Below are 57,671 nucleotides of genomic sequence, written 5' to 3'. Positions count from 1 at the left end.
TGGTCCGGCTCGACGGGACGACCTCTCCGCGGCTGATCGCCGAACTGGTCAGGCTGGACGTGCCGTTGACCGGCGTCGGGCCGCACCGCCGCCTGGAGGACGCGTTCCTCACCCTGATCTCCGGAGGCTCCGCATGAGTACCGCAGCCGAAGTCACCGAGGCCCCGGAGGCGCCCGGGTACCGCGCCCGGCGCACCCTCCCGCTGCGGGTGGAGGCCGCACGGCAACTGCGCAGGCGGCGCACCCTGCTCATGGGCGGGGTACTGGGCGCGCTGCCGTTCATCCTGATCATCGCGTTCGCGATCGGCGGCACCCCGGACGGCGGGCCCGGGGGCGGCGGCCGGCTCACCCTGATGGACACCGCGACGCAGTCCGCCGCGAACTTCGCCGCGACCTGCCTGTTCGTCTCGGCCGGGTTCCTGCTCGTGGTCCCGGTGGCGCTGTTCTGCGGCGACACCGTCGCCTCCGAGGCCAGTTGGTCCTCGCTGCGCTATCTGCTGGCGGCGCCCGTGCCCCGGGCCCGGCTGCTGTGGAGCAAGCTGGTCGTCGCGCTCGGCTTCAGCCTGGCCGCGATGGTGCTGCTACCGCTCGTCGCCCTGGCCGCGGGAGCCGCCGCGTACGGCTGGGGGCCGCTCGAACTGCCCACCGGTGGCGCGCTCGCGACCGGGGACACCGTGCCGCGGCTCGCGCTCGTCGTCGCGTTCATCTTCGTCTCCCAACTCGTCACCGCCGGGCTGGCGTTCTGGCTGTCGACCAGGACGGACGCCCCGCTGGGCGCGGTCGGCGGCGCGGTCGGGCTGACCATCGTCGGCAACGTGCTGGACGCCGTCACCGCGCTCGGCTCCTGGCGCGACTTCCTGCCCGCGCACTGGCAGTTCGCCTGGGCGGACGCGCTCCAGCCCGACCTGGAGTGGGGCGGCATGGTGAAGGGCGCGGCGGTCTCGGTGACGTATGCCCTGATCCTGTTCGCTCTCGCCTTCCGCGGGTTCAGCCGCAAGGACATCGTGTCCTGACCCTGATGTTCCGCTGAACTCCCGCCCTTCGTTGCCGCATCGAGATCCTTCCGCAACGTCTTCGTCGGCTCCCGCGGCCCCGCTCGCACGTCACATCCACACGTGGGACACGACGACGTGAGGGGTACGGGGATGGAACGCCGGACACGGATGTACCGAGGGGCGCTGGGGCTGCTCCTGGCGGGCGGGGTGCTGCTCACGGGCTGCTCGGGGGAGGGGGCCGGCGGCAGGAGTTCCACCGCGGACCGCCGGGGCGCACCCGCGCCCGCACCGGCAGCCACCGGCGGAGCCGCCGAAAACGGTGCGAAGGACGGTGCGAAGGAGGCGGACGGGCTGAGGGAGTCCGCACCGCCCGACTACCTGTCCACCTTCGCCCTGGACGTCGACACGGCGTCCTACGGATACGCGCGCCGCACGCTCACCGACGGCAGGCTGCCGGAGCCGCAGACCGTACGGCCGGAGGAGTTCGTCAACAGCTTCCGCCAGGGCTACCGGCGCCCGAAGGGCAACGGTTTCACGGTCTCCGTCGACGGGGCACGGGCCGGCGCCGAGGGCGGCGACTGGTCGCTGGTACGGGTCGGCCTGGCGACCAGGGCCGCGCCGAGCGGCGCCGAACGGCCGCCCGCCGCCCTCACCTTCGTCGTCGACATCTCCGGCTCGATGGCCTCGTCGGACCGGCTCGGCCTGGTGAAGACCTCGCTCGGTATCCTCACCGACGAACTGCGCGACGACGACTCGGTCTCCCTGGTCACCTTCAGCGACGAGGCGGAGACCGTGCTGCCGATGACCCGGCTGCGGGACCACCGCGGAAAGATCCACGAGGCCGTCGACTCCATGGAAGCCACCGATTCCACCAACGTGGAGGCAGGCGTCCGGCGCGGCTACGAGGAGGCGGTGGACGGCCACCGCGAGGGCGCCAACAACCGGGTCGTCCTGCTCTCCGACGCACTCGCCAACACCGAGGAGACCGACGCCGACGCCATCCTCGAACGGATCGGCTCCGCCCGCCGCGAGTACGGCATCACCCTCTTCGGGGTCGGCGTCGGCAGCGACTACGGAGACGCGCTGATGGAGCGGCTCACCGACAAGGGCGACGGCCACACCACGTACATCGCGGACGAGGAGCAGGCCCGCAAGGTCTTCGTCGACCAGCTGCCCGCGCACCTCGAACTCACGGCGCGCGACGCCAAGGCGCAGGTGGCCTTCGACCGGAAGACCGTCGAGAAGTTCCGGCTCATCGGCTACGAGGACCGCAAGGTCGCCGACGAGGACTTCCGCGACGACCGTGTGGACGGCGGCGAGATCGGTCCCGGGCACACGGTGACGGCGCTCTACGCCGTGCGCCTGCGGGACGGCGCCTCTGGCCATGTGGCCACCGCGACGGTCCGTTGGCTCGACCCCAAGTCCCGTGCCGCGCACGAGGAGACGGGGTCGGTGGGGACCGGGGCGATCGAGGGAAGGCTCTGGGGCGGCCGCAGCACCCGGCTCCAGGTGACGGCGGTGGCCGCCTACTTCGCCGACACCCTGCGCGGCGGCGGACTCCCGGGCACGCCCGGACTCGGTGAACTCGCCTCCAGGGCCCAGACGCTGGCCACCGCGACGGAGGACGAATCGGTGGCGAAACTGGCCACCGCGATCGGCCGAGCGGACCGGCTGAAGGGCGGCCACGAGGACACCGGAACGGGCACGGGAGAGGGCGAGATGGACTGACCCGGGCGGGCCTGCGCAGGGGGACGGAGCCGCAGCGGCCCTGCGCTCGTACAGCAGCGGCTCTCCGGCCGCACAACAGCGACCCCGTGGACGCACAGCAGCGATCCTTTGGTCGCACGACAGTGCGAAATCAGGCTGTGCGGACGGGGCCGCTGCACCATGATGAGCCCATGGCCTCCCTGTTTCTCGCTCTCGCCGTGATCACGACCGGCCTCTACGCGGGCTTCCTGCTGACGTTCCTGATCGCGATCATGCCCGGCCTCGCGGTCCTGCCCGACGGCGACTTCACGGCCGCGATGCGCCGCCTCAACGAGAAGGTCCCCGGACCCGTGTTCCTGGTCGTCTTCCTCGGCGTGATCGTCTTCCCGGCCGTCGCGCTCGTCGCCGAGAAGGACGTATGGGGCCGGCCGTTCCTGGCCGTCGCGCTGGTCTGCGCCATCGGCTCGCACCTGGTCACGATCGCGGGCAACATCCCGCTCAACAAGGCGCTCGCCGCATCGGAATCACCGTCAAAGGAGGCAGAGACGACAGCGCGCGAAGGCTCCGGCGAAGGCGAGGGCGAGGGCGGCGCCAGCGTGGCCCGTACCGCGTTCGAGGCCCGCTGGAACATCCTCCACCAGGCCCGGACCGCGTTCTCGCTCGCCGCCTTCATCCTCCTGACCATCGCCGCGAACTAGCCGGGCAGGCCCGGCCGGGCAGGCCCGGATCCCCTGGGAATCCGGGCCCGCCCGCGGTGCCTCACGCCAGGTGGAACACCTCGGTGAGCGGCACCATCGCGTCGTCCGCCGCCTCCGGCTGCTCGAAGAAGTCCGCCATGTCCCGCTGCCACCGCTCGTTCACCTCAGTGGCGGCCATCGCCTCGCGGGCCGCGTCGAAGTCCTCCGTCTCCAGATAGCCGACGAGCAGCCCGTCCTCGCGCAGGAAGAGCGAGTAGTTGTGCCAGCCCGCCGCGGACAGCGCGGCGAGCATCTCTGGCCAGACCGCGGCGTGGCGCTCGCGGTACTCGTCGATCCGGTCCCGGCGTACGTTCAGCAGGAAGCAGACACGCTGCATGGGTCAGGTTCTCCGGTGGGTGAAGTAGCCCCGAGGGATCAGAAGTCGAACTTGTCGATGTTCTTCTTGTCGAACACGGTCGGCTTGCCGAGGATGACCTCGCCGTCCTTGCCGATCGTGAACTCGCCGAGCTTGCCCGCCTTGAACTTCTCGCCCTCCGCGCCGGTGATCTGACCGGACGCCAGCGACGCCGCGGCGTACGAACCGAGGTATCCGAGCTCCTCCGGGTTCCACAGCGAGAACTGCTCGACGGTGTCGTCCTTGACGTACTTGCGCATCTGGTTCGGCGTGCCCAGGCCGTTCAGCACGACCTTGCCCTTGTACGAGGAGTCGCTCAGGTAGCGGGCGGCCGCCGCGATGCCGACCGTGGTGGGCGAGATGATGCCCTTCAGATCGGGGTAGGCCTGCATCAGACCCTGGGTCTGCTGGAACGACTTCTGGTCCGCGTCGTCCCCGTACGCCACCTTCACCAGCTTCATGTCCTTGTACTTGGGCAGCTTCAGCTCGTCCTTCATGAAGTCGATCCAGGTGTTCTGGTTCGTCGCGTTCTGGGTGGCCGAGAGGATCGCGATCTTGCCCTTGTAGCCGATCTGCTCACCGAGGTGCTGCACCAGGCTGCGGCCGATCTCCTCGGAGCTCGCCTGGTTGATGAAGAGCTGGCGGCACTCCTTCGCGGTGTCGGAGTCGTACGCCACGACCTTGATGTTCTTCTTCATGGCCTGCTTCAGCGGGCCGCACACCGCGTTCGGGTCGTTGGCGGCGACCAGGATCGCGTCCTGGCGCTGCTGGATCAGCGTGTTGATGTAGCTGACCTGGGAGGAGGCGCTGGCGTCGGACGGGCCGACCTCCTTGCCCGTACCGCCGTACTCCTTGGCCGCCTCGATCCCCGCGTCGTCGACGATCTTCTCGTACGGGTTGTTGATCTGCTTGGGCAGGAAGGCGAGCTTCAGCCCCTTCTTCAGCGCCGCGCCCGGATCGGCCTTCGCCGTGGCCCCGGCCTTCGTGGACTCCTTGTCGGAACTGTCCTTCGTGGTGCCGGAACAGGCGCTGAGGGCGAGGACGAGCGAGAGCGCGGTGGCGGCGGTGGCGACGGCGCGGCGCCCAGCGGCATTGCGGAGCATCATGGCGGCGGTGTGCCTTTCGAGGAGGGTGGGACGGGAAGGGTTACGGGCGGGCGCCGGCGGCGCGCCGGTGCCGTCGTTCGACCACGGCCGCGATGACGCGTGGGGTGAGGACGGACGCCACGAGCAGCAGACCGGTCACGATGACCTGCACCTCGTTGGCGACGTCGTTGAGGGTCAGCAGGTTCTTCAGGACACCGATGAGCAGCACCCCGGCGACCGCGCCGAAGAGCGTGCCCTTTCCGCCGTCGAAGTCGATGCCGCCGAGCAGCACGGAGGCGATGACGAGCATTTCGAAGCCGAGTCCGTTGTCGGCGCGGGCACTTCCGTAGCGGAGGGTGAAGACGATCCCCGCGAAGGCGGAGAACAGCCCGGTGACGACGAACAGCAGCAGCTTGATCCGCTTGACCCGGATGCCCGCGAAGTACGCGGCCTCCTCCTGCGCCCCGATCGCGAACAGGGAACGCCCCAGGCCGGTCGCGTGCAGCACGATCGCGGTGATCACGGCGAGCACGATGAACAGCAGGACGGGGTACGTGAGGAAGGTGCCGGGCACGGTGGTCGTGTCGACGGCCCAGTCGGAGTACGTCCGGGGGAAGTCGGTCACCGCGTCGCTGCCGAGCGCCACCGAGGCCAGGCCCCGGTAGAGCGCCAGGGTGCCGATGGTGACGGCCAGCGACGGCAGCCCGACCTTGGTGACCAGCCAGCCGTTGAGCAGCCCGCCGGCGATTCCCACCAGCAGCACCACGGGCACGATCGTCTCGAACGCCCACCCCGCGTCCCACAGCGCACCGGTCAGCGCACTGCCCAGGCCCAGCATCGAGGCGACCGACAGGTCGACCTGTCCGGCGACCACCAGGAGCGTCATCGGCAGTGCGATGAGGGCGACTTCGGCGATGTCGTTGAACGCGAACGCCAGGTTCTCGCCCGAGCCGAAGCCGTCCGTGGTGCCGAGTCCGGCCACGACGACCGCCACCAGGAGCGCCCCGACCGCGGTGTCCCAGCGCAGTGCCAGGCCGCGCAGCGAACCCTTCGTCCTCGCGGGCCCCCGCGGGGGTGCGGGCACCGCCTTCTCGGTCTCAGGCGCCATTGCCATGCCGGGCGCTCCTCTTCCTCAGTGCGGCGGTCATCCGCAGGTTCACGATTCGGTCGATGCTGATGGCCAGGAGCAGCAGCGCGCCGGTGATGGCGCCCTGCCAGAACGAGTCGACCTTCAGGACCACCAGCACGCTGCCGATGGTGGTGAGCAGCAGGGCGCCCAGTGCGGCGCCCCAGACCGTTCCCGTGCCGCCGGTGATCGCGACACCGCCGACGACGACGGCGCTCACGACGGTCAGCTCCCAGCCGTGCGCGTTGTCCGCGACGACCGTGCCGAACCGGGCGAGCCACAGCGTGCCGGCGAAACCGGCTACGGCCCCCGAGAAGGCGTACGCGGCCAGGATGCGGCGCCGGATCGGCACCCCGGCGAGCACGGCGGCCTCCGGGCTCGACCCGATCGCGTACAGCTCGCGCCCCGAGCGGTAGCTGCGCAGGAAGTACGCGGTCGCGGCGAGCAGCACCACGGTGATCAGCGGCAGGTACGGCACGCCCAGGAGGCTCCCGCTGCCGAGCCCGAGGATCTGGTCGGGGACCTCGGCCGCGCCGATCTGGTCGCCCTGCGCCCACCAGTAGTCGACGCCCTGAATGATGTAGAGCATGCCGAGCGTCACGACGAGCGCCGGCACCTTGCCGAAGCTGACGAGCGCGCCGGAGACCAGCCCGCACACCACCCCGATGGCGATGCCCAGCAGCATGACGGTGAGCACACCGTGATCGGTGCCGGCCACGAACTTGCCGCAGGCGAAGGCGGAGAGCCCGACGACGGAGCCGACCGACAGATCGATGTTGCGGGTGATGACGACGGCCGACTGGCCGACCGCGAGGAGCACCAGGATCGAGGAGTTGAGGAGCAGGTCCTTGATGCCCTGGTCGGAGAGGAAGCGCGGATTGGCCAGGTAGGTGCCGAGGATCAGCAGGACCAGCGCCCCGGCGATGGAGATCTCGCGGGCCCGGAAGACCGTGTCCACGAGCGAGGCCGCGCTGCGCGTCGGCGCCTCGGGGCCGCTGTCCGGCGGGCTTGCGACGGTGGTGGTCATGCCGCTGTCCTTTCGCCGAGTCCGGTCGCCGCCGCCATGACCGTCTCCTCGGTGGCTCGCGTGCGCGGGAGTTCGGCGACGAGCCGGCCCTCGTGCATGACGAGCACCCGGTCGGCCATGCCGATCACCTCGGGCAGGTCGGAGGAGATCATCAGCACGGCGAGCCCTTCTGCGGCCAGTGCGGAGAGCAGCCGGTGGACCTCGGCCTTGGTGCCGACGTCGATGCCGCGGGTGGGCTCGTCGACGATGAGTACGGAGGGTTCGGTGGCCAGCCACTTGGCCAGCACGACCTTCTGCTGGTTGCCGCCGGAGAGGACTCCGACGGTGTCGGCCAGCCGGTTGTACTTGAGCTGGAGGCGCAGCGCCCAGTCGGCGGCCCGGTCGTGTTCCAGGGCCCGGCTGACCAGTCCGCCGCGGCGTACCTCGCCGAGCCCGGTGAGGCCGATGTTGCGCTCGATCGACATCTCCATGACGAGCCCGCGCTGCCTGCGGTCCTCGGGTACGAGGGCGAGCCCGGCGGCCATCGCGGCGGTGGGCGAACCGGGGCGCAGCGCGGTGCCGTTCACCCGCACCTCGCCCGCGTCGGCCCGGTCGACGCCGAAGACGGCCTGGGCCACCTCGGTACGGCCGGCCCCGACGAGCCCGGCCAGCGCGACGATCTCGCCCCGGCGCACCTCGAACGACACGTCGTGGAAGACGCCCTCCCGGGTCAGCCGGCTCACGGAGAGGGCGACTTCGCCGACGGCGGCGTCCTGCTTCGGGTAGAGGTCGTCGAGGTCGCGGCCGACCATGAGCCGCACGAGGCCGTCCTCGGTGAGCCCGTCCAGCGGCTCGGAGGAGATCCACCTGCCGTCGCGGAGGGTGGTGACGCGCTGGCACAGCTCGAAGATCTCGTCCAGCCGGTGCGAGATGAACAGCACGGCCGCACCCTCGGCGCGCAGCGCCCGTACGACGGAGAACAGCCGGGCCGTCTCGCTGCCGGTGAGCGCGGCGGTGGGCTCGTCCATGATCAGGACGCGGGCCTCGAAGGACAGCGCCTTGGCGATCTCGACGATCTGCTGGTCGGCGATGGAGAGTCCGCGGGCCGGCCGGTCGGGGGCCAGGTCCACCCCGAGCCTGCGCATCAGTCCCGCGGTCGTGTCGTGCACGGCCCTGTGGTCGATCCGGCCGAAGGAACGCCGGGGCTGGCGCCCCATGAAGATGTTCTCGGCGATCGACAGATCGGGGAAGAGCGTCGGCTCCTGGTAGATGACGGCGATACCGGCGTCGCGGGCGGCGGCGGGGCCGTGGAAGACGACGGGCTTCCCGTCGAGCAGTACGACACCGTTGTCAGGGCGGTGCACCCCGGCGAGCGCCTTGATGAGGGTGGACTTTCCCGCGCCGTTCTCCCCGGCGAGTGCGTGTGCCTCACCGGGGAAGAGTTCGAGGGACACGTCCTGCAGGGCCCGTACGGCACCGAAGGATTTGCTCACACCCTTCAGCGCCAGAACCGGGGCCGGCTCCGGGGCCGAGTCCGGGCCCTTGGCGGACTTGTTCATGAGGGGCTCCTGAGCGGTGGACCGAGCCGGCGGAAGGCCGTAGGGGCCCACACGTCGTGAAAGGTTTCAATCGGGCTCCTCGGAAGCTAGACGGGGTTTGCAGGCGTAGTCAATGGGTGGGCAGCGGGAATTTGCTGAGGTTGAAGGGAGGTGCGAAGGGAAGGCGGATGCAGGCGGGTCGCGTGGGCGTGAGTCCCCGACGGCGCCTTGACGGGCCAGTTCTTTTCCGTCGTGGTGAATCGATTCACATACGTGGCTGCCGCACCGGCACGGAACCCCCGTACGGCTCCCAGGGGAGCGGCACGGGGGCTGACGCGGGGTCTTGTGCGGGCCTCGCGCGGGGACTTGTGCGACGGCGGTGCGGGATGTCGTTCTCAGCGGGCGAGCCGGCCGAGCAGGGAGCCGGCGGCCACGATGCCGACCGCGGCGGCGAAGGCCAGCACCCCGAAGTCCAGGCCGAGGTGGGACGGCGTGCCGATGAGCAGGCCGCGCAGGGCGTCGACCTGGTAGCTCAGCGGGTTCACCTTGCTGATCGCCTGGAGCCAGCCGGGCATCAGGGCGACCGGGTAGAGCGCGTTGGAGGCGAAGAACAGTGGCATGGTGATCGCCTGGCCGATGCCCATCAGCCGGTCGCGGGTGAGGACGATCCCGGCGATCGACATCGACAGGCACGAGAAGAACGCCGAGGCGAGCACGACCACCACGACCACGCCCAGCAGGTGCAGCGGATTCCAGCTCATGCCGACGCCGAGCAGGGCGGCGATCACGATGACGACGACGGCCTGGATCACGGCCTTCACCCCGGCGGCGAACGCCTTGCCCGTCACGAGGGCGGACCGGGGGGTCGGTGTGACCATGAGTTTGGTGAGGACGCCGGAGTCGCGCTCCCAGATGATCATGATGCCGTAGAAGATCGCGATGAACATGGCCGACTGGGCGATGATCCCGGGCGCGAGGAAGTCGAGATAGGGGACGCCGCCGGTGGGGATGGCGTGGATGCGGGAGAACGTCGTGCCGAAGATCAGCAGCCAGAGGGCCGGCTGCACGGCGCGGGTGTAGATCTCGGTGCGGTCGTGCAGCAGCTTCTGCAGTTCGACGGCGCACATCGCGCCGATCCGGGCCGGCACGACCTGCCAGCCGGTGCGGGGTGGTGGCGGCGTGAGCAGCAGGGTGTAGCGCGGATCGGGTTCAGCCGCGGCGGGTTGCGGTGCTGCGGGTGCGGCGGACATCGTTGAACGCTCCCTTCTCTTCCTCGGATCCGGGGTCGTCCAGTCCGCTTCCGGAGTGGTACCGGAAGACGTCCTCCAGGGACGGCGGCGGCGAGGTGGGTTCGCCGGATTCCCGGCGGTGGGCGACCAGTTCGGCCTTGAGCTCGGTGGGGGTGCCGAGCGCGCGGAGCCTGCCGAGGTGCATCAGGGCGAGCCGGTCGCAGCGGCGGTCGGCCTCGTCCATGGAGTGCGTGGTCACCAGCACGGTCATCCCGGTGCCGGTCCGGATCTCGTTGATCCGGTCCCAGACGCTGTCCCGGGCGATCGGGTCCAGGCCGATCGTCGGCTCGTCCAGGATCAGCAGGCGGGGGGCGCTGACCAGGGCCTGGGCCAGTTCGAGGCGGCGCACCATGCCACCGGAGTACGTGGCGGCGAGCCGGCGCGCGACATCGCCGAGGCCGACGGCGTCCAGGGCCTGGGCGACCCGTGCCGCGCGCTCGCGGCGGGGCACGTCGTACACCCGGGCGAAGAGCTGGACGTTCTCCAGACCGGTGAGCCCCGCGTCGGCCGACAACTGCTGCGGTACGTAACCGAGCAGGCGCCGCACCGCCATCCGCTGCCGGGCCGCGTCATGGCCGAACACCTCGACGACCCCGGTCGGCACGGGCAGCAGGGTGGTGATGGCGCGCATGGTGGTGGTCTTGCCCGCGCCGTTGGGGCCGAGGAGCCCGAACACCTCTCCGGGCCGGACCAGCAGGTCGAGGCCGTCGACGGCCTTCGAGTCGCCGAAGCTGTAGGTCAGAGCGGTGCAGCGGACAGCGGGCGCGGTTTCTGTGGTCACTCGGTCTCATCCCCCTCGCGCAGTGACGCGGCGAGTCTGTGCAGGGCCGGGAGCGCGGCGGCGAGTGCCGTGCGGTCGTCGGCGTCGAGTCCGGCCAGGTGCCGGCGGAAGAGCGCCTCGCGGCGGGCGTGCCACTCATGCAGCTTCTCCACCCCGGCGGGGGTGGGGTACAGCAGGGCGGCGCGCCCGTCTCCGGGGTCTTTCTCCCGCCGCAGGAGTCCCTCCGCGACCAGGTGGCTCACCAGTGTGCTGGCCGAGTTGGCCGCGAGGCAGAGGCTCCGTGCGGCCGCCGAGACCCGCACGCCGGGCTCGGTGGCCACCAGCCGCAGCAGTTCGGCGTGCGCCCCGCGCAGCCGGGGAGCGGACAAGCTGTTCCACAGTCTGCGCCGGGCGAGCCGCTGGATGCGGGGCAGAAGTCCGGCGAGCTCATCGGAGAGATCGCTCGCCTTCACCCGTCCATTTTAGCTCTGTATGCGAGCTAATGTCGTTTAACTCCCCGCCCGTGAACCGGTCGCCGACTTCACGCCCCCGCCGCCGTGTTCCCGCGGCGCGGGGCCGTGCGGGGGCTGTGCGGGGTCGTGGTGGGCTGTGCGGCGGACCGCGCGGGCTGTGCCCGGTCCGGGAGGACTCCAGGGGGAAATGCCCGTCAGGACTCGCGGGCAACCACACCCGGACGGGCTGTCGCCCTCCTCATCAGGCAGTCCGTCCAGCCCTTACGCCGTCACTACGCCGTGCCCGCTAACGTCCCTCCGACCAGCAAAAAGGCCCTCCCGAGGGAGGGCCCGACATCGGCTGGGCTGAGGCGCCCCCGGCAGGACTCGAACCTGCGGCCAAGCGCTTAGAAGGCGCCTGCTCTATCCACTGAGCTACGGGGGCCGGGTGGTGGCCTCGGTGACCTGGAGCCCTGGGACCCGGGCGGTCCGTGACCTGCCGGGACAAGGATAGGGCTCCGATCGCCTGGACCCGGTTGCTTCACCTGCGTGGCACGATGTGGAGGTTCGGTGAAGCGAAACGATAATCGCAGGTAGGTGCGATTCACGCATCGCTTTTGGCGCCTCACGCCCCGGGTGTTGTGCACTCGTTATGCCTGCGCCCCACTCGTCCCCTCTGTCCTGAGGAGGAACCGCCGCGCAGAGGGGTCTATACGCTTCAAAAAGGCGCCAAAATTGGGCATTCTTCGCATGTGGTGACCTTGGACGTACGGCCTCAGCTCATCGACGCACTCTCCGCCCTGCGCGACCGTGTCGCTGCCGTGCGTCTTCCACTCCCGCTGCCGGGTGCTCCACGTGCCAGGCAGACCAGGATCGAGCTGCTCGCCCAGCTCGACGACTATCTGCTGCCCCGCCTCAAGGACCCCGAGGCACCCCTGCTCGCCGTCATCGGCGGGTCCACCGGCGCCGGCAAGTCGACGCTCGTCAACTCCCTTGTGGGGCGCCGGGTCAGCGAGGCCGGAGTGCTGCGGCCGACCACACGAACCCCGGTGCTCGTCTGCCATCCGGATGATCACCACTGGTTCGCGGACATCCGGGTGCTCCCGCAGCTGACCCGGGTCTGGCTGCCGCCCGAGCAGTCCGCGAACCCCGGCCAGTGCGACGACCTCGACGGACTCGACGGGAACGCGGCCGAGGACGGGACCGCGCTGCGCGTCGAGACGGCCGCCGGCCTGCCGCGCGGACTCGCCCTGCTGGACGCCCCCGACATCGACTCGCTGGTCGTGCGCAACCGGGTACTGGCCGCCGAACTCGTCTGCGCGGCGGACGTCTGGGTGATGGTGACCACCGCCGCCCGGTACGCCGACGCCGTGCCCTGGCATCTGCTGCGTACCGCGAAGGAGTACGACGCCTCACTCGTCACCGTCCTGGACCGGGTACCGCACCAGGTGATCGCCGAGGTGTCGCGGCAGTACGGGGCGCTCCTCGCCAAGGCCGGTCTCGGCGAGGTGCCCCGCTTCACCATCCCCGAACTGCCCGAGTCCGCGGGCGGCGGCAGCGGACTGCTGCCCACCACGGCGGTCGCCCCGCTGCGCGCCTGGCTCAGCCACCGCGCACAGGACCCGGCGGCCCGTCAGCAGGCGGTCGGACGTACGGCCGCCGGGGTCATCGACTCGCTCGACGTCCGGATGCCGGCGCTGGCCGGGGCCGTGGCGGCCCAGTACGCGGCCGCCGTGCGGCTGACCGGCGTGGTCGAGGACGCGTACCGGAAGGAGGGCGCACGCGTCCGGCGCCGGCTGCAGAACGGCGGCGCGCTCGCCGGGGACGCCCGGACCCGGTGGCGCGGATACCCGCTGTACAGCACCTCGGAAGAAGTCCTCGAAACCCTGGTGGAGAGCCTCGCCGCCCTCCTGGAGTGCGCGGTGGCGGCCGCCGACGAACAGATCCGGACGACCTGGCAGCGGGAGCCCGCGGCCGCGGTGTTCGGCTTCGGGACGGTGGGCCGGGAGGCGGGGGGATGGGGCCCCGCGGAAGACATCCGGGGCCGGATCGCCATGACCGTACGGCGCTGGCGCAGGGTCCTGGAGGAGCTGGCCGAGGAGGAGGTGCGCCTCATGGAACGCAACGCCGCGCCCGATCCGGAGACCGTCGCCGCCCTGCTGGCCGCCGCTCTGCTGGGCGGCCGCCGGGCCCGCACCGCGGGCGAACAGCTCGCGGAACGCATCGGCGTCCAGGGCGCGGTGCGGCTGCGCGACAAGGGCGGGGCACTGCTCAGCGGCTATCTCGACCAGGTGCTGGGCGGCGAACGCGACCGGCGCCTCGCCCCACTGGACGCACTCGACGTGGCACCCGAGCCGCAAGCCGAACTGATCGCCGCGCTGTCCGTACTGCAGAAGGAGAGGTGGCAGCGATGACTGCCGTCACTGACGAGGGTCCGGGCCAGGGACAGGGGCACGGACCGGAACCGGAGCCGGAGCGGAGCCCGGACGAGGGCCTGGAGAAGGACCGGGACCGGCCGGCCAGGGGCTGGGACGACGGGCTCATCGCCCGCCGCGCCGCCGAGACCGCACCCCAGGCGGCGCCGGAAGCCGCCCCGGAGGACGACGTACGCCCCCAGGTCGAGGCGTACGTCCCCTCCGGCAGCCCGCTCGGCCCCCGCCTGGACGCACTGCGCGAACTCGTCGGACTCTCCAGGGCCCGGCTCGACCGGACCGACCTCGCAGAGGCGGGCCGGGTGCTCGACGAGGCCGCCGCCCGGCAGCGGCTCTCCTCCCGGCACACCGTCGTCGCCGTCGCCGGAGCGAGCGGCAGCGGCAAGTCGACACTCTTCAACGCCCTCGCGGGCGCGCAGATCTCCGAAGCCGGGCTGCGCAGGCCGACCACCGCCGCGCCCATCGCCTGTTCGTGGACGGACGGCGCCGCGGGGCTGCTGGACCGGCTGGCGATCCCGGGACGGCTCAGGCGCCGGCCGCAGCAGGGCGGCGGCACGGCGGCCGACGAGGCGCTTCAGGGGCTCGTCCTGGTCGACCTGCCCGACCACGACTCGGCGGCGGCCGGACACCGTGAACAGGTGGACCGGGTACTGGCGCTGGTCGACGCGGTGGTCTGGGTCGTGGACCCGGAGAAGTACGCGGACGCCGCACTGCACGAGCGCTATCTGCGGCCGCTCGCCGGACACGCCGAGGTCACCTTCGTCGTCCTCAACCAGATCGACCGGCTGCCGGGCGAGGCCGCCGACCAGGTCCTGGACGACCTGCGCCGGCTGCTCGACGAGGACGGCATGGCCCTGGGCGAACACGGCGAACCGGGCGCCACCGTCCTGTCCCTGTCCGCGCTCACCGGCGAAGGGGTGGGCGAACTGCGCGAACTCCTGGGCCGGTTCGTCCAGGAGCGCACGGCCGCTACGCGCCGGCTCTCCGCCGATGTGGACGCCGCCGCGGCCAGACTCCGTCCGGTGTACGTCGCCGAGGGGCGGCCCGGACTGGGGGAGCGGGCCCGGGAGGAGTTCGCCGACCGGCTCGCGGAGGCTGTCGGCGCCGCCGCGGCGGGCCAGGCGGCGGAACGCGAATGGCGCCGCAACGCGGGCCGGGCGTGCGGGACGCCGTGGCTGCGGCTGTGGCGCTGGTACGAGTCCACCAGGCAGCCCCGGAGCCTGGACCGGGCGGCACTCACCGCACCGCCCGAGGAACAGCTCACCGCACGCCAGCGGGTCGAACAGGCGGTACGCACGGTCGCGGACGACGCCGTAGACGGGCTGCCGGGGCCGTGGGCACAAGCGGTGCGCGAGGCCGCGGTGCACGGGGCGCAGGGGCTGCCGGAGGCGCTCGACGAACTGGCCGAGCGGGCCGGCGCGGCGCCGGCGCGGGGCGCGGACCCCGACAGCGGCGAGCCGGCGGAACCCGACGGGCGGACCGGGACGCACCGGGGGCGCGGCGCCAGGCCACCGCGGCCGGCCTGGTGGCCCGCGGCCGTACTGGCACAGGTGGCGATGACGCTGCTTCAGATCTTCGGCGGCCTGTGGCTGATCGGCCAGATCATCGGCGTGCTCGAACCGGGACTGCTGACGCCCGCGCTGGTGATGCTGGCGGGGATCATCGGCGGCCCGCTGGTGGAGTGGTCGTGCGCGGCGGCGGCCCGGGGACCCGCACGACGGTACGGCCAGGAGGCGGAGCGCCGGCTGCGCGAGGCCGCGGCGGCCTGCGGGCGGGCCAGGGTGCTCGATCCTGTGTCGGCGGAACTGGTGCGCTATCGCGAGGTGCGCGAGCGCTATGTGGCGGTGACGGAGTTTTCCACAACGGGCCGTTAGTCCACAGGCCCCAGCAGGAATTCCGCCTCCTCTTCACCATGGGATCAGTGACCGGACGCGAGGGCTCGGGTCACTGAATCCAGACCGAAGGGGAGGCGGAGCCATGAACGAGACCTTGGTGACGCTGGTGGGCAATGCGGCCACCGGTGTGGAGTTCCGGGAGACCGCGAGCGGGGGAATGGCGCGATTCCGGTTCGCGGTGACGCCCCGGCGGTGGGACCGGGAGAAACAGCTCTGGGCGGACGGGCACACCAGCTTCTACACCGTGTGGGCATGGCGGACTCTGGCATCGAATCTGACGGGTTCCGTTTCCGTCGGGGAACCCCTGGTGGTGCACGGCAGGCTGAAGGTGCGTGAGGAGGAACGGGAGGGGCAGCGACGGACGTTCGTGGACATCGAGGCGACGGCGGTGGGCCACGACCTGACCCGGGGCACGTCGGCGTTCCGACGGGTGCTCAGGGGCGAACCGGGGCTGGTGTCGCGCATGGGCGGCCCGGGGGCGGCCGAGCCGGACCGATGGGCTGTGCGCGAGGTGTCCGGCCGGGACCAGCCGCCACCACAGACGGCACCGGACCAGCCGGATCAACTGGATGAACTGGATGAGTCAGCTCAGTCAGGCGGGCCCAATCAGCCGACGCGGACGGGCGATTCGGATCAGCCGGACCGGCCGGATCGGGCGGAACGCCCAACGGCCAGGCGGCGGACGGTTCGCAGGAAAAGCGGCCCAGAACTCGTGTCCGCACCCTGACCGGACGGACGCAACGGCCTCTGGCCCAAGCGTTACCGGGGATAACGATTCCGAGTCGGAATGGTTATCCGACGGTATGACGGGGGACTGTGCTTCGCTTCGTCCTTAGGATTCCCCAGTACTCACAGGGCACTTGAGTCGGCAGGCGGGACATTCCCCACACGCGCACCAGGCGCGAGGGTCTCGCCCGGAGGGGAATTCTGTGTTTTTTGCTTCTTCAGCGACCGCCTCGTCATCAAGGACGACGGTCGGTTCCCGGCGGATGCGGGGCATATCCCGCCTGGCGGCGTCGGTGGTGGCATCCGGTCTGGTCATGGCCGGCACCCTCGCCGGGGCGGGCGGTGCGGCTGCCGACGAGGCGCCTCAGCACCAGGGCGGCGCGAGCGCGGTACTGGACGGGTTGAAGACGTACGACGTCGCGGTGCTCCACGCGGACGGCAAGGAGCAGAGACTGCCCGCCGGGCTCTTCGAGATGACCGTCGACGGCGGCGGCAAGCTCAAGACGTACTGCATCGACATTCACAACCCCACCCAGGACCAGGCGAAGTACCTGGAGACCCCCTGGGCCCAGACCTCGCTGGGAAGCAACAAGAACGCCGGCCGGATCCGCTGGATCCTCGAGCACTCCTACCCGCAGATCGACGACCTCTCGGCACTCGCGGAGGCGGCGGGCACCGGGCCGCTCACCGAGAAGACCGCGGCGGCGGGCACCCAGGTCGCCATCTGGCGCTTCTCTGACGACGCCGACGTCGACGCGTCGGACGGCCAGGCGGAGAAGCTCGCGGACTGGCTGGAGAAGTCCGCCACCGACACGGCGGAGCCCAAGCCGTCCCTCGCCCTGGACCCCGCCGCCGTGTCCGGCCGGTCCGGCGAGCGGCTGGGTCCGGTCACCGTCCGCACCAACGCCGGTCAGGTCTCGGTGGCCCCGCCCGCCGACTCCGCCAGCGGCATCAAGGTCACCGACAAGAAGGGCAAGGCCGTCACCACGGCGGTCAACGGCTCCGAGCTCTACTTCGACGTTCCGGCCGCTTCCGCAGACGGTTCGGCCTCACTGACCGTCCAGGCCACCACCTCGGTACCGGTCGGCCGGGCCTTCGCCGGAGTGACCAGGAGCCAGACCCAGATCCTGGCCGGCTCCAGCGAGTCCACGGTCTCGGCGAGCGCCGCCGCGACCTGGGCCAAGAAGGGCGCGATGCCCGCGGTCTCCGCGAAGAAGAACTGCGCCAAGGGCGGTGTGGACGTCACCGCGAGCAACAAGGGCGACGAGGCGTTCACCTTCGAACTGGCCGGAGCGGAGCACACCGTCGAGGCGGGCAAGTCCGAGACGGTGACCGTGCCGGTCGCCGAGGACCAGGCGTACGACGTCACGATCACCGGGCCGGGCGGGTTCACGAAGACGTTCAAGGGCGTGCTGGACTGCAAGACCAGCGGCGACACCACCACCGGCGGCCTCGACACCCAGACCGCCGACCAGCCCAGCACGACCACCGCCACGGCCGGCGGCAGCTCCGCGGGCGCCGAGGGAGACCTCGCCGAGACCGGCAGCTCCAACGCCACCCCGATCATCGCGGGAATCGCGATCGCCCTGGTCGTCATCGGCGGCGGCGCGGTCTTCCTCCTCCGCCGACGCAAGGGCCAGCCCTCCGGCGAGTGATGAACCGTAGGCACACGGTCACGGTGTGCTGACGACGGCCCCGGTACGCAGCCGCGTACCGGGGCCGTCACATATCGCGGGGCCGGACTCCGGGATCCCGCTCGGTCGGGGACGATGCCGGTGGATGCCCAGCGGACACAGAAGCAGTTCCCGCCGGGCGCTAGGTGACCGGCGGCGACAGGCAGTGACAGATCACCCGCGCGGGCGGACAGGCAGAGGGCCAGGTCACGGCCGCCCGCTGATACGGGTTTCCATCAGGGGGTGGCCGTCAGGCAAGATGGGGTGTGTCTTGCGGTACCTAGGCACAAAAGGGCCCCTGACCAGCGGCGGAGCCGCAAGACAGGGGCCGGTTCGGGGCCGTGGGCCGGTAGGGGGCCGGTAGCTGCCCGTCAGGCCGCTTCCGGGAGCACCAGCGGGCGGATGCGCTGGAACACCGACGACACGGCCTCGCGTGCTTTCTCCTCGCTGCTCGGCAGGAGGTGGGTGTAGATCTTCAGCGTGAACCCCGGGTCGGAGTGCCCCAGGTAGACGCTAAGAGCCTTGATGCTGCCTCCGGCCTCCAGGACCACCGAGGCGTAGAAGTGCCGCAGCGCGTGCATCCCGTCGTCCGGGGCGGCGGCGTAGCGCCGCTCGCCCTTCCCGCGCGGAGGGATGACGCCCGCCGTGGCAAGGGCGGGCTTCCACACGAAGTCGTCAAAGTAGCTTCGCCAGATCGCGTTGCCTACACCGCTGGTGAACACCAGCTCCATCGTCGTCGGCGGCCCGTCCGGGGTCTTCCAGGGCAACGTGACCGGCACGGGCGGGAACAGGTCCATGTGTTCCCGCAAGCCTGCCCCCACCACGGGACTGAGGGGCGTGTCCCGGAGCTTGCCGCGCTTCGGCGGGGCGAACACCAGGGTTCCGCCCACGCGCTTGATCTGCTGACGGACGTGCACCCAACCCGTGGCGAAGTCGACGTTGGACTTGGCGAGGCCGAACACCTCCCCCTGACGCAGCCCGCAGCCTCCGCCGGCGTCCACGGTGGCCGCGTACCGCGCGGGCAGCCCGTCGCGAACGGCCAACACGCGCTCCTGGGACCAGGGAACGATCAGCCGGTCTTCCGGGACCGGGGCCTTGACCGACTGGACGTGACACGGGTTCGACTTGAGAACCTTGTCGTCCACCGCTGCGTTGAACAGCGCCGAGACCGAGTCGTAGATGGCGCGGCGGTAGGTGCCGTTCGGTACTGCCAACTGGAGACTGTTCAGCCACGTCCGCACGTGCTCGGGCTTGAACGACCCCATCGGACGCGTCCGCATGTAGGGCACCGCGTGGAGCCGGATGCGCCTGCGTACGACCTCCTGACTGACCTGGTCGGCAGTCAACCCGCCGAGGTACTTCTCGGCGTACTCACCGAAGGTGACCCGACCCGCTTTCGGGTCGACATAGTTCCCCGCGTCCATGTCGGCTTCGATGCGCGTCAGCCACTTGTCGGCCCGGCTTTTCTGCCGGTCCGGGAAGCTCTCCGACTTCTCGGTGCCGTCCGGGCCGAAGTAGCGGGCCCGATAACGCATCCCGATGCCGTGGCGATCAGTCTTGACGCGAACGGTCTTGCCATCCGGGGTCGTCTCTTCCTTGAACCAACGGTCCTGAACGTAGCCAGCCATGCGGGCTGTGACCCTTCGTAGGTGGTGGTGGAGTGCTGGAGAGGGAGGCGTGGGCCCCCTCTCGGGATGGCGCTCGGAGCGGCTTTTCAGGAGGGACGCCGGGTGCCTCCCCACCTCCCCACCTCCCCACCTGGAGTGTTTTGGCTGATCAGCCTGGGGGGGCGGGTTGGGGAGGCGGTTGGGGAGAACTCCCCAGGATGTGCGCGACTCCCCAACTCCCTCCCCCGGGTTGAGCGGTGCTTCGAGGAGCGGGCCGCGACCCCCTTTACCGCCCTTACCTCGCAGGTGGGAGCCCCTTACCTGCCCCTCTACCGGGGTAAAGGGCCCCCTCTACTGGCGGGCGCCGTACGGAGGCGTTCGGTGCGCGTAGTGGCGGGCGGATTCCGGGTGCCGGGTAGAGGGGAGGGCTTTACCTCCCCCTCGTGCGGGCCGAGGGTCAGGCGGCGTCGTGGGCGGTCTGCTCGTGAACCCAGGCGTGTACGGCGGCGGGGTCATAGCGCAGGTACTTGCCGATGCGGACGGCGGGCGGTCCGAGCTTCTTGCGGCGCCATGCGTAGACGGTCTCGACGCTCGGCAGGCTGAACATCGCGACCAAGTCTTCCGGGGTGAGGTAGCGGTCGGGAAGTCCGCCGCGCAGAGTCTCAATCGGCTTGCTGGTCATGGGCGTTGGTGACTCCTCGTCTCCGGGCGGGCGGTGCGTGGGAGCAGTGCGGGCTTCGGCCTGTCGGGTCGGCCGGCGGGGGCGGTGGCCGGTGGTCGGGGGGACGCGCGGGCCGGGAAACCGACCGGGCGTTCACGGCGTTCACGGGTCTGTTCACGGCGGCCGACCGAGTGTTCACGGTGTCCGCGAGGTTGTTCACGGGCGGTGGTGGCCGCCTCGCGGGCGTGAGCGATCCGGGCCAGCAGCAGCCACAGGGCCACCGGGGAAGACGCAGCGGTCGGGTGGCTGTTCACGGTGGCCCGACCGGGCGTAACCTGCCCGGTCTTCCGGTCGGTGAGGAGCGCGGGTGCGGGGGTGATCGGGGCCGTGAACACGGTGGGGGCCCCGTGAACAAGCGTCGTGTTCACGGCCGTACCGGTCGGCTGCGGCGGGCCGTACCGGCGCAGCAGGAGGAGTGCGAGGGAGAGCGGGAGACGGTTGGCCTTGGCGTGGTTGCACGGTCGGCAGGCCAAGGTGAGGTGACCGACCGACCAGGTCGGGAAGAGCGAGTGGGGGACGATGTGGTCGATCGTGGGTTCGCGTGTGGCCGTGAACGGGCGCAGGCAGTACGTGCAGCGGGCGCCGTGTCGGCGGGCGAGTTGTTCCCGGCGATGGCGGCGCCGGGCGGCGGATAAGCGGCGGGTGCTCACAGAAGGGTTCTCCAGGGCGTGACGGGGGTGTGACGCGGGTCGTCACGCAGGTCAGGTGTAGACCGACCGGGGGTCGATCGGTCGGGCAGGAGGGGCGATCGGGGTCGACTGGTCACCACTGGGCGCGCAGGGGGCGAGCCCACCGGTTGCCGGGTCCGGGCGGCGGTGCGGCCCCGATCTGAAAGGCGCCGTCGTCGGTCCGTACGACGAGTGGCAGGGGCACGGGGACGTTGCTGCGGATCAGGTCGAAGCAGTGCCGGGTGCGCTGGCGGTCGGGCAGGAGTCGGCGGTAGAGCCAGCTACCGCTGTTGCCGGGGTCGGGGATGTGGGCCAGGTCGGCGGCGACCGCGCGCCCGAGCTGGATGAGGACGGCGGCGGGGACGCGGGCCGCGCCGTCGCGGATCTGGCGGGCGAGGCGGCGGGGGTCGAGTCGGCTGGCGCCCAGAGTGTGGGCGTAGCCGGACAGGGCCAGCGCGGCGGCTTCACCGGCCGTCATGGGCCGCGAGCGGGCACCCTGGTACCTGAAGGACAAGGCCAGCCGGTAGGCGTACCAGCGGCAGACGCCGACCTCCGGGAACTCGACCGCGTCCAGCCCGGAGAAGGCGTCGGTGCACTGGACGAGTCCGGCGGGGCCGAGGTCGGCCACGGACGTGTTCAGGAGGGCGTACAGGGTGTCGGTGGTGATGCCGGGCACGGCGTGTTCGTCGGTGTAGACCTCGAACAGGGCCGCCGCGGTCTCCTCGCGGCACAGCTCACCGCCCGCCACGGGGACGGAGAGCGGGCCCGCCCCGCTCGCACGGGCCACCAGGGCACCGTGCGGGCGGGAGGGGACGCGGGCGAACAGGGCCGCTGTGTGCATGGCCGGGGCGTTCATGCCGTCACCCCGAAGACCCTGGTCACCGTGCGGGCCACGAGCGCCGCGTAGTCGTGCTCCGGGGCCTGCGGGCGGTCCAGCAGGCGGGCCGCCAGAGCGCCGCGCGCCCTCCGGTCCTCCGTGCGGGCCGTCAGCAGCGCGAACTCCAGACAAGTCACGACCAGGTGGTCGTCGGCGAGTTCGTCGGCGTAGAGATTCGCCCCGGGGGTGAAGGCCAGCAGGCCCACCAGCTCCGAGAACGACAGACCGTCGATCGCGACCTGATCCAGCAGGCTGACGACCAGCGTGGAGTCCGCAACGGCGGTAACGCTGCTCACCGGCCGAGCGATACGAGGGAGGGTGGTTTCAGGCATCATGAGATGGCCCCTTCAAGGGTCAAGGGGAGCGACGAACTTCTGTGGCGGAGGGGCGTCGCTCCCACTGGCTTGAGCCACTTACTGGCTTGAGCCAGTTGAGCATGACGGTCCGCTGAACGTCAAGCCACTGGCTCAAGCCAGTTGTATAATGGCGATATGACCCCGTCTGGAAACGCCGAAAGTCAGCCCCCCGCCAGCAGGCTCATTGCTCAGGCGCTCCGATCTGCCATCGAGTCCGGCGAGCTTCAACCGGGGGACAGGGTCCCTTCGGAACGGACGCTCGCAGAGCAGTACGGAGCCGCGCGCAACACCGCCCGTGAGGCGATCCGGCTACTCGCTGAACAGGGGCTTGTCGTTGCCAAGCACGGACGCGGCGTCTTCGTGCGAGAGCCCCGCCGCCTCTTCCGGTTCGGAAGCGATCGGTACTCGCTCAAGAACCGTGAAACGGGCCTGACCCCCTTCCGCCTGGAGGCCAAGCGTCAAGGGAAGACCGCCCGTATTGACGTTCCTTCGATTGCCCGAGAGGTGCCGCCCTCCGACGTCGCGGAGCGGTTGGGAGTACCTCCGGAAGAGCGGAGCGTCGTGCATCGAGAGAACCACTACTTCGCGGATGACGAGCCTGTTCAGATCGTCTCGACCTACCTCAAGTGGGCTGAGGCGGAGGGCACGTTGCTTATGGAAGCGAAAAGCGGCCCCAACGGCATCTACGGCCGCCTCGAAGAACTCGGCCACGCCATGACGACGATTCGGGACGAGATCATTGCGCGGATGCCCACGCCCCACGAAGCCGCTGTCCTCGGGCTCTCGGCCGGCGTGCCCGTGCTGGAGGTCTTGCACACCAGCTTCGACCAGGAGGGTGCGGCCTTCGAGGTGTCCCGGTACGTTCACCGGTCTGACCTCACTGGTCTGAAGTATGAACTGGCCGTTCAGTAGTGCTCGGGGAGGAGGCTCCGTTGCCCGAGGTAGTCGTTAGGCCGCGAACCAGCGCGGACATTCCTCGGGCGGCATCTGCGCTGGTCGCGGTGCACGCGGTGGACGGATACCCCGTAGAGGGGGTCGACCACCCTCAGGAGTGGCTGACAGCCACCGAGGCCCTCCAAGCATGGGTGGCTGTCGCAGACGGAGACGTGGTTGGTCACGTCTCCGTGAACCGACCGGCTGGTGAAGGCGCCGTGGCTCTATGGAAGCAGCGCGCTGGCGCGGACGAGACGAAGGTAGGCGTGCTCGCCCGGCTATTCGTGCTCCCTGACGCGCGAAAGCGATCTGTGGGTGAACGCCTGGTGCGAGCGGCCCAAGCCTATGGAGACCGTCACGGCCTGAGGCTGGTGCTCGACGTGATGGTCAAGGACAGCTCCGCCATTCGTCTCTATCGGCGGCTCGGATGGGAAGAGATCGGCCGCATCGTGCACCCCCTCGAAGACGGGGAGGGTGTGGAAGCGGTGGCTCTCGTCTCACCTGCGGAAGGCTGATCCGCCCTCCTCCCTCTCTTCAGGTCCGCTACTTCCGCTACGCCGCTACATCGCAGGTCAGAGGCATGATTCGTGTAGCGGATAGCTCCCGCCACTCGAAGAGCGCGGGTCAGGGCGAACAGCAACGGGGACGCCTTCGGCGACGACCTTCGGCGCACCACTGCCGGATGCGGCCGGGGTCGGTTCGGCGCTGACGAGGTTGGTGGCTAGTGCAGACGGCTCTTAAATGGGGGCGGTCGACTGCAGTGCCGGAGAGAGTAGCCCCCCACTTAAGAGCGTCCTTGGTCACCGAATGAGCAGAGCTATCCCACGAGGCCTCACTGGAAGTCGACTCCCCCCTCCCCCCGGAATCCTCGGTTACATCGGTTACACCCCTCCCATTGGGCCCCTGACCTGCGGCGTACCTGTAACCGATTGGGGCGGTGTAACCGGAACGCTTCCGGTTACACCGCCCCGCCCTCCACCACCTGTAACCGCACGCCATCGGTTACACCCCACCCATCGGTTACAGAAATCATGCCCCTGACCTGCGGTGTAACCGATGTAACCGACGTAACCGCACCTGTGAGGCCGAACCGAGCGAAGCCCCAGCCCGCGCTTCTCGCGTGGCGGGTCCTATTCGCCACGCGAGAAGCCGGTTCCGGGTCTCCGGAGGGCCCCTACGCGTGCGCGCGAGAGCCCGGAAACCTGTCACGCCGCGTCCCCACGGGGCTCGTGACGACTGAACGGGAGTGCGGTGACCAAACGGGCCCGGGAAGGGGTTCGTTGGCCCTGCGGGGCGTGTACGGCCTCGGTGGCGTGCGCTCCTGCTGGAGCGCACGCTTGTCGCTTGTCGTGCACCCGCACGCTCATACTTCCCGCTGGACTCGAACCACCGTCTGACCTGGACGCCGACAAGCGACAGGCGATAAGCGACAAGCGGGGGAGGAGGCCCGCGCCGGGCCGGAACGCCTGCGTGGCCAGGACACCGAAAGTGCAGCTCATCGCGCGGATCACTGGGCCGGTTGTGGGCCGGTAGACGACAACCAATGATGGCCAGAGATGACGAATGACGACAGGTACCGGAAGGGCCTTAGGTGCTCCGCCGCAGCTCAGAGGCGCTGACAGTGCGCGTTTCCCCTTGGGGGTGGCCGTCAGGCAAGATGGGGTGTATCTGCCCACTCATCGATTGCCGGACGGTTTCTCTTGGCTGAGTACATCTACACGATGCGCAAGACACGCAAGGCGCACGGCGACAAGGTCATCCTTGACGACGTGACGCTGAGCTTCCTGCCCGGCGCGAAGATCGGTGTGGTGGGTCCCAACGGTGCCGGTAAGTCCACGGTGCTGAAGATCATGGCGGGACTGGAGCAGCCGTCCAACGGTGACGCCTTCCTGTCGCCCGGGTTCAGCGTCGGCATCCTCATGCAGGAGCCCAAGCTCGACGAGTCGAAGTCCGTGCTGGAGAACGTGCAGGACGGCGCCGCCGAGATCATGGGCAAGCTGAAGCGCTTCAACGAGGTCGCCGAGGAAATGGCGACCGACTACACCGAAGCGCTCATGGACGAGATGGGCAAGCTCCAGGAGGACCTGGACCACGCCAACGCGTGGGACCTGGACGCGCAGCTGGAGCAGGCCATGGACGCCCTGGGCTGCCCGCCCGGCGACTGGCCCGTCGTCAACCTCTCCGGTGGCGAGAAGCGCCGTGTCGCGCTCTGCAAGCTGCTCATCGAGGCCCCGGACCTGCTGCTGCTCGACGAGCCCACCAACCACCTCGACGCCGAGTCGGTGAACTGGCTGGAGCAGCACCTCTCGAAGTACGCGGGCGCCGTGGTCGCCGTCACCCACGACCGGTACTTCCTGAACAACGTCGCCGAGTGGATCCTCGAACTCGACCGCGGCCGCGCCATCCCCTACGAGGGCAACTACTCCACGTACCTGGAGAAGAAGTCCACCCGCCTCAAGGTCGAGGGCCGCAAGGACGAGAAGCGGCAGAAGCGGCTCAAGGAAGAGCTGGAGTGGGTCCGCTCCAACGCCAAGGGCCGGCAGACCAAGTCCAAGGCACGTCTTGCTCGTTACGAGGAGATGGCGGCCGAGGCGGACAAGATGCGGAAGCTGGACTTCGAGGAGATCCAGATCCCGCCGGGCCCGCGCCTCGGTTCCATCGTCGTCAACGTCGAGCACCTCTCGAAGGCGTTCGGCGACAAGGTCCTCATCGACGACCTGTCGTTCACGCTGCCGCGCAACGGCATCGTCGGCGTCATCGGCCCGAACGGTGCGGGCAAGACCACGCTGTTCAAGATGATCCAGGGCTTGGAGACACCGGACTCCGGCTCCATCAAGGTCGGCGACACGGTCAAGATCTCCTACGTCGACCAGTCCCGCTCCAACATCGACCCGAAGAAGTCCCTCTGGGCCGTCGTGTCGGACGAGCTGGACTACATCAACGTCGGCCAGGTCGAGATGCCGTCGCGGGCGTACGTCTCCGCGTTCGGCTTCAAGGGCCCGGACCAGCAGAAGCCGGCCGGTGTGCTCTCCGGTGGTGAGCGCAACCGCCTCAACCTGGCGCTGACGCTCAAGGAGGGCGGCAACCTGCTGCTCCTCGACGAGCCCACCAACGACCTCGACGTCGAGACCCTCTCCTCGCTGGAGAACGCACTCCTGGAGTTCCCGGGTGCGGCCGTGGTCATCTCCCACGACCGTTGGTTCCTGGACCGCGTCGCCACGCACATCCTGGCGTACGAGGGCGACTCCAAGTGGTACTGGTTCGAGGGCAACTTCGAGTCGTACGAGAAGAACAAGGTCGAGCGTCTCGGCGCGGACGCGGCCCGTCCGCACCGCGCCACCTACAAGAAGCTCACGCGAGGCTGATCGTCTTGGCTCGTCACATCTACAGCTGCCCGCTGCGCTGGTCGGACATGGACGCCTTCGGGCACGTCAACAACGTGGTCTTCCTCCGCTATCTGGAGGAGGCGCGCATCGACTTCATGTTCCGGCTGGCGCCGGGTGACGGCTCGCCGTCGTTCGCGGGCGGCTCCGTCGTGGCCCGGCACGAGATCGACTACGTCCGGCCGCTGGTCCACCGGCACTCGCCGGTGACCGTCGAGTCCTGGGTCACGAAGATCGGCGCCGCGTCGCTGACGATCGCCTACGAGATCAAGGATCCCGAGCAGGTGTACGTACGGGCGTCGACGATCGTCGTGCCGTACGACCTGGCCGAGGAACGCCCTCGGCGGATCTCCGCCGAGGAGAAGCTCTTCCTCCAGAAGTACCTGGCCGAGGAGCCCGCGGCGGCATGACCGTGCCCGTGCAGTCGCTGTTGTTCGCCGACGCGAGGGAGGCCGCGGATCTCGCGGGCTTCCTCGGTCGGCTGCTCCACTACGACCGGGCCGCCGCCGTACGCCTTCAGGCGGGCGGCGGGGCGCTCGCCGTGTTCGGCCGGCCGCCGTCGTTCGACGTCCTGGCGATCCGGGCGGTACGGCTCGCGGACACGCATGACTTCGATGTCACGGTGTCGGCCGGTGAACTCCTCGAATCGCTGGACGTAGAAGGTCCGGAAGCCGGTGCCGGGGCGTTGCCCTCGCCGGTGACCGGGCCGCCGTGGACGGGCGTGCTGCCCCCGCGCGGCGGCTGGCAGGAGCGCGGGGGCCTGCCGGATCCCGTCTCCCTGCGCGCGGCGCTGACCGCCGCCGTGGCGGAGTTCCGGGCGCGCGACGAGAGCCTGCCCGAGGACCGGCGCACGCGGGCGGAGCGGGACCTCATCGGGCGCGACATCTGGTCGCGGACCGTCGGTGGCACGGAGCTGCCGTTGCGGGCCGTGCACGCGGCGCAGGCGCTGGGCTTCCTCCGGTCCGCACCGGACTTTCCCGTCGCCCTGCTCGCCTCGGGGGCGTGGCTGCGGCTGCGCACCCCGTTCGGCGCGATCGCCTTGCGGCGGGCCGGTGCCGGGGGCGGGCTGGGGATGCTCGATGTCTCGGTGGGCGGGTAGGAGCTCCCTGACCCGGCCGACGTGCTGAGTGCCCGGCCCGGCCCGCACACGCGCGAACCGGTCACGTCACCAGCGCATGTGGACGTCCTCGGCCCAGCCGAGCAGCCCTTCCACCACGATCTCCTCGCCGTCGTCGGTGCGGATGCTGCCGTCGTAATGGCCGAAGCACTGGTCGGTGCGGTTGGCGATCACACCGGCCTCCGTGTGCGCCGACCGGTTGTGGAACGGGGTGAACGTCAGGTCGACCTGGCCGGACGAGGGCGTACGGATGGTCCAGGGGGCGAGGGGATCGGCCGTCGACCACTGCCAGTCCAGCTCCTCGCCGATCTTGGTGAGCCGGCCGTCCACGCAGAGCCCGTTCTCGGTGGAGCCGGTGCCCGCCGTCCAGCGTCCGCCGAACTGGAGGCCCACCGTGTGCCCGCCGGTGCGTCCGGAGGCGGCGCCCCAGTTCCAGTCGACCGTGCGCGGCCAGCGGCCGCGGCCGTGGTCCAGGACGGCCCAGGTGTCGTCCCCGTCGAACTCCAGGAACTCCGTGCCGATCCTGACCCGGCCGGACGCCGGGAGCGCGGTGTGCTTGGACGTGTACTGGAAGCGCCGATCGCTCCACGGCACCACGACGGACAGCGATTCGTGCCCCGGCGGCCGGGCGACCAGCAGGTCCACCTCCAGCGGCAACCGGTCCGCGGTCAGACAACGGGCCCTCAGCCGGGTGCCGGCGTCCTCGTCTCGGATCTCGATGCGGACCTTGCCGCCGGACGGCCGCGCCGGTCCGACCACCACGTCCTCGGAGCCGGGGGCACCGGCCACGGTGTCGGGGAGCCCGACGCCGAAGCCGCCGGGGATGATCGCGGTGCGCTCCGACTCCAGGCCGCCCGGGGCGTATTCGAGCAGGTAGACCGTGTTCAGGGCGAGGAAGTCGAGGTCACTGACGGTCAGCGCCACCAGATGGGTGGGCGTCGTCACGCACCAGTACTCCCAGCGCTTCGTCCGGCCCCAGCCGCGCAGGTTGGCGCGGTGCAGTGGCACCCGGGACCAGCCGACCGCCGCCGGATCCAGGCTGCCGTCGGGCAGGCAGAGATCGACGGGCTCGGTGATCTCGTGCTCGTGTGTCGCCATGCGCGGATCCTATAGCGGGCTTCGGGAGGCACGCGGTCAGGCCCGCTCACTCCGGCTTCGGGGCGTCGGGCCACACCCCGATGTGGTCCTGTTCCAGCTCCAGCAGCACGCGGTGCTCCATGCCCAGCGACTCCGTGTAGTCCGCGGGCAGTTGCAGCCTGCCCGCGCGGTCGAGCATCGCGTACTCGCGTGCCACCTGGGACTCCTGGCCCGTCGCCGCGTCGACCTCGGTGCGGCGCAGCACCTCGAACGACGTACGGCCGTCGCGGATGGCGACCGTGCGGCGGACCTCGTTCGCGACCGCCTGGTCGTGCGTGACGATCACGATCGTCGTGCCGAGCTCCTCGTTGGCGCGGCGGAAGGCGGCGAAGACCTGTTCGCCGGTGGCCGAGTCCAGCTCGCCGGTCGGCTCGTCCGCGAGCAGGACCGAGGGGGAGTTGGCCAGTGAGACCGCGATGGCCACCCGCTGCTGCTGGCCGCCCGACATCTGCTGCGGGCGCCGGTCGCGGCACTCCGCCACGTCCAGCATCGCGAGCAACGACTCGGCGCGTGCGGCCCGTTCGCGGTTGCGCCCGCCGCCGCGCAGTTGCATCGGCAGCGTGATGTTCTGGATCGCGGTGAGATAGGGCAGGAGGTTGCGGGCGGTCTGCTGCCAGACGAACCCGACGACGTCCCGGCGGTAGCGGAGCCGTTCCTTCTGCCCCATGGACAGCAGATCGCAGCCCGCCACCTTCGCCGCCCCCGCCGTGGGCACGTCGAGGCCCGCCAGGATGTTCATCAGCGTCGACTTGCCGCTGCCGGACGCGCCGACCAGTGCCAACAACTCGCCCTCGGTGACCAGTAGATCGAGCCCCTGGAGGGCCTGCACCTCCACTCCGTCCGTGGTGAAGATGCGCACCAGCCGGTCGCAGGAGATCAGCGCGTCGTGCCCGTACGAGGGCCGGTCGCGGCGTGCTGCGGCCCGCTGTTCGAGCTCCGCCAGGGTGGAATCGGTCGGCTGCGTCGTCATCGGGAGTCTCCTGCCCTGAGTTCGGTGATCGATCCGCGGCGGCCGGTCCACCAGGCCTGTACGCCGGCCACCGCGGCGGTCAGGACGATCACGCCCAGCGCCGGGAGGACCATCGACCACGGGTCCGCCCGCAGCGGCGCGCTGTACAGCAGACCGGAGCCGGGGCCGGTCGAGAGCGCGAGGTGTACCAGATCCACGCCCGGTGCCAGCAGCGCGATGGTCGCCCGGCCGACGAGCAGCCCGCCCGCGGCGGCGAGCAGCGCCTGGGGCATGGCCTCGAAGCCGAGGAGGCGTCCGCCCTGCCGGGTACCGATGCCCATGGTGCGCAGCCGCGCCAGCAGGGTGGTGCGTTCCGGAGCGGTCCGGAGCAGGGAGAGGAGGACGGCCAGCAGGGCGTAGCCCGCGCCGGCCGCGATCGCCGCCGTGTAGATCCGCTCTGCACCCACCTGCATCGGGGTGTCCACGTAGGCGGCGCGTACCTCGGAGCGCAGTTGGACGGTGAGGTCCTTGCTCGCGCGGTGGGCCGCCGTGCGCAGTTCCTTCGCGTCCAGCCGGTCGCCGGTGAGCAGCAGCGCGGTGGTCTGGCGGTGGGTGAGGGCGGCGGCGTCGACGACCATGAAGGAGGTGTCGGTGACGGCGGGCGTGTGCGCCACCGTGCCCGCCACCCGGATCCTGAAGTCCCCGGCCATCGACTGGAGGTCGCGCGGCCGGTCCCCGAGCCGCTGGGCGACGGACGGCGAGGCGAGGACCGGCACCACCCGGTCCGGCGACGGCAGCGTGCCCTTCGGCGTCGCCGGACCGGTGTACTCCAGCCGGTCGGCGGGGAAGGCCCCGATGCCGGTGGAACGCGCCAGCCGGGCGTAGGTGACCGGGTCGACGCCGATCAGGGTGGCGCCTCGCGCGTCCTCGAAACCGTCCTCGGGCGGCGGCAGCGAGACGCCGTACTCGATCTGGACGCGCGCCGCCTCCTGTACGCCGTCCGCCCCGGACACCGTACGGACCAGGCCGTCCGAGAGCGGTGCGGAGTCGGCCCCGCCGCTGATCCGGGCGTCCGCACCGGTCGCGAGCACCGCCGCGGTGTCCCGCGCGTCCGCGACCCCGGCGAGCACCGAGCCGCCGAACGCCGCCGTCGTCAGCGCGACCAGCAGCGCGAGCAGGGGCAGTGTGCCGGCGGCCGAGGAGCGTCCGGCGCGGGCCAGCGCCAGGAATCCGACCGCGCCGCGCAGCCGCGCCACGGAGCGCAGCGCGAGCCGCAGCGGCAGCGGGTAGAGCCGGACGAGGACCAGCGCCGCGATCAGCCCGACCAGCACGGGGGCCGCACTGACCAGGAGGTCGGTGCCCCCGGCGCCGCCCGTACCGCGCCTGCGCAGGGCGACGACCGCGCCGACGGCCAGCACCAGCGCGGTGAGTTCGGCGACGGTGCGCCGCCGGGACGGCCGGACGCTCACCAGGTCCTCGCGGCCGCCGTGCAGCCGCGGTCTGCGGTGCGGCAGCACGGTACGGACCGGGAGCGCGGCACAGACCAGCGCGCCGACGGCCGCGGCGCCGACGGCGGAGGGCCACAGCCGGGTCCCGTCGATCACCAGGACCGCGAGCAGCAGGCCCAGCGCCGCGGCGGGCACGGCGGTCACCGCGGTCTCTGCGAGCAGTCTGCCCCCGAGGGAGCGCAGGGACCCGCCGCGGGCCCGGAGCAGGGCGAGTTCGGTGTGGCGCCGGCCGGCGATCAGCCCGCCCGTCATCAGCAGGACGATGGCGGCGACGGCCCCGATGCCGACGGCGGCGACGGTGACGACCGGGCGGATCGCCTGCCGCATCCCGTCGTACGCGCTCACGATCTCGTCCAGGTCGGTCGTCACCGTCGCGGTCTTGCCGACGGCCGTGCGCACCTTCAGCAGTCCGGGGCCGCCCTCCAGGGAGGCCACGGACGAGCGGAGCAGGGGCACGGCCGGCGTGGTCAGCCGCGAGACGTCCGGCATGATCCGCCAGTACGCCTCGGGCTGGCCGGTGGTGGCGAGCAGCACCGGTGCGGCGTCCGGGGGCAGCAGCAGAGCGGCAGTCCAGTAGTAATGCGGCTCGGGCTTCGTCGGTTTGGCGACCAGGGAGGGGGTGCGCAGCAGCGGCTCGGCCGACCAGTAGGCGGCCTCGGGGCGCAGCGGGGCGACGATGCCGGTGATCCGTACCGTGAACTGCCCGCCCCTGACGGCAGGGACGGAGACGGTCGCACCGGTCTTGATCCGCAGCGCCTTCGCGGTCTCCTCGGTGACCGCGGCCTCCACCTCCTCGGTGGCGGCGGTGACCTCGCCCCGGGCGGCCGGCCACCTGCCCTCACGCAGGGTGGAGTGATCCGGCAGCGCCGACTGCGTCGTGTACGTCAGCTCCGGGTCGATGCCGTAGGGGCGGGGGAACCAGGACTCACCGGCAGGGATCGGGTTCGTGGTCCGGAGTCCGTACGCGGACTGGCCGGTGTCCGCCCGCAGCGGATCGGGCAGCCCGGCCAGCAGCCTCCGGTGCACGGAGGCCACCGACGGCTCCCGCACCGCTTTCTCGCGCGCTGCCTGCGGCACCTCCAGACCCGGCGCCGGGCTGCTGACCTCCAGCATGCTGCGCCGGGGGGCGGCGGCGGCGAGATCGTGGCGCAGACCCTCGTCCTCGTAACGGTCGACGGCCCGCGGGAAGGCGGCGGCCAGGAACGCCGTCAGCAGCACCAGCAGTCCGAGCGCGCAGGCCGCGCCCGGGGCGGTGCGCAGCCGGGTCCGTACCCAGGGCGCGCAGGCGGCCGTTCCGCGGGAGAACATCGGACGCGGGCTCATGTCAGTTGTCCCCCTGGTGGCGCAGCGAGATCGCGGGGTCGGTGCGGCGCAGGGCGAGGACCGCGACGATCACCAGCGGCAGTGCGGCGAAGCAGGCGAGGAGCATCGCGACCTGTCCGGCGGGCAGTTCCACCAGCACGGCCGGTACGGGCCGGGCGGCCTGTCCGGTCAGCACGACGAGCGGCACCACCGCCCGGGTCAGTACGGCCCCGAGGACCGCCCCCACCAGCAGCCCGATGGCGATCAGCACCCCCTGCTCGGCGGCGATCATGCGGGCCAGCCGGCGGCGCGGCGCCCCCAGCGCCCGCAGTACGGCGAATTCCGCGGACCGTTCACGCCGCGAGCCGACGGCCGCCACGGCGAAGCCGACCCCGGCCAGCGCCGCCGCCACGACCGCCACCGCGAGCAGCGCGGACTGCGGACCCGCACCCAGCGGATCGCTCACCAGTTCGTCGGCGACCTCGTCCCGTACCTGTACCTGCGCGGGATCGGTGTCGGGCCGGGCCCGGAGCGCGGCCGCGACCTCCGCGGTCCGGCCGGGAGCGGTGCTCAGCCACCACTCGGTCGCGGTGAGCACGGCGTTCGGGCGTTGCGCGAAGATCCCGCCGACGGCCCTGAGGTCGAGGAGCAGGGCGCCGCCGTCCCGGGCCGCCCGTGTCTGCCCGGAGGACAGGGAGGCGGTGGAGCCCGGCCCGGTCGTCGGGAGGGCGTGGACGGACCGCACGATCTTCACCCGGACCGTCTCACCGGCCAGCGTCACGTCCACGCTCTGGCCGGTGCGCGCACCGGACGCCTTCAGATAGGCGTCCGTGGCCACGCCGTTCAGGCCGGCCGACGTGGCGCGCGCCGCGGTGACCCGCACATTGAGAGCCGGTACCGCCTTCGCCGCGTCCTCCTCCGTGACGAAGCCGGTCCGGTAGTCGAGGGTCAGCGGCTGCGTGGCCGAGCCGGCCGGGTGCAGCGGGTCGCCCGGCTGGACCTGCCCGAACTCGTCGGTGGTCAGGGCCGCTTGCCAGCGGAATCCGCCGGGCACCGGGACCGGCCGTTCGGCGCCGCCGGCGGTCACGGTCCGCAGTTTGCTCACGGTGAGGCGGTGCGACTCGTCCCGCCCGACCGGCTGGCTGCTGTCCAGCTCGAACCCGGTCACCGACAGCTCACCGGCCGCGGCGACCTTCAGCGAGAGCGGATGCGCCTTCCCGTCCACCGGTACGGAACCGGCGACCACCCGGTACGGAATGCCGTAACGGTCCTCCAGCAACACGGTGACCAGCGGGCTCATACCGGAACGCGAGGGCCTCCCGGCCTTCGGCCCGGACGATATGCGCAGATCGAGGCGGAGTTCGGTGCTGTCGCGCGGCAGCAGCAGTCCCGCCCGTGCGGAGTGGGGCGGTGCGAGGGAGTCGAACAGCCGGCCCCGCGCCCCGTCGGCGAGGTCCCCGCGCATCAGCATCCGCTCGTCGGCGTGCGCGGTGTCCAGGGCCAGCACCTCGGCGGTTCGGCCGCCGGAGAGCTCCAGCGTCGTACGGAACGCGGGCGCCGCCTCCCGTACCCCCGGCAGCCGCGCGTACGTGCCCGACCGGGCCGGATCCGCGTTGACACCGCCCAGCATCCGGACCGGGGCGCCGGACCTGAAGTCCGCCTGGTCCTTCTGCGAACGGTCCCACGACGCGCTCTGGCCGATGGCCAGCATGCCCATCGCGACCGACAGCACCAGCAGCAGCACCGGACCCGCGCCGCGCAGCGGCCGGCGGCTGAACTGCCAGCCGGCCAGCGCCGTGGCCAGCCCCCGGCCGCCGGCCGCCCGGCGCTCCGCGAGCCTGGCCGCGGGCGGCAGCAGCCGCAGCGTCAGTACGGTGCCCGCGAGCAGGGCCAGGGCGGGTGCGACGACGAGCAGCGGATCGATGCCGAGGCCGCCCGCGCGGTCGTCGCTGAGCGCACCGCTGCCCGCGCCCCCGGTCTGCCGGTCGAGCTGCCAGTACGCCACCCCGGCGACCGCCAGCAGCCCGATGTCCGCCCCCGCGCGCACCGGCGCGGGCAGCGTGGCGGCGCGGGTGGAGCGGCGTCCGCCGGCGCTCGCGGCGAGCGCGGGCGCGACCACGGCGAGTGCGCAGGCCAGTGCGGTGACGGCGGCCACCAGCCACACCGTGCCGGTGGCGGTCCCGCCGAGCCGCAGCCCGATCCGGGACAGCTCGCTGCGGTCCGCCAGGAGCCGGGTCAGCGGTCCGGCGAGCAGCGGGGCGAGGACAGCGGCGGGCAGCGCGAGCAGCAGCGCCTCGATCGCGGCGAACGAGGTGATCCGGCCGCGCGATCCGCCGCGCGCACGCAGCAGTTCGGTCTCCCCGCCGCGCTCACTGCTCAGCAGCCGGGCCACCAGGAGCAGGGTGTACCCGGCCAGCAGCACCAGCTGGACGGCCACGATCATCATCGTCGAGCGGGAGACGAGCAGCCCCCGGTCGATCTGGTCGAGAACGGTGGGCAGCTGGGTCTGCGCGTTGGCCCCGTTCTTGAACTCGGGGGCGGCGAGCAGCTGCTTCGGGCCCTCGGTCGCCGCGTGGCGCAGCGCGGCCATCCGGTCCGTGGTGAGGCCGCGGAAGTCGGCCGACGCCAGATAGGAGAGCTCACCGGAACTGGTCCGGCCGGAGCCGAGCACCGCGGGGTCGGTGAGCAGCGGCCCGTACGTCGTGAAGACGACGCGGCGGACGCCGCGCCCGCCGGCCGCGTCCAGCTGCCAGTACGGATCGGCCTGGTCCGCCGCCTCGTAGAGACCGGTGATCCGGATCTTCAGGGGCTTGCCGCCGAGCCGGTCGGTGAGCGTCAGCCGGGCGCCGGGCTTCAGCGCGAGGGCCTCCGCGGCGGTGCCCGGCAGCGCGACCTGGACCGGGTCGCCGCTCTTCCCCGCCCCGGCGGCGGGCATCCGGCCCGCGGTGAGCCGGACGCGGCTGAGGTCGAGCGAGGCGAAGTGGGTGAGGTCGGGGTCGCCGCGGCGGGCGGCCGGGGTCTGCAGACCGCGCGGCAGCGCGTACGGGCCAGAGGCCTCCAGCTTCCGTACGGTCACCGGGAGTCCGTCGAACGTGGTGTGGGCGGCCTTGCGCGCGGAGGCGTCGGCCGCGTCCCGCTGTTCGGGCGCGACCTGTGCCGAGATGAGGAGGGACGCGGCGGCCGCGGACCGGTGGGTGAGGGTGTGGCGCAGCGCGGCGTCGCCGATGGAGCCGGAGAAGGCGGTGAGCGCGGCCAGGACGGACGTGGTGAGCAGCACGGCCAGTACGGCCGCCGCGAGGAGGAGCCGATGCGCCCTCACCCGCAGAAAGACGAACCCCGTCACCCCTGCCCCCACCCTCATCTCATGTACACGCCCCCCGGCGATGTATGGATGCTTTCAGAGTGCACCGGTCGCGGTATACCGGCCTTGGCCACACCTTGATGGGATCGTGACCGTTATCCGACGGCGGAGTACCGGATTCCGCACAGGTGGGGGCCGGGGAACTCAGCCCTCGGTGTTCACCATCGAGGCGGCAGCGTAAGTGAGGTAGTCCCACAGCTGCCGCTCGTGCTCGGGGGCCAGCCCGAGTTCGTCGAGCGCCACCCGCATGTGGCTCAGCCAGGCGTCGTGCGCGGCCCGGTCCACCTGGAACGGGGCGTGCCGCATCCGCAGCCGGGGGTGTCCGCGCTGGTCGCTGTAGGTGCGCGGGCCGCCCCAGTACTGGATCAGGAACAGCGTGAACCGCTCCTCGGCCGGGCCCAGATCCTCTTCCGGGTACATCGGCCGCAGCAGCGGGTCCCCGGCCACGCCCTCGTAGAAGCGGTGGACCAGGCGCCGGAAGGTCTCCTTGCCGCCGACCAGCTCGTAGAAGGTCAGCTCCTGCACCGTGTCGCGCGGGTTCTCAGTCACCCCTCCATCGTCGCAGACGCCACGGCGGGCGACCGGGGGCCGGGTGGGCCGGTCACGTCGGCCCGCACCGGAATCCGCGGGAAGCGGGCCCTCGGCAGGACACGCCGATTTACAGTTCGTGATGCGAACTAGTATGGTTCGTGTCACGAATGAATTATGTCGTGCCGTGGGGAGTGGGGAATCATGAATCGTACGGTTGCGGTCATTGGCGGGGGTTATGGTGGCGCCGCGGTCGCGAAAGCACTCGACGAGGAGACCGATGTCGTCCTCATTGATCCCAAGGACGCGTTCGTCCATGCGGCGGGGGCGCTCCGGGCGCTGGTCGAGCCCGACTGGGCGGGCCATATCTTCTTCCCCTACGACACCCTGCTCCGGCGCGGCGCCGTCCGCCGCGAGCGGGCCGTCGCGGTGGATCCGGGCGGTGTCACGCTGGCCTCGGGGGAGCGGATCGCGGCCGACTACCTGGTCCTCGCCACCGGCTCCGACTATCCGTTCCCGGCCAAGATGGACACCGACCTCTCGGCGCGGGCGCTGGAGCGGATCCGTGCGGCCCATGCGGAACTCGCGGCCGCCGAGCGGGTGCTGATCGTCGGCGCCGGCCCGGTGGGGCTGGAGCTGTCCGGCGAGATCAAGGCGGTCTGGCCGGACAAGCACGTGATCATCACCGACCCGGCCGACCACCTGGTACCGGGCTTCCTCCCCGAGCTCCGGGAGGATCTGCACCGCCAGCTGGACGGGCTCGGTGTGGAACTGCGCCTGGGCGCCACCCTCACCGAGCAGCCGCCGGCCGAACCGGGGCGGACGAAGTCCTTCACGGTGGCCACCGACGGCGGCGAGCTCTCCGCCGACATCTGGTTCCGCTGCTACGGGGTGCACATCAACGGCGACTACCTCGCCGACGGACGGGTCGCCGCCCGGACACCGCGGGGCCAGGTCCGGGTCACGGAGGCGCTCAACGTCGAGGGGCACGAGCGGGTCTACGCACTCGGCGACATCACCGATCTCGCCGAGGCCAAGATGGCCGCGCACGCGATGAAGCACGCGGAGGTGGTGGCGCGCAACATCCTGGCCCAGGTCCGCGGCGAGCGGCCCACGGCCGCCTACCGGCCTTCCCCCGTGCCCTCGGTCCTGCTCCCGCTCGGCCCCGGCGGCGGGGTGGGCCAGATGTCCACGCCCGACGGGCCGGTCGTTCTGCCGGCGTCGGCGGTCAGCGAGTACAAGGGCGTCGACCTGTTCACCGGCCGGTTCGCCGCGCTCTTCAATATCGCCGACAGCCGCTGAGGGCTGCCCGTGATCCACCGGGCGGGCCTCACCGCGCGGCGGGGGGCGCCTCGTCCGGCTCCATGAAGACCACCGGCACCTTGTTCTCCAGCACCAGCCGGCCGAGCAGCCGCGCGAGCAGCTCGCGGTCGGTCCCGTCGAGGCTGTCCGACAGCCTCGCCACCCGTCGGCAGGTCTCCGCGTAGAACGCGTCGGCCAGCTCGTCGCCCGTCGCGGTCAGCGCGACGCGGACCGCGCGCCCGTCCTCGGGGTCGGCCTCGCGCCGCACCAGGCCCCGCTGGACGCTCCGGTCCACCAGGCCGGTGAGGCTGGACTTCGCCAGCCCCAGCATCGCCCCGAGCTCACGCATCCCGTACGGCTGCACCATCAGCACACAGAGCAGCTGGCCCTGCTGTGCGGTGATTCCGTGCTCGCGACCGGACTCGGCATATACGGCGTTCACCAGAAATGAGGATCGCACCAGTGCGGTGACGAATCCCATCTGTTCACCCTCGGCCTTTCGCATTCGGCCAGAATACGGCAGGCGGTGACCGCACGAACCTGGCGCGAGGGTGCCTATTCGTACTGCGAACTACATGGCTCCAGCAGTCGGCGACCGAGGGGCGGCGGCCCGGAACAGCAGTGCGCGGCCGGTGAGGACCGTCCCTCACCGGCCGCGCACCGTGCGGAGCCGTCAGCCCCGGCGGATCGTGATCGTCGTCCACGCCCCGACGTGCACCTGGTCGCCGTCCTGGAGCGGAACGGGGACATAGGGCTGGATCGGGTCCTCGGCGCCGTTGAGCGTGGTGCCGTTGGTGGAGTTCTGGTCGACCACGGCCCAGCTGCTGTCCGGCTGTTGCACCAGCACCGCGTGCTGGTGCGAGACGCCCGGGTCCTCCGGCGGCACCGACAGGTCGATGTCGGGGGACTCGCCCGTACTGTGCCGGCGGCGGCCGATGGTGATCTGGTTGCCGGTCAGCGGAAGATGCTGCTCCGGGGAGTACGCGGGCAGGTTCAGCCCGGTGGCCTCCGGGCCGCTGCGCTGCATCATCGCCAGGAAGTACTCACGGTCCGGAGCGACGACCGCCGTCCAGCTCGTGGACGCCGAGGCCTGGCCCTGACCCTGGTCCTGCCCCATGCCGGGACCCTGGTTCTGACCGGGGTACGGCTGCTGCTGCATCGGGGACTGCGGGCCCTGGGCCTGCGACGGCGGCGACAGCAGCCAGTCGTCGTTGCCCGGCTGCGGGGCCTGCGGCTGCGGCGGGGCCGGCGGACCGGGCTGCTCGAAGACCGGGGGAGCCGTCTGCTGGAACGCGGGCGCGGCACTCTGCCGCTGGAACGACGGCGGCGGGGGCGAGCCCTGCGACGAACCCTGGTGCTGGGCGTGCTGCTGCCCCTGCGGGAAGCCCTGCGGACCCTGACCCTGGCCCTGCTGGAACGACGGCGGAGGCGGTGGGCCCTGCTGTCCCTGCTGTCCCTGCTGGAACGGCGGCTGTCCCGGACCGGGAGGGCCGGGCTGTCCGGGCCCCGAGGAGAGCGGCTCGGCCGGCCGGTTCACCTGCGAGGGGCGCGAACTCTGGTACTCGAACGGATCGCGGGGCTGCGGCGCGCCGGGCGGCTGCTGTGCCTGGAAGCCCGGCGGCAGATTGAGCCCGGGGATGGGGCCGGGGCCGCCGGGGCCGCCGCCCGGTCCGCCGGGACCGGGCGGACCGCCCGGTCCGCCGTGCTGCGGGGCCAGCGGTGTGTACGAGGTCGCGGTGTTCGTGAGGAAGTTCCAGCGGCACTCCTCGCAGAACGGCGCCATCGCCTCCCGCGGGGTGCGGCACTGCGGGCAGATCTCGGCGTGGGCGGTCGCGTCCGGGCCGGGGCCCTGCGGGTATCCGTAGCCGGGCGCGGGCGGCGGGGGAGGCGGCGGGGGAACGGCACCCGCAGGCCTGCCGGCCCCGGCCATGCGGTGGCCGCAGACCTCGCACCAGTCCTCGGAACCCGACTGGTGTCCGTTCGGGCAGGTCGGCATGTCGGCGCTTCCCCCTCTCCTCGTCCGGCCGCGGGGGCCGTCATTTTGTCTTGCTTCGCCGCCCGGCGGACCTGTCCGGCCGGGCGGCTCATCAGTGCGGATATGTGGTTACTTCTTCACGCGGACGGTCTTCGTGGAGCGCGTTTCGAGTGTCATCTCGTCCGCATCCGCGACCTTCGCCTTCAGTCGCACAGTACCGGTCGCCGCGTCGACGACGTCTACCACCTTCGAAAGCAGTTTCGCAGTGTCCTCGTTCCCGGACGCCGATGCCAACTGCACCGCGCGGCCGAGTTTGGCCGTCGCGCCGTCGAAGTCTCCCGACTTGCGGGCATCGAGACCCTGCTGGATGACTTGTGCCAGTTCCGCCTGACCTGTGTAGTGCGCGACCTGCGGATTGATCGAGGTCGACGCCACCATGTCGTCCGTCCACACCGCCCGGACCAGGCCCTGCGAAAGGGTCTGGGGCGCCCCGCCCGACGGATCGGGAAGGATCAGCGAGACCCGGGCCGCCAGCATCTCCTGTCCGACGCCGGCCTCCGGCACCTGCACGCACACGTGGTAGTCGCGGGACTCGTCGCCCCAGGAGCCGGTGGGGTAGTCCCCGGCGCGCGGGCCCGCCTCGGTGCGGCGGTCGGTCAGTTCGGCGACCGTCGGCGCGACCTGCTTCACGTACTTGATCTCCACGCCGACCGGGGTCCAGAGCCGCAGCGCGACGTCCGCGACCTCCTTGCCCATCGCGTTCTCCATCATCTGCGTGAAGTCCGCGGCCAGCCCCGCGGGGTCGGCGACGATATCGGCGGTGCCGAGCAGCGCGGAGGCGATCGCTGTGACCTCTTTCACTTCCCAGTCGGTGCCGACACCGCGGGCGTCACAGGTGAACCGGCCCGCGCAGGCGTCGAGCGCGGCCCGCAGATCCTCCGGCGCCTCGTGCTCGTTGCGCCCGTCGGTCAGCAGGATGCCGTGCCGGATGCTCACCTCGGCGCCGCCCAGCAGCCGGTCGGCCAGCCGCAGCCAGGTCCCGATCGCCGTACCGCCGCCCGCACTGAGCCGGCGCAGGGCCTCCTTCGCCTGGGCCCTGGTCTGCGGATCGGCGGTGGCGAGCCGCCCGTTTCCCGGGTAGACCTCCTTGGCGACGTGCGTCCCGCCGATCACGGCGAAGGAGGTGCCGTCGCGCAGGGTGTCGATGGCCGCCGCCGTCGCGTCCCGGGCGTTGCGCATCTTCGTGGGCGGGTAGTCCATCGAACCCGAGCAGTCCACCATGATCACCACGGCGGCGTTCGGCGCCTGCCCCGCTGCGTGCGAGGGCGCGTGAGCGGCACTCGTCAGCGGAACGCCGCCCGTGGTGCCACCGCCGGTCGAGGTGACGGTGATGATGCCGTTGACCTCGCGCCCGCCCTCGGGCAGGAACTCGTTCTGGTACACCTCGACGGAGAACTGCGGCACGTTCGACTTGGAGAAGTTGGCCATCTGATCGGCTCCTTGAGGCTCCACGTGTCAGATGAAGACAGATCCACGGAAGACAGATTCACGGACAAAGGCAACGGAGGGGCAAGGGGCGGGCGGAACGGGACTCAACCGCCGCTGTAGGCGGATCCTGCCCCTTGCACCGGTACGGGGAACGGCAGCAGAGCCACTGTTACGTTGTCGTGGCCCCCGCCGTCGAGGGCGTGGCCCACCAGCACCTGGGCGCCGTGCAGCGGCCGTTCGTACGCGTCCGCGGGCACCGCGGCGGCCATCTCGGCCGCGGACTCCGCGTAGTTCCACAAGCCGTCCGTGCAGACCACCACGACGCCCGGCCGGTCGGGTTTGAACGAGGCGGTGTGCGGCTCCAGTTCGTAGGAGTCGGCTCCCAGCCAGCCCGTGATGGCGTGGGCCCGCTCGTCCGCGTACGCCTCCGCCTCGTTCATCAGGCCCGCCGCGACCATCTGCGCGGCCCAGGAGTCGTCCTCGGTGAGCCGGGCCGGCGGGCTGCTCCGGTCCTCGGGCACCCAGTACACACGGCTGTCACCGACCCAGCCGACGACCAGCAGCCCGTTGGCCATGATCGCGCCGACCAGGGTGCACGCCGGGGCGTTCTGATGGCGGTGCGGATCCTGCTCCGCGGCCTGATCGGGCTCCTGGGCCAGCCGGTTGACCGACTCGGCGGCCGCCACGATCGCCTCGTGCATCGCCTGCTGCGGATGCGTGCCGCGCGGCAGCGACTCGAGGAGCGACTCGTCGGCGGCGGCCGTGGCGGCGGCGGACGCCTCGTCGGGACGGCTGGCCGACGACACCCCGTCGCAGACGATCGCCAGGACGGCCGGGGTGCCGTCCGGCAGCGCGGTCGTCGAGATCGCGAACGAGTCCTCGTTGCGGTGGTGGCGCAGTCCGCGGTCGGTGACCGCGGCGACCGAGCCGAGCTCCTGCTCCATGTGGTCCCGCTCGCGGGGCTGGGCATGGCCGCAGTTCTCGCAGTAGCCGTCGTCGTCGACACGGCCGGCCCGGCAGGCCACGCACACCTTGGTCCCGGCCGGTGGGGCCGCGGCGGGGTCCGCGGCGGCCCGGGGATCGGCCGCCGTGCCGGCCGCGGCCGGCACCGGCGCCGCCAGCTCGAAGTCGCCGGACGTACCCGGCTCTTCGGGACCGGTCCCCGCCGGGGCGCCCGCCGCGGTGGCGATGGCGATCGTCGGACGGTCCCGCGGCGGCTCGGGCACGGCCGACAGGTCGTACCCGCACGCACCGCAGAACAGATCCCCCGGCTCCAGCGGCTCCTCGCAGCCGGGACACCTCGACAAGGCAGTCTCCTGGTCGTTCTGCGACATCTTCACACCCACGTTCGGGGGCGGAAACGGTTGGCCCGCTCCACCAGTTCGATCCTCTCGTCGCCGGGCTCCGCAAGCCGGGCGAGCATCCGGTACGAGCGCTCCAGCCCGAAACGCAGGCCGCGCTCGTCCAACTCACTGCCGAGCAGCGTCTTCGGCCCCTGCGCCCCGCCGTGCGGGGGCGACTGCGGGGCCGAGGGGCGAGCCGTGGGACTCCCGGAGAGTACCCAGTCCAGCGCCGTCCCCAGCACCTCCGTCGACAACTGCTCCCGGCGCACCGCGTCCAGACCGAGACCGGCCAGCCCGGAGACCTGGGCGGAGGCCGCCATCAGATCGACGATCAGCGGGTCGTCGGGGGCCCGGCCGCGCAGCCGTGCCCGTACCGCGGCGACCCGGGCCGCCGTGAAGTGGATCGACGCCTCCGGCACCGACTCCAGCGACCGGACGGCCCCGCTCCGGTCCCCGGCGGCGATCTGCACCCGGGCCAGGCCGAACGCGGCACTCACGAAGCTCGGGTCGGTCGCCCACACCAGCCGGTAGTACTCGGCGGCGTTGTCCAGCTGGCCCAGCACCTCCGCGCAGACGCCCAGCGCCAGCTTGGGCGCGGGCTCCCCGGGAAAGGCGTCGTAGACCGCGTCGAAGGACAGCGCCGCGTTCTCGTTGTCACCCGTCACCAGGGAGGTGACGCCGCGGTACCAGACCACCCGCCAGTCGTCCGGATGCTTCAGCTCAAGGGTGGTCAGGGTCTCCTGCGCGGCACCGAGGTCGCTCATCTCCAGGAAGGCGCGCAGCTCACGCAGCCTGGTCTCCAGCGAGGCGGCCGGTACGGCCTGGAGCGCGGCGATCAGTTCGGCGGGTGCCGACGCCATCACCCCGGCCAGGAAACCCGCGTTGGGGTCGTTCGCGTCGACCCGGGGAACCGGCAGCGCGAGCGACGTCCCCCGCACGTCGAGCCCGGCCAGCCGGGGGCCGCCCGCGCTGTCCGGGGCGTACGGCCCGGAAGCGGGAACGGTGTTCGGGAGCGGCGACCGGGGGGCCGGAACGACAGCCTGCGGCGGGTACGCGGGCGCGGCGCCGTACCCGGAGCCGCCGTTCGCGCCGCCGCTGACATGCGTGGCGGACGAGGCCAGCGGACCGGCGCCCGCGGCGAACGCGGGAGGCGGTCCGGCGGGCAGCGCGCCCGGGACACCACCCGGCGGGGCCACCGCGGCGGGCGGCGGCGCGGCCGGCGCGAGCGCGACCGCTCCGACGCCCTTGCGCCGGCCGAAGAGCCCGGAGCCGCGGGGCGCCGGGCTCCGCGCCCCGAGGCGGGACACCTCACCGGTCAGGAGGGTGAACAGCTCGGTGTCGGTGACCCGCATCTCCGCACCGAACAGCGTCGAGAGCGCCGGACGCGGACGCCCCGTCTGGAGCGACACCACCTCCCGCAGCACACCCATCAGCTGCTCCGCCATCTCCGAGGCGGAGGAGAACCGCCGCGCCGGATCGGGGTCGGTGGCCCGCACCAGCAGCCGGTAGAACGACTCGTACGTCCGGAACACCTCGATGTTGTCCGGGTCCGGCAGCGAGTCCACGAAGACGTTCGTGTAGCCCTGGAAGTCGAAGGTGAGCACCGCGAGCGTCCGCGCGACCGTGTACAGGTCGGAGGCGACCGACGGGCCGACCTCCGCGACCTCCGGCGCCTGGTACCCCACCGTGCCGTAGATGGCCGACTCGTCGTCGTCCATCCTGCGGACCGCGCCCATGTCGATCAGCTTCAGCTGGTCCTCGGTCTGGATCGCGTTGTCCACCTTGAAGTCGCAGTACAGCAGGTTGCGGCTGTGCAGGTGGCCCAGCGCCTCCAGCGCCTCGATGCCGAACGCGCACGCCTGCTCGACCGGCAGCGGGTCCCGCTTCCCGGCCGGGGTGCGACGCTCGTTGGCGATCTCCTTGAGCGCTTTGCCGCCGACGTACTCCATGACTATGTAGCCGTCGAGCGAACCGGTCCGCTGGTCGAGGTGCTCGACGAAGTTGTAGATGCGGACGATGTTGGAGTGCTCGATCTCGGCGAGGAAGCGGCGCTCGGAGATGGCGGCCGCCATGGCGTCCTGGTCACCGGTGTCGAGCAGGCCCTTGAGCACCACCCAGCGGTCGGAGACCGCGCGGTCCACCGCGAGATAGACCCAGCCGAGCCCGCCGTGCGCCAGACAGCCCGCGACCTCGTACTGGCCGTGGACGATGTCGCCCTCCTGGAGCTTCGGCATGAAGGAGTACGGGTGGCCGCACTTGGTGCAGAACCCCTCCGTGCGCCCCGGCCGCTCGCCCCTGGCCCGGCCCACCGGCGCCCCGCAGTCCGAACGCGAACAGAACCGCTTCCGCTCGGGCACCTCCGGGTTCTCCATCACCGCGGTGCGCGGGTCGGGACGCGGTACGTCCGGCACGAGCACCAGCCCGGCACCCAGCCGGTTCCGGCCCGAGACACCGGTGGACGTCCCCGAGGAGCGCACCGAGACCGAACGCGACGCCCCGCTGCCGGACAGCGCCCGCGAGAGCCGCCCCGACACCGACCGCCGCGAGGTCGACGAGCGCGAGGACGCCCCCGACGACGCCCTGGACGACGCCCGCGAACTGCTCCGCGCCGAGGAGCTGTTGCTGCCCCTGCCGCCGCCCGCGATACCGGTGGGCGGCGAGCTCACCATGCCGTCCCCCTGCCCGGACGGGGAGGACCCCTTCGCCGAGACGACCGGAGCGAGACCGCAGGTGTCGCAGTACAGCTCACCGCCGCCCATGTCCTCGTAACTGCCCTCGCACGCGGGGCGCTGGCACTGCGTACTCATGGTCATTCCCCCTGTTCGCCCCGCCGCCGCGGCGGCCCCGTCTCTCCGTCACTGCCTGTCCCGCCCGGTGGGTGCCCCGAGGACACCGGGCGCCTCACGGCCGCCCCTGCCGGTCTTCTGGTCCGGACGCGCGCTGCTGCCCCAGCAGTTCCAGCGCCGCGTCCTGATAGCGCTGCACCGCCTGCGCGGCGACCCTCAGATCGCAGGGCGCGCTCCACAGCATCCGGCGCGCCGCGTCGTAGCGCTCGATGAGGACCGGGTCCTCCGCCAGGCCGTGCCGGGCCACCTTCGCCTTGTACGCGTCCAGCCGGCCGCGCAGCTCCGCCCGCACGGCGAGCGGGGCGGTGACCGCCGTCAGCTGCTCCCTGGCCCGCAGCAACTCCTCCTCGGCCTGCCGCTCCAGGGTCTCCAGGAGCGGTGAGAGCCGGTGCCACTGCGCGTGCCTGCGGTACTCGGAGGCCGCGGCGAGACGCTCCTGGAGCGCGGTCGGCGGACCGTTGACCGCCGGCACCTCGGAGGCGGCGATCTTCGCCAGCACCTCGCCGCGGGCGGAGCGGGCCTCTGCCAGTGTGCGGTCCGCCCGAGAGAGCACGTCGCGCAGGTGGACCAGCCGCTGCTCGGCGTCCTGCCGGACCGCGAGCACCGCCTCGATCTCCCGCCGCACCTCGTCCAGCGCGCGGGCCGCCCGGTCGTAGCGCGTGGTGTCGGGGCGCCCGCCGCCGGGCGCGGAACTGCCGGGCCCCGGCAGCCAGAACGCCAGCGGATCGGAGATCACCTGCACCCGCAGCGTGGTCAGTTCCTGGGTGATCGACTCCAGGTCGTCCCCCGAGGGGTGCTCGCCGGGCCGTACCCCGACCGAGTGCGCGAGCGAGCTGGTGCGGCGCAGCTCGGCGGCGAGCAGGTCTATCCGGGCGGGCATCGCCGACCACACGGAGTCGGAGGCGACGACCATGTCCAGCGAGCGCGCGTACAGCTCGTTCATCCGGTTGACCAGCTCCGCCAGCGTGAACCGCTCGGAGAGCCTGGCCGGGCCGGTGATCGACGGATCGGGCCGGGCGGCGGCATGGGCCACCGTGACGCCCTCGCCGCGCAGCAGCTCGGTCAGGGCCACCAGGTCCTCCCGGTTCGGGTGGCGCCGCCGGGCCCGCACCTCACGGGCCTCGTTCAGCACCCCCGCGTACGCGTCGAAGTAGCTCCACAGCAGCGTGATCGACTGCTCGGTGGCGCTCCAGCGCTCCCTGGTGACACCGGTGAGCTCGGCGCCCTCCAGGAGCCGGCGCCCGGCGTGGTCCTGCAGGGCGAGGAGCGAGGTCTCGATCGCCTCGTGCTCCGCACCGAGCCGGGCCAGCGCACGGTCCGCCTCGTCCCGGTCCATGACCGGGCCGGGGGGCCGGGCCGCGTAGCTGGGGAAGGGGCCCGCGACGCCCATCGATCACCTCTCCGATCTCCCTGCCGGACGGGGCCCGGCAGGATCCGCCTGATCCGAAGGACAGGCCTCAGTTGCTGCGGTACTTGGGCACCGGCGGCGCCTTGATTCCGGGCAGACCGTCCTCCAGCCACCTGCGGTACGACCGCATCCAGGGGCTGTCGTCGCCCCCGGCCCGGTAGTCGACCAGCACCTGGTTGACCCGCGCCACCAGGTCGTCGGCGCCCTTCTTCGTGGCCACGCCGTAGTACTCCGTGGTGAACGGCTTGTCGCCCTTCAGCTCCACGGCCGGGTCCTGGGCGGCCTGGCCGGCCGCGAGGGCGTTGTCCGTGACGATCGCGTCGACCTCGCCCATCTGGAGCCGCACCAGGCAGTCCAGCTGGTTGGGGACGGTGAGCAGGTCCTCGTCCGCGTCGGTGCCGTCGTGCTTGTCCTTGAACACCGAGCCGAACGATCGCTTCTCCAGCGCCTCGTACGCCGTGGACCCCTCGGCCGTGCAGACCCGCTTGCCGGCCAGCGAGGAGTCGTATCCGGTGATCGCGGACTCCTTCGGCGCGAGCACCTGCTGCCCGGCCTGGAAGTAGGCCGTGGAGAACGAGACCTGGTCGAGCCGGGCGCAGTTGATCGTCATCGTCCGGACGACGACGTCGACCTTGTCGTTCTCCAGGGCGGCGATGCGCTGGTTGGTGGGGATCGCCCGGAAGATCACGTCGTTCTCGTCGCCCAGGATGTCCTTGGCGATGGCCCGCACCAGATCGATGTCGAAGCCTTCGAGATCCCGGGACTCCGGATTGCGGTACCCCCACTGGAAGCTGTTCTGGTCGACGCCGGCGATCAGCTTTCCGCGCGCCTTGATGCGGTCGATCGTCCTGCCGCCCGCGATCGAGGGTTTCAGGCTGGCGTCCGGATCGGTGCACTCGTCGGCCCGGGTCTGCACGCCGTGCGCGGCGCCCGCCCCCGAGACCTCCTGGCCGAAGGCGTCGTCGCCGCTGTGGGAGAGCGGCAGCAGGGTCAGTGCCGCCGTCACCGCGCAGGCCGCGGCCATGGCGGTCACACCACCCCAGCCGCGCAGCCTGCGCAGCGGGCCCGTGGACCCCGTCCTGGACTCGTCCTTCCCTGTCATCGCTCCCCCTGTCACCGGAACTCCGAGAGCCTGCGGTTGACCCCGACGATCGCGGCGACCGCGCCCAGCACGGCGAGTACCGCCGCGCCGATCGGCAGCCCGCCCAGCGCACCGCGCCCGTCCTCGGCGGCCCGGGTGAATTCGTCCTGTTCATGGGCGAGCGCCTGCCGCAGCGCCTTGTCCACCCGGTTGAACGACTCACCGGTCGAGCCCTTGGTCGAGTCACCGGACCCGATGATCTGCTCCAGCGCGGTCTCGTAGTCGCCGCTGTCGTCGGTCTTGCGGGCGGTGCGGTGGCGGCTCTGCCACTCGGTGACACTCTTGATGGCGTTCGCCACCGGCTCGCTTCCCGCGGTGTCGTGGGTGTCGTCGGCGAGCTTCGCGGCCTGGCCCAGTTCCTTGACGAGTGCCTTCATGCCCGTGCCGTAGTCGGTCTCGTACTTGTCGTTCTTGCCGTCGGCGGTGAGCACCGCACCCCGGGCGACGACCGTGAGGTTCTCGTTGGCGCGTGCCTTCAGCGAGTTGATGCGCGCCCGGTTGAGCACGTCCAGGGACTGCTGCCCGCGCGTATTGGCGTCGGACAGGTCGGAGCGGGCCACCGAATGCCCCACCGCCAGCCACAGCAGGACCACGACCGCGGCCGCGGTAGCGGCCAGCAGGCCGTGGTTGAGCACCCGGTTCGTCCGGTGGAAGTTGCGCCGCTGGGCCCAGAACAGCACGGCCAGCGCGATCACACCGATGCCGAGCGAGAAGAACGGCCAGGTCCGCGCGGAGTCGTAGTCCTGGCCGAGCCGGCCGGTCTCCGCCGTGTACAGCCGCTCCGCGGCCGGGAGCATGTCGTTGGCCATCTTCTGGTTCGCGTACCGGAGGTAGGCGCCGCCCAGCGGCAGCCCCTGCCGGTTGCTCGCGCGGGCGCGCTCGATCAGCCCGGTGTAACGCGGGAGTTCCTCGTTGAGCTTGGTGATCTCGTGGCCGGACTTCGTCGAGGAGTCCGTGTTGGCCGCGGCCTTCACCAGCAGCCGGGAGGCCTCCTGGATGTCCGTCACGTACTGGTCGTGGACGGCGCGCGGCTCCTGCGGGCCGGCCAGGAAGCCGCTCGCCGCCGCGGCGTCGGCATCGGCCAGCGAGCGGTAGATGTTCGCCGCGTCCGCGCTGAGCGGCTGGCTGCGCTTCACCACGTCGTCGGCGGAGGTCGCCCGGTCGGAGATCTCGAAGGCCGTCACGGCCCCGAACGCGACGACGAGCAGCGCCAGTACGGCCCCGATGATCTGGAGCCGGCCCGGTTCTGTGGTCGCCGCGGCACGCAGCCGGTCGGTCACCACCGCGCGGCCACCGCGCTGCGGCGGTACGGGTGCGGGCGCGGGCAGTTGCTCCGGCGCGCGTTGCGGCGGCGCCGGGCGCACATTCGGCGGGTATGTCACTTGACCTCCCCCTCGGTCACTGACGGCGGCCCGCCCCCCGGCCGATCGGGGGACTGGTGCCCGGCCAGAAGTATGGCCGCAGGGACCGGCGTCCATACAGTGAACGCCTGGATCCTGCACCGGTCCGTGAACGCAATCGACTGCAGACAACTGCGGTCAACAGCATTCGATCAAGGCCGGCGCCGCCGATCAAGACGATCGGCGGCGCAATCCCCCGAAGTCGAACCGATCTCCCCCACCAGGAACACGTCCGGGGCGGCTGATCGGTTCCCTTGCGGAAGGGGCGTCCCACGGTACGAAGACCACGGGACGCCCCTGATACCCACTGATGTCACAGTATGTCAGGCGTACTGCGCCCGCAGCCTGTCGTGCACCTGGGGAGCGGCGCCCGTGTGGTCCAGGCCCAGCAGCGCGGCGCCCAGCACCGGGGACTCCTTCACCACCCTGACCACCGCCTTCGGTGCCCGTACCGCGAGGAGTTCGGCGATCCGGTCGTCCAGCTGCGGGTGCCGCGCCGCCAGCACGCTGCCGCCCAGCACCACCGGAGCCTCCTCGCCGAGCAGACCGAGCCGGGACAGCGCGACCGAGGCCATGGCCACGACCTCCTCCGCCAGCCGGTCCACGAGGCCGTGCGCCACCGCGTCGCCGGCCGCGCCCGTCGCGAAGAGCACCGGCGTCAGCTCGTGCCGCCGCTCGGACTCGATCCGGCCCAGATGCAGCGCCTCTATCAGCGCGTACATCGAGTCGAGCCCGAAGTGACCGGGCAGCGTACGGGCCAGTGCGGTCGGCTCACCGCGGCCGTCCTCCGCCCGCGAGGCGAACCACATCGCCTCCTCCGCCAGGCCCGAACCACCGCCCCAGTCGCCGGATATCCGGCCTATGGCCGGGAAGCGCGCGGTGCGCCCGTCCGGCACCATGCCGACGCAGTTGATCCCCGCGCCGCACACGACGGCCACGCCGCGCGGTTCGTCGACCCCGGCCCGCAGTATCGCGAAGGTGTCGTTGCGCACCTCCACCGTGCGGCCCCAGCCGCGGGCGCCCAGGGCCTCGGTCAGCTGCTCCTCCTCGACGGGCAGATCGGCGTTGGCGAGACAGGCCGACACATGGGCGACGGTCTCCGCGCCCACGCCGGCCGTGGCCAGCGCCCGTTCCACCGCGGCGCCCAGCGCGTCCACGGCGGTGCCGATGCCGACCACGGGCGGCTGGAAGCCGCCGCCGCGGGCCGTGGACAGCACGGTGCCGTCCGCGCCGATCAGCGCCACATCGGTCTTGCTGTTCCCCGCGTCGATCGCGAGGACCGAACCGTTCACGCCCACGCCAGGTGCTCCCGGTTGTGCGCGATCAGCTTGTCGGTGAGCGCCTCCGCGTACTCGAACTGGCCGATCAGCGGGTGCGCGAGCAGGGCCTTGAACACCCGGTCGCGGCCACCGCGCAGCGCGGCCTCCAGCGCGAGGTCCTCGTACGCCGTCACATTGCCGATCAGTCCGGCGTAGAGCGGGTCGAGCTCCGGCACGGCGAGCGGCGTCGCGCCCGTCCCGTCGACCTTCGCCTGTACCTCGATCACCGCGTCGTCCGGCAGGAACGGCAGCGTCCCGTTGTTGTACGTGTTGACCACCTGGTGCGGGGAACCGCCGCCGCCCAGCAGCGAGGCGGCCAGGTCCACGGCGGCCTCCGAGTAGAAGGCCCCGCCGCGCTTGGCGAGCAGCGCGGGCTTCTCGTCCAGCGCCGGATCGCCGTACATGGCGAGCAGTTCCTTCTCCATCGCGGCGACCTCGGCCGCCCGCGAGGGCTTGGTGCCGAGCTCCCGCACGACCTCGTCGTGCGCGTAGAAGTAGCGCAGGTAGTACGAGGGGACGACGCCGAGGCGGTCCACGATCGCCCGCGGCATGTGCAGGTCGTCCGCGATCGCGTCGCCGTGCTCGGCGATCAGCCGCGGCAGTACGTTCTCGCCCTCGGGGCCGCCGAGGCGCACCCCGAGCTCCCAGGTCAGGTGGTTCAGCCCGACGTGGTCGAGGTGCACCTCACCCGGGGTCACGTCGAGCAGCCGGGCGAACTTGCGCTGGAAGCCGATCGCCACGTTGCACAGGCCTACGGCCTTGTGACCGGCCTGGAGCAGCGCCCGGGTCACGATGCCGACGGGGTTGGTGAAGTCGATGATCCACGCGTTCGGGTTGGTGCGCCGGACGCGCTCGGCGATGTCCAGGACGACCGGGACGGTGCGCAGGGCCTTGGCGAGGCCGCCGGCACCGGTGGTCTCCTGGCCGATGCAGCCGCACTCCAGCGGCCATGTCTCGTCCCTGCCGCGGGCGGCCTGGCCGCCGACGCGGAGCTGGAGCAGCACCGCGTCGGCGTCGGCCACGCCCGCGTCGATGTCCGTGGTGGTGACGATCCGCCCCGGGTGGCCCTGCTTGGCGAAGATCCGCCGTGCGAGGCCCCCGACGAGTTCGAGCCGGTCGGCCGCCGGGTCGACGAGCACCAGCTCCTCGACCGGCAGGGTGTCCCGCAGCCGTGCGAAACCGTCGATCAGTTCAGGTGTGTAGGTGGACCCGCCACCCACTACTGCGAGCTTCATGAATCAGCCCTTTACTCCGGTCAGTGTGACGCCTTCGACAAAAGCCTTCTGTGCGAAGAAGAAGACGACGATCACAGGGGCCATGACCAGAACGGTCGCGGCCATGGTCAGGTTCCAGTCGGTGTGGTGTGCGCCCTTGAAGGACTCCAGTCCATAACTCAGCGTCCACGCCCCCGGGTTCTCGGAGGCGTAGATCTGCGGTCCGAAGTAGTCGTTCCAGGCGTAGAAGAACTGGAAGAGTGCGACGGCGGCGATACCCGGCTTGGCCATCGGTATCACGACGCGGAGCAGGGTGCGGAACTCACCGCAGCCGTCCACCTTCGCCGCGTCCAGGTACTCGTTCGGAATGGTCAGCAGGAACTGCCGCAGCAGGAAGATGGAGAACGCGTCGCCGAACGCCATCGGGATGATCAGCGGCCAGAGCGTGCCGGACATGTCCAGCTGCTTGGCCCAGAACAGGTACATCGGGATGACGACGACCTGCGGCGGCAGCATCATCATCGAGATGACGAGCATCAGCGACAGATGCCGGCCGCGGAAGCGGAACTTGGCGAGCGCGTACGCCACGGGCAGCGAGGACACCACCGTGAGGACGGTGCCAAGACCCGCGTACAGCAGGGTGTTCTTCCACCAGGTCAGGAAGCCCGGGGTATGGAACACCTCCTTGTAGTTGCTCCACTCGAAGGGGTGCGGCCACAGGTCACGGGTCAGTGCCTGCTGGTCGCTCATCAGCGAGGTGAGGAGGAGGAAGACGAACGGCAGCACGAAGAAGAGTGCGGCCGCGACGCCGAGTGAGTGCACGCCGATCCAGTGCAGCAGCGCCTTGCGGCGCGCCACGCGCTCGGCCGGGGTGACCGGGTCGCTCACCGGCCCGCCGGCCTTCGGGGTGTCGAGAACCTGCGCCACGTCACTCACCTGCCTGGATCAGTCCGCTGCGGCGCCGCATCAGCAGTGCGGTGAACGCCATGGCGAGGACGAAGAGAACGAGCGCGACCACACAGGCGGAGCCGTAGTCGAAGCGCTGGAAACCGAGGTTGTACACGAGCTGCGGAAGCGTCAGTGTCGACTTGTCGGGATAGCCCGGTTCGAACTGCTGCCCGGAGCCGCCCATGACACCCGAGGCGACCTTCCCCGCCACCAGTGGCTGGGTGTAGTACTGCATCGTCTGGATGATGCCGGTGACCACGGCGAACATGATGATCGGCGAGATGTTCGGCAGCGTGACGAAGCGGAACCGCTGGTAAGAGGACGCCCCGTCCAGCTCCGCCGCCTCGTACTGCTCCTTGGGGACGTCCAGGAGCGCGGCCATGAAGATCACCATCAGGTCGCCCACCCCCCAGACCGCGAGCGCGGTCAGCGCGGGCTTGGACCAGGCGGCGTCGGTGAACCAGCCCGGGGTCGGCAGCCCGAGGTCGCCGAGGATCGAGTTGACCGGTCCGGTCCCCGGGTTGAGCAGGAAGACGAAGCCCAGCGTGGCGGCGACCGGCGGCGCGAGGTACGGCAGGTAGAAGAGCGTCCGGAAGACCCCGGTCCCCGTCTTGATCTTGGTGATCAGCATGCCGATGCCGAGTCCGAACACCACCCGGCAGGTCACCATGACCAGGACCAGCCACAGCGTGTTGCGCAGGGCGGGCCAGAACAGCGGGTACTCGTTGAAGACGAACGACCAGTTCTTCAGCCCGCTGAACTCCGGGGCCGAGAAGCCGTCGTAGCTGGTGAAGGAGAAGTAGAGCGTGGAGATCAGCGGGTAGGCGAAGAAGACGCAGAACCCGATCAGCCACGGCGACATGAAGGCCGCCGTTCGAAGCGCCGAACGGCGGCGCTTCGAACGGAGTGTGTACGTGCTCATCGTGGTGCTACTTCGCCTGTGCGATCGCGGCGTCGATTTCCTTGGCGGTCTTTTCCAGACCCGCCTTGATGTCCTTCTGGCTGCCCTTCTCGATGTCGAATCCGAGGTTCTGCAGGGACACCAGGTACGCGCCGCCGTTCACCGAGGGCGGGGTGGTGGTGGACTTCGGGTTGGCCGCGATGTCCAGGAAGGTCTTGAAGCGCGGGTCGTACTTCAGCTTCGGCGACTTCAGCGCGGCCAGCGTGGACGGCACGTTGTGAATGGCGTTGGCGAAGTTCACCACCGCGTCGGTGTCGGTCGTCATGAACTTCACCAGCTCCCAGGCGGCGTTCTGCTTGGACGAGGTGGCGGCGATACCGGCGATGGTCCCGGTCAGATAGCCCTTGCCGTACGTGTCGGCCTGGTCGTCCGCGACGGGCATCGGGGCCACGCCGATCTCGAACTTCGGCTTGGTCTCCTCGGCCATGCCCAGACGCCATTCGCCGTCCAGCTGCATGGCCACCTGACCGGTGTGGAACGGGTGCTTGGCGCCCCACTCGTCACCGAAGCCGGTGCGGAACTTCTCCAGCTTCTGGTAGCCGCCCAGCGAGTCGACCAGCTTCTTCTGGTTGCCGAGCATGGCGGAGAACGCCGGGTCCTTGGCGATGTTCGACTTGCCGTCCGCGTCGAAGTACTCCGGGTCCCAGCCGCCGAGGTAGTGCTCGGTGGTCGACTCGTAGCCGTGGTAGTTCGGCATGAAGCCGAGCTGCTCGTACGAGTCGCCCTTGGGCTTCGTCAGCTTCTTCGCGTCGGCGGCCAGCTCGGACCAGGTCCTGGGCGGGCTGGTGATGCCGGCGTCCTTGAACGCGTCCTTGTTGTAGTAGAGGCCGTACGCGTCACCGAGCAGCGGGACCGTGCAGCGCACGCCCTCGAACTGGGTGTACTCGTTCATCGCCTTCGGGAAGGTCGCGTCCGCGTCGATCCCGTCCTTCTTCAGGAACGGGTTGAGGTCGACGAAGGCCTTCGACTTGCAGAACTTGCCCACGTTGTTCGTGGTGAAGGACGACACGACGTCCGGGGCCTTGGAACCGCCCGCGCGGAGCGCCTGGTTGATCTTGTCGTCGGTCATGTTGCCGACGACCTTCACGTGGATGTTGGGGTGCGCCTTCTGGAAGGCGTCGACCGTGTCCTGAATTCCCTTGACCTCGTTCGGGGCACTCCAGCCGTGCCAGAAGTTGATGGTCGTCTCCTTGGACGCGTCATCCTTGGCACCGGAGCTGCTCTGCCCGGTACAGGCGGAGGCGAACAGGGCTATCGCGGCGGTCGCGGCGAGTGCGACGGCCGGCTTCCGGCGGTTTCCGGACATGGTGGTGTCTCCCGATGAAGGGTTGGGACAGGGAAGGGAAGCGGTGTACGTCAGAGGGGTGGCGAAGGGGGTCAGCGCGAGGTGTCGAACACTTCGTCGCGGGTGGTGGCGAGCGCGCTCTCCAGCGCGCCGCGCAGTACGGGCCGCTGGGTGACCTCACCGGCGATCAGCCGGGGCCGGGACGCCGCGAGCTCGGCGAGTTCGGCCGCCACCCGGCCGCGCAGCGGTTCCCCGCCGCGCGAGATCAGTTCTCCCGACAGCACGACGACCTCGGGGTCCAGAACGGCGAGCATGGAGGCGAGGCCGGTCGCCAGGCCGGTGGCGAACCGATCGAGCAGCCGGCCGTAGGGCCCGCCCTCGCCCCGCTCCACGGCCTCGGCCGCCCGGCCCACCAGAGCGGCGGCGATCTCGTGGTGGGTGCCGGAGCCGCGGACCGCCTCGTCGTCGATGCCCAGCTCACGGGCGAGCCTGGCGAGCACCTGGGCACCGGCCAGCTCCTGGAAGCCGCCCGAGTTGGCCTTGGTGACCTGCCGGACCAGCGGCGCGCCCGGCACCGGCAGGAACCCGACCTCGCCGGCGCCGCCGGTGAAGCCCCGGTGCAGCCGGCCGTTGATGACGAGGGCGGCGCCGAGGCCCTCCTCGTTCCACAGCAGGACGAAGTCGTCGTGCCCCCGGGCCGCGCCGAGCCGTTGTTCGGCCACCGCGACGAGGTTCACGTCGTTCTCGTACTCGACCGGCATCGGCAGGAAGGCGGCCAGCTCGTCCAGCAGGGTCGAGGAGTGCCAGCCGGGCAGGTGCGAGGCGTACCGCAGTCTGCCCGTGCCCGGGTCGAAGGCGCCCGGCGTGCCGATGACGAGCCGGTGCACGTCAGAGCGGGTCAGCCCGGCGTCCTTGACCGCCCCGTCCAGCGCGTCCGCCACCTGCCGCACCACGCTGTCGGCGCGCCGCCCCGGGGTCCGCAGCTCGAACTCCCCGACCGTCTCACCCGTCACATCGGCGACGGCGGCGACGATCCGCTGGGCGTTCACGTCGAGCCCCGCCACATGGGCGGCCGAGGCGTTGACGGCGTAGAGCTGTGCGTTGGGTCCCGGCCGCCCGGCCGCGGTTCCGGTGGCGACGACCAGACCGGCCGCCTCCAGCCGGGCCAGCAGCTGGGAGGCGGTGGGCTTCGAGAGGCCCGTCAGCTTCCCGATCCGGGTCCGCGAGAGGGGTCCGTGCTCCAGCAGCAGGTCGAGGGCGGCCCGGTCGTTCATGGCGCGCAGAACGCGGGGGGTACCCGGCGTGGTTCCGGCCATGATCACTGCACCTGCCCTCTGTTAGGAAAGTTTCCTATTCGGTGAGAGGACCGTAGGGCGCACGTCACCTGGGCGTCAATGGTCTGCACCGCTGTGGCAACCAAAGCGTTACCTGGGCGGGGGCCGGTGGTGCGGGCGGCGGCCCGGCGCCCCGCGGGTGCGCTGTCGGAGTGCATTCCCAACAGGGCGGCCGGTGAACCGAGTTGGCCCGGATCCATCGCAGGCGGGCCGGTCGGCCGGGAACGGGTGAGGGGCGCCCCGCAGACCTCGCGGGGCGCCCCTCACCCGTACGGCGTACGGTCGCTCGCTACTTGGATATGTTCGGCGGCGGGACGATCGGAGTCGCCGCCAGGGACTGGGGCGAGGTGGCCGAGGCGTACGCCGAGGGGGCGGCCATGGAGGCCGTAGGGTCCGCGGCCGAGGGCTCGTCGGGCGGAGCCGGGACGCCGCCGACGAGGCGGATGCCCGCCTCGTCGAAGGCGCGCTTGATCCGCCAGCGCAGCTCGCGCTCCACGCCCAGGGCCTTGCCCGGCATCGTCTTGGCGGTCACCCGGACGGTCATCGAGTCCAGCAGCACCATGTCCAGGCCCAGGATCTCCACCGGACCCCACAGGCGCTCGGTCCACGGGTCCTCCTTGGCCATCTGCTGGGCGGCCTCCGTGATGACCGTACCGACCTGTTCGAGGTCCTCCGTGGGGCGCACCTGCACATCGACGCCCGCGGTGGACCAGCCCTGGCTGAGGTTGCCGATCCGCTTCACCTCGCCGTTGCGGACGTACCAGATCGCGCCGTTGTCGCCGCGCAGCTTGGTGACCCGCAGACCGACCTCGATGACCTCGCCGCAGGCGACGCCCGCGTCGATGGTGTCGCCGACGCCGTACTGGTCCTCCAGGATCATGAAGACGCCGGAGAGGAAGTCGGTGACCAGATTGCGGGCACCGAAGCCGAGCGCCACCCCGGCGACCCCGGCGGAGGCCAGCAGCGGGGCCAGATTGATCTGGAACGCGCCCAGGATCATCAGGGCCGCGGTGCCGAGAATCAGGAACGAGGCCACCGAACGGAGCACCGAGCCGATCGCCTCCGATCGCTGGCGGCGGCGCTCCGCGTTGACCAGCAGACCGCCCAGCGCGGTGCCCTCCACCGCCTGCGCGCTGCGGTTCATGCGTTCGATGAGCTTGGTCAGGGCACGGCGGACCGCTGTGCGCAACACGATCGCGATGGCGGCGATGAGCACGATCCGCAGACCGGTGTTCAGCCAGGTGGACCAGTTCTGCTCCACCCAGCCCGCGGCGTTGCCTGCCTGCTTCGCGGCTTCGTCCAGCGAGCCACCGGGCTCGGGTGACTGGGCAGCTGCCAACAGGGCGGACAGGGACACGGTGAAACCTCCAGTTGGGCGAGCGCTGACCAACCACACTAACGGGGCATCCGGCGTGCTCCGTTGCCGTGATCACCGGGAGAGACGCGTCTCACCCGGGGATATGGAGCAGGTAAGGGACCAGGCCG

The 57,671-nt window shown here is 71.3% G+C and carries 47 protein-coding genes and 1 tRNA gene (1 of these 48 running past the window's edge); 14 read left to right on the top strand and 34 right to left on the bottom strand.

Going from position 1 to position 57,671, the window contains the following annotated elements; genetic code table 11:
- The 4 genes from ACIQM0_RS02980 to ACIQM0_RS02965 form a co-directional block, all read left to right on the top strand.
- A protein-coding gene (locus ACIQM0_RS02980) for an alpha/beta fold hydrolase (RefSeq protein WP_401282922.1) crosses the window boundary here: on the top strand, positions 1 to 137 show its 3' portion. 2,527 nt of this gene lie to the left of the window's left edge; only the last 137 of its 2,664 coding nucleotides appear in the window; its start codon lies off the left edge, out of view; it ends in the stop codon at positions 135 to 137.
- Entirely contained in the window at positions 134 to 1,012 is an 879-nt protein-coding gene (locus ACIQM0_RS02975; protein WP_401282919.1) for an ABC transporter permease, read from the top strand. The genes ACIQM0_RS02980 and ACIQM0_RS02975 overlap by 4 nt, the downstream gene beginning before the upstream one ends.
- Positions 1,013 to 1,144: 132 nt before the next feature.
- Positions 1,145 to 2,722, top strand: a complete 1,578-nt coding sequence (locus ACIQM0_RS02970) for a VWA domain-containing protein (protein WP_401282916.1) — start codon at positions 1,145 to 1,147, stop codon at positions 2,720 to 2,722.
- 170 nt (positions 2,723 to 2,892) lie between these two features.
- Entirely contained in the window at positions 2,893 to 3,399 is a 507-nt protein-coding gene (locus ACIQM0_RS02965) for a DUF1772 domain-containing protein (protein ID WP_401282913.1), read from the top strand.
- A 61-nt stretch (positions 3,400 to 3,460) separates the two neighbouring features.
- On the opposite strand, the gene ACIQM0_RS02960 is transcribed toward ACIQM0_RS02965, so the two are convergent.
- From ACIQM0_RS02960 to ACIQM0_RS02920, 9 genes are all read right to left on the bottom strand, one after another.
- Positions 3,461 to 3,775 carry an L-rhamnose mutarotase gene (locus ACIQM0_RS02960; protein WP_401282910.1) on the bottom strand — a complete coding sequence of 105 codons (315 nt, stop codon included), beginning with the start codon at positions 3,773 to 3,775 and terminating at the stop codon, positions 3,461 to 3,463.
- Between the two features lie 38 nt (positions 3,776 to 3,813).
- Positions 3,814 to 4,899 (bottom strand): rhamnose ABC transporter substrate-binding protein, encoded by a 1,086-nt coding sequence (gene rhaS, locus ACIQM0_RS02955; protein WP_401282907.1) that lies wholly within the window; start codon positions 4,897 to 4,899, stop codon positions 3,814 to 3,816.
- 40 nt (positions 4,900 to 4,939) lie between these two features.
- On the bottom strand, positions 4,940 to 5,992 hold the full coding sequence (locus tag ACIQM0_RS02950) for an ABC transporter permease (protein ID WP_401282904.1): 1,053 nt from the start codon (positions 5,990 to 5,992) through the stop codon (positions 4,940 to 4,942).
- A complete protein-coding gene (locus ACIQM0_RS02945; RefSeq protein ID WP_401282901.1) occupies positions 5,976 to 7,031 on the bottom strand; it encodes an ABC transporter permease in 1,056 nt (351 codons plus the stop codon). Before ACIQM0_RS02945 ends, ACIQM0_RS02950 begins: the two co-directional genes overlap by 17 nt.
- Positions 7,028 to 8,569: a sugar ABC transporter ATP-binding protein gene (locus ACIQM0_RS02940; RefSeq protein ID WP_401282898.1), complete on the bottom strand. Its 1,542-nt coding sequence runs from the start codon at positions 8,567 to 8,569 to the stop codon at positions 7,028 to 7,030. Before ACIQM0_RS02940 ends, ACIQM0_RS02945 begins: the two co-directional genes overlap by 4 nt.
- A gap of 374 nt (positions 8,570 to 8,943) precedes the next feature.
- Entirely contained in the window at positions 8,944 to 9,798 is an 855-nt protein-coding gene (locus ACIQM0_RS02935) for an ABC transporter permease (protein ID WP_401282895.1), read from the bottom strand.
- Positions 9,758 to 10,618: an ABC transporter ATP-binding protein gene (locus ACIQM0_RS02930; protein WP_401282892.1), complete on the bottom strand. Its 861-nt coding sequence runs from the start codon at positions 10,616 to 10,618 to the stop codon at positions 9,758 to 9,760. The genes ACIQM0_RS02935 and ACIQM0_RS02930 overlap by 41 nt, the downstream gene beginning before the upstream one ends.
- The gene (locus tag ACIQM0_RS02925; protein ID WP_401282890.1) at positions 10,615 to 11,070 is read right to left on the bottom strand and encodes a MarR family winged helix-turn-helix transcriptional regulator; all 456 of its coding nucleotides are present in this window, start codon (positions 11,068 to 11,070) and stop codon (positions 10,615 to 10,617) included. Before ACIQM0_RS02925 ends, ACIQM0_RS02930 begins: the two co-directional genes overlap by 4 nt.
- A 351-nt stretch (positions 11,071 to 11,421) precedes the next feature.
- Positions 11,422 to 11,494 (bottom strand) — tRNA-Arg (locus tag ACIQM0_RS02920).
- Positions 11,495 to 11,810: 316 nt separating this feature from the next.
- Here ACIQM0_RS02920 and ACIQM0_RS02915 point away from each other — a divergent pair.
- The 4 genes from ACIQM0_RS02915 to ACIQM0_RS02900 all read left to right on the top strand — a co-directional run bounded on the left by ACIQM0_RS02915 (position 11,811) and on the right by ACIQM0_RS02900 (position 17,757).
- Positions 11,811 to 13,463: a dynamin family protein gene (locus tag ACIQM0_RS02915; RefSeq protein WP_401283390.1), complete on the top strand. Its 1,653-nt coding sequence runs from the start codon at positions 11,811 to 11,813 to the stop codon at positions 13,461 to 13,463.
- On the top strand, positions 13,460 to 15,355 hold the full coding sequence (locus ACIQM0_RS02910; protein ID WP_401282887.1) for a GTPase: 1,896 nt from the start codon (positions 13,460 to 13,462) through the stop codon (positions 15,353 to 15,355). The genes ACIQM0_RS02915 and ACIQM0_RS02910 overlap by 4 nt, the downstream gene beginning before the upstream one ends.
- 103 nt (positions 15,356 to 15,458) lie before the next feature.
- Complete coding sequence (locus tag ACIQM0_RS02905; protein WP_401282884.1) at positions 15,459 to 16,103, top strand: single-stranded DNA-binding protein; 645 nt, start codon at positions 15,459 to 15,461, stop codon at positions 16,101 to 16,103.
- 202 nt (positions 16,104 to 16,305) lie between these two features.
- Positions 16,306 to 17,757, top strand: a complete 1,452-nt coding sequence (locus ACIQM0_RS02900) for an LAETG motif-containing sortase-dependent surface protein (RefSeq protein WP_401282881.1) — start codon at positions 16,306 to 16,308, stop codon at positions 17,755 to 17,757.
- 389 nt (positions 17,758 to 18,146) lie between these two features.
- Here ACIQM0_RS02900 and ACIQM0_RS02895 read toward each other — a convergent pair whose 3' ends face one another.
- The 5 genes from ACIQM0_RS02895 to ACIQM0_RS02875 all read right to left on the bottom strand — a co-directional run bounded on the left by ACIQM0_RS02895 (position 18,147) and on the right by ACIQM0_RS02875 (position 21,944).
- Positions 18,147 to 19,403 carry a tyrosine-type recombinase/integrase gene (locus tag ACIQM0_RS02895; RefSeq protein WP_401282878.1) on the bottom strand — a complete coding sequence of 419 codons (1,257 nt, stop codon included), beginning with the start codon at positions 19,401 to 19,403 and terminating at the stop codon, positions 18,147 to 18,149.
- Positions 19,404 to 19,839: 436 nt separating this feature from the next.
- On the bottom strand, positions 19,840 to 20,064 hold the full coding sequence (locus ACIQM0_RS02890; protein WP_401282875.1) for a helix-turn-helix transcriptional regulator: 225 nt from the start codon (positions 20,062 to 20,064) through the stop codon (positions 19,840 to 19,842).
- On the bottom strand, positions 20,061 to 20,753 hold the full coding sequence (locus ACIQM0_RS02885) for an HNH endonuclease (RefSeq protein ID WP_401282873.1): 693 nt from the start codon (positions 20,751 to 20,753) through the stop codon (positions 20,061 to 20,063). Before ACIQM0_RS02885 ends, ACIQM0_RS02890 begins: the two co-directional genes overlap by 4 nt.
- A 112-nt stretch (positions 20,754 to 20,865) precedes the next feature.
- Entirely contained in the window at positions 20,866 to 21,627 is a 762-nt protein-coding gene (locus ACIQM0_RS02880) for a hypothetical protein (RefSeq protein ID WP_401282870.1), read from the bottom strand.
- Entirely contained in the window at positions 21,624 to 21,944 is a 321-nt protein-coding gene (locus ACIQM0_RS02875) for a hypothetical protein (protein WP_401282868.1), read from the bottom strand. Before ACIQM0_RS02875 ends, ACIQM0_RS02880 begins: the two co-directional genes overlap by 4 nt.
- Positions 21,945 to 22,139: 195 nt before the next feature.
- Between ACIQM0_RS02875 and ACIQM0_RS02870 the strand changes: the two genes are divergently transcribed.
- The 5 genes from ACIQM0_RS02870 to ACIQM0_RS02850 all read left to right on the top strand — a co-directional run bounded on the left by ACIQM0_RS02870 (position 22,140) and on the right by ACIQM0_RS02850 (position 27,419).
- On the top strand, positions 22,140 to 22,916 hold the full coding sequence (locus tag ACIQM0_RS02870) for a GntR family transcriptional regulator (RefSeq protein ID WP_401282865.1): 777 nt from the start codon (positions 22,140 to 22,142) through the stop codon (positions 22,914 to 22,916).
- A 20-nt stretch (positions 22,917 to 22,936) separates the two neighbouring features.
- Entirely contained in the window at positions 22,937 to 23,452 is a 516-nt protein-coding gene (locus ACIQM0_RS02865) for a GNAT family N-acetyltransferase (RefSeq protein ID WP_401282862.1), read from the top strand.
- Positions 23,453 to 24,637: 1,185 nt separating this feature from the next.
- Complete coding sequence (gene ettA / locus ACIQM0_RS02860) at positions 24,638 to 26,302, top strand: energy-dependent translational throttle protein EttA (protein WP_363029721.1); 1,665 nt, start codon at positions 24,638 to 24,640, stop codon at positions 26,300 to 26,302.
- A 5-nt stretch (positions 26,303 to 26,307) separates the two neighbouring features.
- The gene (locus ACIQM0_RS02855; RefSeq protein WP_207317066.1) at positions 26,308 to 26,730 is read left to right on the top strand and encodes a thioesterase family protein; all 423 of its coding nucleotides are present in this window, start codon (positions 26,308 to 26,310) and stop codon (positions 26,728 to 26,730) included.
- A complete protein-coding gene (locus ACIQM0_RS02850) occupies positions 26,727 to 27,419 on the top strand; it encodes a hypothetical protein (protein WP_401282858.1) in 693 nt (230 codons plus the stop codon). The genes ACIQM0_RS02855 and ACIQM0_RS02850 overlap by 4 nt, the downstream gene beginning before the upstream one ends.
- Before the next feature lie 66 nt (positions 27,420 to 27,485).
- Here ACIQM0_RS02850 and ACIQM0_RS02845 read toward each other — a convergent pair whose 3' ends face one another.
- From ACIQM0_RS02845 to ACIQM0_RS02825, 5 genes are all read right to left on the bottom strand, one after another.
- Positions 27,486 to 28,535: a DUF2804 domain-containing protein gene (locus ACIQM0_RS02845; protein ID WP_401282855.1), complete on the bottom strand. Its 1,050-nt coding sequence runs from the start codon at positions 28,533 to 28,535 to the stop codon at positions 27,486 to 27,488.
- Positions 28,536 to 28,581: 46 nt separating this feature from the next.
- Positions 28,582 to 29,544, bottom strand: coding sequence for an ABC transporter ATP-binding protein (locus ACIQM0_RS02840; RefSeq protein WP_401282852.1), 963 nt, complete (start codon positions 29,542 to 29,544; stop codon positions 28,582 to 28,584).
- A complete protein-coding gene (locus tag ACIQM0_RS02835; RefSeq protein ID WP_401282849.1) occupies positions 29,541 to 32,354 on the bottom strand; it encodes an ABC transporter permease in 2,814 nt (937 codons plus the stop codon). Before ACIQM0_RS02835 ends, ACIQM0_RS02840 begins: the two co-directional genes overlap by 4 nt.
- Position 32,355: 1 nt before the next feature.
- Positions 32,356 to 35,676, bottom strand: a complete 3,321-nt coding sequence (locus ACIQM0_RS02830; protein ID WP_401282847.1) for an ABC transporter permease — start codon at positions 35,674 to 35,676, stop codon at positions 32,356 to 32,358.
- A gap of 162 nt (positions 35,677 to 35,838) precedes the next feature.
- Positions 35,839 to 36,243, bottom strand: a complete 405-nt coding sequence (locus ACIQM0_RS02825; protein ID WP_401282844.1) for a globin — start codon at positions 36,241 to 36,243, stop codon at positions 35,839 to 35,841.
- 183 nt (positions 36,244 to 36,426) lie between these two features.
- Here ACIQM0_RS02825 and ACIQM0_RS02820 point away from each other — a divergent pair, with 183 nt between their 5' ends.
- The gene (locus ACIQM0_RS02820; RefSeq protein ID WP_401282841.1) at positions 36,427 to 37,524 is read left to right on the top strand and encodes an NAD(P)/FAD-dependent oxidoreductase; all 1,098 of its coding nucleotides are present in this window, start codon (positions 36,427 to 36,429) and stop codon (positions 37,522 to 37,524) included.
- Positions 37,525 to 37,552: 28 nt separating this feature from the next.
- On the opposite strand, the gene ACIQM0_RS02815 is transcribed toward ACIQM0_RS02820, so the two are convergent.
- The 15 genes from ACIQM0_RS02815 to ACIQM0_RS02745 form a co-directional block, all read right to left on the bottom strand.
- Complete coding sequence (locus tag ACIQM0_RS02815; RefSeq protein ID WP_401283388.1) at positions 37,553 to 38,005, bottom strand: MarR family winged helix-turn-helix transcriptional regulator; 453 nt, start codon at positions 38,003 to 38,005, stop codon at positions 37,553 to 37,555.
- A 192-nt stretch (positions 38,006 to 38,197) separates the two neighbouring features.
- Positions 38,198 to 39,520: an FHA domain-containing protein gene (locus ACIQM0_RS02810; RefSeq protein WP_401282838.1), complete on the bottom strand. Its 1,323-nt coding sequence runs from the start codon at positions 39,518 to 39,520 to the stop codon at positions 38,198 to 38,200.
- A 108-nt stretch (positions 39,521 to 39,628) separates the two neighbouring features.
- Positions 39,629 to 40,987 carry a VWA domain-containing protein gene (locus ACIQM0_RS02805; protein WP_401282836.1) on the bottom strand — a complete coding sequence of 453 codons (1,359 nt, stop codon included), beginning with the start codon at positions 40,985 to 40,987 and terminating at the stop codon, positions 39,629 to 39,631.
- A 104-nt stretch (positions 40,988 to 41,091) separates the two neighbouring features.
- Positions 41,092 to 42,327, bottom strand: coding sequence for a PP2C family serine/threonine-protein phosphatase (locus ACIQM0_RS02800; protein ID WP_401283386.1), 1,236 nt, complete (start codon positions 42,325 to 42,327; stop codon positions 41,092 to 41,094).
- Positions 42,324 to 45,137 carry a tetratricopeptide repeat protein gene (locus ACIQM0_RS02795; protein ID WP_401282833.1) on the bottom strand — a complete coding sequence of 938 codons (2,814 nt, stop codon included), beginning with the start codon at positions 45,135 to 45,137 and terminating at the stop codon, positions 42,324 to 42,326. Before ACIQM0_RS02795 ends, ACIQM0_RS02800 begins: the two co-directional genes overlap by 4 nt.
- A 94-nt stretch (positions 45,138 to 45,231) precedes the next feature.
- Positions 45,232 to 46,566 carry a hypothetical protein gene (locus tag ACIQM0_RS02790; protein WP_401282830.1) on the bottom strand — a complete coding sequence of 445 codons (1,335 nt, stop codon included), beginning with the start codon at positions 46,564 to 46,566 and terminating at the stop codon, positions 45,232 to 45,234.
- 67 nt (positions 46,567 to 46,633) lie between these two features.
- Positions 46,634 to 47,686 (bottom strand): glutamate ABC transporter substrate-binding protein, encoded by a 1,053-nt coding sequence (locus ACIQM0_RS02785; RefSeq protein WP_401282827.1) that lies wholly within the window; start codon positions 47,684 to 47,686, stop codon positions 46,634 to 46,636.
- Between the two features lie 11 nt (positions 47,687 to 47,697).
- Positions 47,698 to 49,107, bottom strand: a complete 1,410-nt coding sequence (locus ACIQM0_RS02780; protein ID WP_401282826.1) for a hypothetical protein — start codon at positions 49,105 to 49,107, stop codon at positions 47,698 to 47,700.
- 341 nt (positions 49,108 to 49,448) lie between these two features.
- Complete coding sequence (locus ACIQM0_RS02775; protein ID WP_401282823.1) at positions 49,449 to 50,423, bottom strand: N-acetylglucosamine kinase; 975 nt, start codon at positions 50,421 to 50,423, stop codon at positions 49,449 to 49,451.
- A complete protein-coding gene (locus ACIQM0_RS02770) occupies positions 50,414 to 51,679 on the bottom strand; it encodes a 6-phospho-beta-glucosidase (RefSeq protein ID WP_401282820.1) in 1,266 nt (421 codons plus the stop codon). The genes ACIQM0_RS02775 and ACIQM0_RS02770 overlap by 10 nt, the downstream gene beginning before the upstream one ends.
- A 3-nt stretch (positions 51,680 to 51,682) precedes the next feature.
- The gene (locus ACIQM0_RS02765) at positions 51,683 to 52,585 is read right to left on the bottom strand and encodes a carbohydrate ABC transporter permease (protein ID WP_363029695.1); all 903 of its coding nucleotides are present in this window, start codon (positions 52,583 to 52,585) and stop codon (positions 51,683 to 51,685) included.
- A gap of 1 nt (position 52,586) precedes the next feature.
- The gene (locus ACIQM0_RS02760) at positions 52,587 to 53,528 is read right to left on the bottom strand and encodes a sugar ABC transporter permease (protein WP_363029693.1); all 942 of its coding nucleotides are present in this window, start codon (positions 53,526 to 53,528) and stop codon (positions 52,587 to 52,589) included.
- Positions 53,529 to 53,535: 7 nt separating this feature from the next.
- A complete protein-coding gene (locus ACIQM0_RS02755; RefSeq protein ID WP_401282816.1) occupies positions 53,536 to 54,873 on the bottom strand; it encodes an ABC transporter substrate-binding protein in 1,338 nt (445 codons plus the stop codon).
- Between the two features lie 71 nt (positions 54,874 to 54,944).
- Positions 54,945 to 56,168 (bottom strand): ROK family protein, encoded by a 1,224-nt coding sequence (locus tag ACIQM0_RS02750; RefSeq protein WP_401282813.1) that lies wholly within the window; start codon positions 56,166 to 56,168, stop codon positions 54,945 to 54,947.
- Between the two features lie 307 nt (positions 56,169 to 56,475).
- Positions 56,476 to 57,543: a mechanosensitive ion channel family protein gene (locus ACIQM0_RS02745; RefSeq protein WP_401282810.1), complete on the bottom strand. Its 1,068-nt coding sequence runs from the start codon at positions 57,541 to 57,543 to the stop codon at positions 56,476 to 56,478.
- Positions 57,544 to 57,671 lie beyond the last annotated feature (128 nt).

This window comes from Streptomyces sp. NPDC091387 (assembly GCF_044756945.1).
Taxonomy (GTDB): Bacteria; Actinomycetota; Actinomycetes; order Streptomycetales; family Streptomycetaceae; genus Streptomyces.
Note: the sequence above shows the minus strand (reverse complement) of the source record. Positions and strands in the feature narration are given on the sequence as shown.

Bases quoted from the DNA above. Each gene is read 5' to 3' on its own strand.
- ACIQM0_RS02815 (WP_401283388.1), bottom strand. From the start codon at position 38,005: ATGGGATTCGTCACCGCACTGGTGCGATCCTCATTTCTGGTGAACGCC.
- ACIQM0_RS02845 (WP_401282855.1), bottom strand. From the start codon at position 28,535: ATGGCGACACACGAGCACGAGATCACCGAGCCCGTCGATCTCTGCCTG.
- ACIQM0_RS02975 (WP_401282919.1), top strand. From the start codon at position 134: ATGAGTACCGCAGCCGAAGTCACCGAGGCCCCGGAGGCGCCCGGGTAC.
- ACIQM0_RS02820 (WP_401282841.1), top strand. From the start codon at position 36,427: ATGAATCGTACGGTTGCGGTCATTGGCGGGGGTTATGGTGGCGCCGCG.
- ACIQM0_RS02785 (WP_401282827.1), bottom strand. From the start codon at position 47,686: ATGACAGGGAAGGACGAGTCCAGGACGGGGTCCACGGGCCCGCTGCGC.
- rhaS (WP_401282907.1), bottom strand. From the start codon at position 4,899: ATGATGCTCCGCAATGCCGCTGGGCGCCGCGCCGTCGCCACCGCCGCC.
- ACIQM0_RS02790 (WP_401282830.1), bottom strand. From the start codon at position 46,566: ATGGGCGTCGCGGGCCCCTTCCCCAGCTACGCGGCCCGGCCCCCCGGC.
- ACIQM0_RS02895 (WP_401282878.1), bottom strand. From the start codon at position 19,403: ATGGCTGGCTACGTTCAGGACCGTTGGTTCAAGGAAGAGACGACCCCG.
- ACIQM0_RS02795 (WP_401282833.1), bottom strand. From the start codon at position 45,137: ATGAGTACGCAGTGCCAGCGCCCCGCGTGCGAGGGCAGTTACGAGGAC.
- ACIQM0_RS02850 (WP_401282858.1), top strand. From the start codon at position 26,727: ATGACCGTGCCCGTGCAGTCGCTGTTGTTCGCCGACGCGAGGGAGGCC.
- ACIQM0_RS02870 (WP_401282865.1), top strand. From the start codon at position 22,140: ATGACCCCGTCTGGAAACGCCGAAAGTCAGCCCCCCGCCAGCAGGCTC.
- ACIQM0_RS02905 (WP_401282884.1), top strand. From the start codon at position 15,459: ATGAACGAGACCTTGGTGACGCTGGTGGGCAATGCGGCCACCGGTGTG.
- ACIQM0_RS02760 (WP_363029693.1), bottom strand. From the start codon at position 53,528: ATGAGCACGTACACACTCCGTTCGAAGCGCCGCCGTTCGGCGCTTCGA.
- ACIQM0_RS02750 (WP_401282813.1), bottom strand. From the start codon at position 56,168: ATGGCCGGAACCACGCCGGGTACCCCCCGCGTTCTGCGCGCCATGAAC.
- ACIQM0_RS02945 (WP_401282901.1), bottom strand. From the start codon at position 7,031: ATGACCACCACCGTCGCAAGCCCGCCGGACAGCGGCCCCGAGGCGCCG.
- ACIQM0_RS02940 (WP_401282898.1), bottom strand. From the start codon at position 8,569: ATGAACAAGTCCGCCAAGGGCCCGGACTCGGCCCCGGAGCCGGCCCCG.
- ACIQM0_RS02805 (WP_401282836.1), bottom strand. From the start codon at position 40,987: ATGGCCAACTTCTCCAAGTCGAACGTGCCGCAGTTCTCCGTCGAGGTG.
- ACIQM0_RS02890 (WP_401282875.1), bottom strand. From the start codon at position 20,064: ATGACCAGCAAGCCGATTGAGACTCTGCGCGGCGGACTTCCCGACCGC.
- ACIQM0_RS02840 (WP_401282852.1), bottom strand. From the start codon at position 29,544: ATGACGACGCAGCCGACCGATTCCACCCTGGCGGAGCTCGAACAGCGG.
- ACIQM0_RS02950 (WP_401282904.1), bottom strand. From the start codon at position 5,992: ATGGCAATGGCGCCTGAGACCGAGAAGGCGGTGCCCGCACCCCCGCGG.
- ACIQM0_RS02910 (WP_401282887.1), top strand. From the start codon at position 13,460: ATGACTGCCGTCACTGACGAGGGTCCGGGCCAGGGACAGGGGCACGGA.
- ACIQM0_RS02970 (WP_401282916.1), top strand. From the start codon at position 1,145: ATGGAACGCCGGACACGGATGTACCGAGGGGCGCTGGGGCTGCTCCTG.
- ACIQM0_RS02960 (WP_401282910.1), bottom strand. From the start codon at position 3,775: ATGCAGCGTGTCTGCTTCCTGCTGAACGTACGCCGGGACCGGATCGAC.
- ACIQM0_RS02755 (WP_401282816.1), bottom strand. From the start codon at position 54,873: ATGTCCGGAAACCGCCGGAAGCCGGCCGTCGCACTCGCCGCGACCGCC.
- ACIQM0_RS02935 (WP_401282895.1), bottom strand. From the start codon at position 9,798: ATGTCCGCCGCACCCGCAGCACCGCAACCCGCCGCGGCTGAACCCGAT.
- ACIQM0_RS02965 (WP_401282913.1), top strand. From the start codon at position 2,893: ATGGCCTCCCTGTTTCTCGCTCTCGCCGTGATCACGACCGGCCTCTAC.
- ACIQM0_RS02880 (WP_401282870.1), bottom strand. From the start codon at position 21,627: ATGAACGCCCCGGCCATGCACACAGCGGCCCTGTTCGCCCGCGTCCCC.
- ACIQM0_RS02770 (WP_401282820.1), bottom strand. From the start codon at position 51,679: ATGAAGCTCGCAGTAGTGGGTGGCGGGTCCACCTACACACCTGAACTG.
- ACIQM0_RS02835 (WP_401282849.1), bottom strand. From the start codon at position 32,354: ATGAGCCCGCGTCCGATGTTCTCCCGCGGAACGGCCGCCTGCGCGCCC.
- ACIQM0_RS02810 (WP_401282838.1), bottom strand. From the start codon at position 39,520: ATGCCGACCTGCCCGAACGGACACCAGTCGGGTTCCGAGGACTGGTGC.